The sequence below is a fragment of the Paenibacillus liaoningensis genome (genome assembly GCF_059609455.1).
In genome coordinates this window covers 1-57,449 of the sequence record NZ_JCAALU010000018.1, presented here as the reverse complement: position 1 = coordinate 57,449, position 57,449 = coordinate 1, and the positions used below count along the sequence as shown (strand labels likewise).

Here is a 57,449-nt window from a genome sequence, read left to right as displayed (position 1 = left end):
CTTCACGGATCAGGACATCAAGCGCGTCCAGAAAAACTTGACGCTTCGTCGCCAGCATCGCAGTCGTCTTGGCCATTAAATCGTCAAGGATGGAGCGATTGATCTTCGCCCAGGCGTCAGGCGTCATCATTTCGGGATGAATAATGCCGAGCTCCGTTAAGCCTGATTCGACGAGCGTACGAACAATGTTCATCGCCTGATCAAAGTCGCCACGCGACCCTGTGCTGCGATTGCCGTAGAAGATTTCCTCAGCCGCCGCCCCACCAAGCGCAATCATAATTTGCCCATTCAGAAAATCCCTCGTATATAAATAACGGTCCTGCTCTGGATTATGACGCACATAGCCTAGCGCCTGACCACGTGGGGACAAGGCAACCTGAGATACGCTGCCCGGGCGGAGCAGCTCTGCTGATATCGCATGGCCGAGCTCATGCAGCGCCACACGCTCGCGCTCCTCCTTCGTCGCCTCGCGATCCGTCTTCTCGCCCATCATGACCTTGTCAATCGCCATAGCCAGATGCTGCTCTTCAATGACCTCGCTTTGCTCCCGCATCGCATAAATGGCGCCTTCGTTCATGACGCTCTCAAGCTGTGCGCCGGAGAAGCCGAACGACTCAGCAGCTACTTTCTCCAGCTCCACTGTATCGGCAAGCGGCTTGTTGGCCGCATGGATATTCAATATTTGATAGCGTGCTTTTTTGTCCGGCAGCTCCACACCAATATGGCGGTCGAATCGTCCGGGCCTCAGCAGTGCGCTGTCGAGCATTTCCTTACGGTTCGTTGCCGCAATAATGAGCAGCCGCGGTGCCGTATCCGCATGAATGCCGTCCATTTCCGTAAGCAGCTGATTAAGCGTTTGATCATATTCCCGATGCTGTCCGCCATCGCGCTTGCCGCCGATAACCTCGATCTCATCGATAAAAATAACGGCGCTTTCCTTGCCCGCTTTCTTCGCTTTCGTCCGCGCTTCTTTGAATAAGTCACGAATCCGGCCTGCCCCGACGCCGACGTACATCTCCACAAATTCACTGCCGGAGGCAGCCAAATAAATCGAATCGGTATATTGCGCGGCTGCCTTCGCCATTAGCGTCTTCCCGGTTCCCGGCGGTCCCGTCAGCAAAATTCCCTTCAACGGCCGAATGCCGAGCTTGCTCAGTTCCTCATGCCGGACTAGAAAATCGAGCGCCTCGATCAACTCCTGCTTGGCACGCTCCTGTCCGCCAATTTGCTCAAAGGAGAATGGCACGCTGTCCGATACCTTCCGCCGCTTCGTACCTGAAGCATGTGCAAGCTTTCCTCTGCCGGTCGCTAAATAAACGACAGCAGCTGCGATAATGACAAGCAGCACAAAAGGCATTAAATTCACATTCACAAATAAAAGAAAGGCAATCAATACCGGAATAAAACCAATTGCCATTTCGATGCCGTATTTACGCATAACTGGACACCTCCAGCTGTGCGGCTACACGCGGAAGCACGATATACTTCGTAGCCGTACCATCTTTCAGCGTAATGTATATATTGGTGTCATCCATATCGGTAACGGCGTGAACACCTGAATGTTCATCCGCCAAAGCTTTCAACGTCTCAGGAATAGTCGAATAGTTTTTGTGCTCCATCGCTTCAGCCACTTTGAATAGAGACGATGACCAAAGCTGATCCAGCTTGGCGTTCGAGCTTGTATTCGCAATATCGAGCTGAATGTCGCGGCCTCCAATGACAGATTTGCTTTGCCCCGCTATCGTTTCATATACATGCTTTAAATCCGCTCCAGCTGAAAGCGTCAGCGGGAAAGTAATACGGTCCGTATCCATAATAGGTGTCTCGGATGAAACAATGCCTTCTATTGAATCAACCGCCTTGGCAAGCGGAGCTGCGAATGCAACCTGATGATAAATAAGCCAGCCTCCAAATAAAACGAGGGCGGACGCAGCAGCTGTTAGCAAAATCGGCATAATCTTGAGTTTGAACATCGTAAAAATCCCCCTCTCAAAATGACGGTGATATACCAAACGCATATCCACTCCGATACACGAAAGTATATCACATCGCCTGTTGAATAAGGGGGTGTAATAATAGCCAGCAATTCCAACTGTTACAGCTAAGGCATCCATTACAGCTAGGACGCCTTGTCACCTACTAAACTATATTTCTTCAAAAATGCGCCATCGCGGAACGAATAATACGCATAATAATATTTCGTTATCGCTTCATCACGGCTATAAAAAATTTCCCATACCGGCTCGCCGTTCAGCAAACCCGGCTGTGTTCTTTTAATATCCGCATCCGGCTCGCTGCCCAGTAAAGCAGTATCCGCCTGCTCTTGAGTAATATGCTCGGTCGCTTTCACCGTGAGCACAGGACCTTCCGCTGTCGTTAGAAATACATAAACGTCTTGTTCATCAGCCGTATTCCCTTTTACAACCCAGGAAATGCCATCCCACACCTGCTTCGTCATCCCGGTGACTTCCGTCAACTGCGCGGCTTCAATAGCATGCGCTTTAATAGGGGCTTCCTCTGCCCATAAATCCTTATGCACAGTTCGGTAATAAACAATCGTAACGGTCAGCAATGCGATAACAAAAATAACTGAAATAAAGACAGCCCGTTTTACCGTCCAAAACGGCTTTCTCGTTCTCGCCCGCATTATGCCTTCAACAGCCTCTCGAAGCTCGCCTGAGCATCGTGACGAATTTTCTCCTCATCAAGCAGCGTGCATTCGCCATCCCGTACAACTTGGCGGCCGTCCACCCATACATGCTTAACGTCGCGGCCAGAGCCGGCATATACCAAATGGGACACAATATCCGTCTGTGGATAAAAATGCGGCTGTTCAATATCGATCGCGATGAAGTCAGCCTTCATGCCAACGCGCAGGCGGCCAATGGAATCCTCCTGCCAAATGGAGCGAGCGCCGTATACCGTTCCCATACGCAAAGCTTCAATGGCTGGCACAACCGTAGGATCGCCAGAAACACCTTTATGCAGCAAAGCCGCAAGATTGATTTCCTTGAATAGATCAAGATTGTTGTTGCTCGCCGCGCTGTCCGTGCCTAATGATACAGTTACACCTGCGCGAAGCAAAGCAGGCACGCGGGCAATGCCGCTTGCCAGCTTGAGGTTGCTGACCGGGTTATGCGATACGGCTACTTTGCGTTCAGCCAGCAGCGCAATTTCCTCGTCATTCAAATGCACCGCATGAGCAACGAGCGCCGGACGCGAGAAGAAGCCTAAATTGTCGAGATGCTGAACGGGACGAACGCCATAATCGCGAACGTTCTGCTCTACTTCGGCAATCGATTCTGACATATGCGTATGCAGTGGCAAATCATAATCATGAGCGGCCTGAACAAATTTCTCAATATAATCTGGCGGGCATGTATAAGGCGCATGCGGCGAAATCATCGTCGTAATCCGGCCATCGGCCTTGCCGTTCCAATCGCGTGCGAAAGCAATCGCTTCCGCCAGCTTAGCTTGCTGTACATCCTCCGGGCAAAGGCCGATGACGCCGCGCGTCAGACAGCCGCGAATGCCGGACTGTTCAACAACTTCGGCCAGCTGGTCCATGCGGTCATACATATCCACGAAAGCTGTCGTACCGGATTTAAGCATTTCCACCACGGCAAGCGCGCTGCCCGCACGGGTATCAAGGTCGATGTATTTGCCTTCCATCGGCCACATTTTTTGCTCCAGCCATACTTGCAGGTTTTGATCATCGGAATAGCCGCGCAGCAAAGTCATAGCCGCATGTCCATGCGTGTTTACTAGACCCGGCATAAAAGCAAGCTTGCTGCCATCCAGCTTTTGCACATCGGCTTGCAGCCCAGTTGGAGCTTCTGCTCCGATATATGTAATGCGATCATCGGTTACAACCATATGCCCTTGCAGCACATGCTCGCCATCCTCCATCGTTACAAAACGTCCATTTTCAATCCAAATTTGGCTCATTTTCGTCATCCCTTTCCCTCTCCAAGTAATAGGCCAGACTTAGCAGCTCTTTCGTAAAGTCAGCATGATGTATGCGAATTTCCTCAGGTACCTTCAATATCGCTGGGGCAAAATTAAGCAAGCCTTCAATGCCGGCGTCAATAAATTGATTAGCAACGTTTTGCGCTTCAAATCCGGGAACGGTTATAATGCCGATCCGGATATTGTTTTCCTCCACCGTTTGTTTCAGCATATCCATCGGCATAACGGTCAAATTATTAATTTGCGAGCCGATTTTAGATGGATGCACATCAAACACCGCGATGATTTTCATATTGTCTTTGGAGTATTTATTATAATTGCACAGCGCATGGCCTAAATTACCAGCTCCGACAAGGGCGACATTTATCGTCTGATCAAGCTTGAGAATTTGGCGGATTTTTTCAATTAAATACGTCACATCATAGCCGATGCCCTTACGGCCAAAATCGCCGAAATACGCCAAGTCCTTGCGGATTTGCGCCGGATTCAAATCCAGCTTGACGCCAAGCTCCTGGGACGAAACGGTCTGCACCTCCCGGTTGTTCAGCTCGTTCAGCACTTGCAGGTAAATGGGGAGGCGTCTTACGACGGCCTCCGATATTTTCGTCTGCTTCACCCGTTCTCCTCCTCCCTCTCGGCACCAAGCCATTCTTTCATTCTCGGTACAATTTGCTCTATATGCATATGCTCAATTTTCGGGCCAGGCAAGGAATACAGAAAATGCTTGCCATAATACGTTTCAATCACTCGCGTATCATAAATAATGACAATGCCTTTATCCTTCGCCGTTCGCACGAGCCTGCCGAATCCCTGCTTGAAGCGAATAACCGCTTGCGGAATTGACAGCTTCATAAATGGATTTTGCTTTTGGCGCTGCAGCAATTCCGACTTCGCTTCCAGCAGCGGATGATTGGGCGGTTGGAACGGCAATCGGACGATGGCAAGGCAAGTCAAGGCTTCGCCTGGAATATCAACGCCTTCCCAAAAGCTGCTTGTACCAAGCAGTACGGACTCTGGCTGCTGCAAAAAACGCCGCGTCAGCTTCGTACGATTGCCGCTGTCGATGCCTTGGCCCAGCACTTGAAGGCTGGTGGCCGCGAGCGCCGCTTTAAGCGGGTCATATACCTGCTTGAGCATTCGGTAAGAGGTGAACAGCACCAGCATTCTGCCATTGGTCTGCTGCACTGCATCTGCCAAAGAAGAGACGAGCATTGAAATAAATGCGGGCTCGCCCGCCGAGCCTTTAAGAACAGGGAAATTGCGCGGAATAATGACGAGCGCCTGCTCCCGGTAATTAAACGGCGATGCCAGCTGCACGGTGCGCAATCTGCCCGCCTCTTCAAAGCCGCTAAGTCCAAGCTGCTCTTCGGCGAACTGGAATGACTTTTGCACCGAAAGGGTGGCTGACGTTAAAATAATGCTGTCCTTCACATCAAATAAATACTGCTGAAGCTGGCTGCTCACATCAATCGGCACCGCATAAAGATGCAGCGAGCGATGCTTGTAGGTCATGTTGGCTTCCAGCCAGAATACGTCAGTCGTCTGATCGACTTTCATAAAGCTGCGCAGATCATCCTTAACTCTCGTCAAATCGCGCAAAACGCCATTCAGATCCGTTACAAGCGCCTGTACGGCCAGCTCATCGATGCGGTCTTTAATTTCCTCGGACATTTTCTCAGCTGTCTTCAGCACGCGAATGAGCTCCGTATGAATATTGGTCTCTTCGGCGAGCACTTCGGACCAGCCTTCCGGCAGGCTATCGCCTCGCAGACGATAAACGGATTGATTGTTTTCACCCATCGCGTCAGGAGAAGCTTGCACAAAGCTGTACAGCATTTCAAACAGCCTCTCCCAATGCTCCTTCACTTCCGTGAAGGTCGGGATAATGGTGTCAATCGTTTCAAGCCAGCCTTGAACCCGCTCATCGCTTTCCTGCTGAAGATGAATGCGCAACGATGGCAGCAAGCCGGAACGACTATCCTTGAACATCCGCGTAATCGCATTCGTTATCGAATAATAGCCGAGCTGCATGCCTAAATGCTTGCTGGCTACTTCCTCCACATGATGTGCTTCATCGACAATCAAATGGCTGTAAGTCGGCAGCAGCCGATGATCCGCTTGAATGTCTGTAAACAGCATGGAGTGATTCGTAATGCACACATCGGCAATATTAGCTTCATGCTTAGCACGATGGTAATAGCAGCGTTTGAACCAAGGACAAGCCCGGTTCAGACAGGAATCTGCATCACTGGCAACGGTCGACCAGAAATCAGTCCCCTTGTTGCTGAAATTCAGCTCTTCCTGATCGCCTGTTTCCGTCTCGCCCAGCCAAACGACCATTTGCGAGGCAGTAATTGCATCATCAACGGGGGACATCATATCCCTCGTATTTATTTTACTTTCAAATTTGCGCAGGCACAAATAATTCCCTCTGCCCTTGAAAATAGAAGCTCGGAACTCTATCGGCAAAATCTGTTTAAGCAGCGGCACATCGCGATGCCTTAGCTGCTCTTGCAAATTAATGGTATGCGTGCTGACGACTATCTTCTCATCTTGACGGATACCATAATAGAGCGCTGGAATCAGATAACCGAGAGACTTTCCTGTACCTGTACCCGCTTCAATGAGCAAATGGCGTTTGCTGTCCAGCGAATCAAACACTTCATGGAACATCGTCATTTGCGCTTCGCGTTCTTCATAATTCGGGAATTGCTCAATAAAACGCTGCTTGATTTCATCCAAATATTGCTCGAATGACATATCCTGCAAAGGCGAGGCTCCCTCTTCGCTTCGCGCGGGCTTTTCCTCTGTCCATTCTCTGGCTTTCAACGCAAACTGGTTGAAAAAATCATAATCCGGAACACCCATAACGATGTTCTGTTCCACCTGCTTAAGCGTCAGTGTAATAAACCAGCTTAAATCGCTGCCATTGTCTACAAGCGAAGATAACCGCTGCAAAGTCAGCAGCGGCAAGCTCCGTAGCTTTTGAACTGATTTGGCGAATATAACGGCGGTCGCCATCGCATCGCTATCAGCGCGATGATGATGATCATGCGTAATGCCGAACTGCTCAGACACAGCACCAAGCTGGTAAGACGTAATCGATGGAAAAAGAATGCGCAGCAGCTCAATCGTATCGAGCCTGCGCCCTGCAAACGTGTGGTAGCCGCTGCGATCAAGCGCTTGGTTCAGAAAACCAGCGTCAAAATTGACATTATGCGCGACAAGCACCGCATCATCAAGCAGCGGAATCATATCCATCAGCACATCAGACAGCTCAGGAGCATCCGCCACCATTGCCTCGTCAATGCCCGTTAGCTGCGTAATAAACGGTGGTATCGCAATCGTTGGCTTTACAAACGAATTATACGTATGAATAACTTCAAGATCATCATCAAGGAGGACCAGCCCCACCTGCAAAATATCATCGGAGGCGCTGTGTCCGGTCGTTTCCAAATCAAGCACTGCATATTTCATAAAATAAATCCGATCCTCTCACAAGCAGCATAGCTCCGTGCTGCCGAACAATAATGACAACTGCTGCGGACGTTCCCGGCAGCTCTGCAAATTATTCAGCGGATCCTTAAAGCTTGGGTCCAGCTCATAGGCTTTAAGGAAAAATTGCTCTGCCTGCTCCAAGTTTAAATGAACCGCTTGAATGCACCCAAGGGCATTATAGCTTAAAGCGAGCCATTTCGGATAGTCCGTAAGTTCAATTAGCAGTTGAAAATGACGCTGCGCCTCACTCCAATTTTGCAGGTGCATATTCGTCATAGCCAAAAACAGCCTTGCTAAATTGCATTCCGGCAGGTGGTTTACAGCAAGCTGGAACTGCTTTGCAGCATGGGAAAACATAAATAATTGATAATAGCCTTGTCCTTTGGATATGAGCTCCGCTTGCTCCACAGTCATGCCAGAAATAGGCTGCTGTGAGACGTTTGGCTTTTCTGCTTGCTGCTGCTGCAGTGGCTGCACAGCCGCTGGCGCTTGTCCTACATACTCCGCTGCTGCTGTAAGCAGTGAAGCATTTGAAGGCTCGGCCTCTTCCTCTGTGAAAACGGCAAATTTTTCTTCAAAATCAATCCATTGCTCAATTAAAGAATCGCTGATTTGCTTCAAAGCGTAAAGCTGCTCGTCATAATATTGCTTCTGTTCCTCCGCCGCCAGAGGGTAGGAATCAATAATGTTGTCGAGCATTTCGTTCATCGTCGCAAACATATGCTGGAACATCATGCATCCCGCCTTCACCAAAGAATTGAGGAGTGATAACCTCATTCTTTGTTAAGCGGGTGCTTTTCATACTTGGAACCAGCCTTTACATAACGGAGGAACTGACTTGCGCCTGCTTACAAAATCGTCGCATGAATTTCTTCCGTCATTTGCGACACCGGACGGTTCGCCTCATCCAAAATAACGACGCGCGGCTTGTAATTTCTAGCCTCTTCCTCCGTCATCGATGCATAAGAAATAATAATGACCGTATCTCCTGGCTGTACGAGTCGGGCAGCTGCGCCATTGAGGCAAATAACGCCAGAGCCTCGCTCCCCTTTTATAACGTATGTTTCAAGGCGGGCACCATTATTATTGTTTACGATTTGCACCTTTTCATTGGCCCAAAGATCCGCCGCATCCATTAAATCCTCATCAATGGTAATGCTGCCGACGTAATTGAGGTTTGCCTCTGTTACCGTCGCGCGGTGCAGCTTTGATTTCATCATCGTTCTAAACATTGCCATTCACCTCCAAAGGTTCAAACAGCTCATTATCAATTAAACGGGTCGCCCCGAATTTTACGGCTAAAGCCAAAATGTAACGCTTGCGGGTACTTTGAAAAGGAACGTCAGCAACAGGTGTGGCAAGTGCAGGGTATTCCAGTACTTCGACATAATCGATATTGGCAAGCGGTGCTTCGCTAATCGCAGCACGCACTTTGTTCACAAGCTCTGCTGGCGTTAGCGAGGCGTCCTTCATCCATTCCCGCGCCTTTGCAAGCGATGAAGAAAGGGCAGCAGCTTGCGACCGCTGCTCCGCATTCAAATATACGTTGCGCGAGCTAAGCGCAAGGCCATCCGGCTCCCGCACAATCGGGCATGGCACGATCGTAACAGGGAAATTCAAGTCATCGGTCATTTGCTGAATGACTGCGACTTGCTGGGCATCCTTCATGCCAAAGTAGGCCCGGTCTGGCTGCACCAGATGAAACAGCTTGCTGACGACCGTTCCAACGCCGTCAAAATGACCAGGGCGCGATGCGCCGCATAAGCGGTCTGTTACATCGCTGACGAGCACCTTCGTCAGCACCTTGCGCGGATACATTTCGCTGACCGATGGCATAAATACGATATCAATGCCGTTTTCAGCAGCGATGGATAAATCGCGCTGCTCATTGCGCGGATACGTTTCAAAATCCTCGTTCGGCCCAAATTGCAGCGGGTTGACGAAAATCGACAGCACGCTAATATCATTTTCTGCTGCTGCCTGCCGCATTAAACTGGCATGTCCTTCATGCAAATAACCCATCGTTGGCACAAAACCGATGCTTGGCTTGCTGCCGCCGCTCCACATCTTCTTTTGCTGCTCTTTTAGCTCATCTATGGTTCGGCACAAAATCACGCTGCTCATTCCCCTCTCCAGCCTGCTGGCTTTCACCCGCACCTTTGACACCATTAGTCTGCTCGCGGGTCGCTGAACCGCCATAGAGGCTGTCTACAGCGTCCTCAGACCTTTTGCCGAACACATGCTCCTCCGCTGGAAACTCACCGGATTTGACTTCACTTACAAAAGCTCCGATGGCATCGCGAATCGTCGAGCCTATGTCTGCGTACACTTTAACCATTTTTTTCTTAATGACCGGTGATGAATATTGCAAAATATCGTGATACACAAGCACCTGTCCATCGCATCCGCGGCCAGCCCCAATCCCAATCGTTGGAATCGACAGTTCGCGGCTAATACGGTCCGCAATCGTCTCCGTTACAAGCTCCAGTACGATGGCGTAAGCGCCTGCCTGTTCAAGTGCCTTGGCATCCTGCAGGATTTGCTCTGCTTCCGCCTCCTGCTTTCCTTGTACCTTGAAGCCGCCATGCGTGTGAATCGATTGCGGCTTGAGCCCGATATGTCCCATCACCGGAATGCCCGCTTTGACCAGAGCCGCCACTTCGCCCGCAATTTCGACGCCGCCCTCAAGCTTAAGCGACTGGCCGCCGCCCTCCTGCATCATTCTGGCTGCATTGCGCAGCGTAGCTTCACGCCCAATTCCGTATGTCATGAAGGGCATATCCGTCACAATAAACGTATTGCGTGCCCCGCGTGCTACCGCTTTCGTATGATAAATCATATCGTCTAAAGTGACCGGAAGCGTCGTATCGTAGCCGAGCACCACATTGCCAAGCGAATCCCCTACAAGAATAATATCGACGCCAGCCTCCTCCGAAAGCATAGCTGACGGATAATCGTAAGCAGTCATGACGGTAAGCTTATTGCTCTCCTCTTTCATTTGCTGCAAATTCGTTATCGTTAAACGTTTCCTCATCTTGGCCTCATCCCTTCTTCAATTCTGTTTTAGGATAAACACAAAAAAACCTTTTAGCCGTCGCTAAAAAGGTCCCCAAACGAAAAAGGAAACGTATATCACTTTATTGCTTCCTTCTGTCTCGGTCCTTTCGGCTCAGAGCAGACTACTTGTACTTCCAACAAAACTTTCTTGCAATTCCATGCCGATGCTGGCATGAGGTTTAGCACAGTGCAGCTCTTTTCAGATACCGCCCGTTAACCCCATACTAGCAAAAATATGTCGATCCGTAAATATTACTCGCCCCGCGGCTCGCCCATTTCTGCAGAAAAAATAAGCGCCTGGCTGCCATCCGGCTTTTCTACGATAAGCGCTCCGCTAGCATCAAGCCCTCTCGGCGTGCCTTCAACGACACCTTGCGGCGTTAAAAGCGTAGCTGGCTTGTGAAGCGAAACCGAAAGCGACTCCCATAGCGTAACAATCGGGGCAAAGCCCTCGCTTTGATACAACTCATACAGCTGCTCCCACTCCAGCAAAAAATCGGCAATTATCGCTTCGCGTATTTGTTTCTCGCCGCTTGCCATACGCAGGGAGGTCGCTTTTTCCAAAAGCTCCTCGGGATAATCGGCCTGCTGCAAATTAACGCTGATGCCGATTCCGGCAATGACATAGCGCAGCCGCTCATCCTCTGCGGCGGATTCGAGCAATATGCCGCTGATTTTTTTGCCATTAATGAGCAGATCGTTGGGCCATTTGATGCCGATGTCGAGCTTCGTCAGCCGCTTAAGGCTGCGGCAAAGCGCTACTGCCGTAAGCAGCGTTAGCTGCGGAGCAAAATAAATCGGCACCGTTGGACGCATGACCATGCTCATCCAAATGCCTTTGCCCAGAGGCGATATCCAGCCTCGGCCCATGCGGCCCCGACCGCTCAGCTGCTGCTCAGCAACAACGAGCATACCTTCCTCCGCCCCGCCTTCCGCTAGCGCTTGCGCAATATTTTGCGTCGATTCGACCGATTCCAGCACCTGCAGCTTTTGACCAAATTTTTTGGTTTTAAGACTGGTTAGCAAAGCAGCCATGTCCAGCTTGTCCGGCATGGAAAGCAGACGATAACCGAGCCGGCGTGAAGCTTCAAATTCAAATCCTTGTGACTCCAGCTTGCGTATTTGCTTCCATACTGCCGTGCGGCTCACTTTCAGCTCGCGGCTAATATGCTCGCCAGATACATATTCGCCGTCGCGATCTGCAAACAAACGCAGCAAGTTTTCATGACTCATCCGTCTCTTCCTTCCATCTGTCAACTTGTTTCAGCAGCTGTTCCTGCGAATTAGAAAGCTCGCCAAGGGCGACTAGCAGCAGCAGCCGTTTCAGCGTCTTGCCCATCCAGGCGCCCGGTTTGCGATCCCAATAGGCCGCAAGCTGATTGCCGTCTAGCGCCAGCTCCTTGAGCGAGGAAATTTCCATTTGCGACAGCCAAAGCTTCATCCGCGGCACATCCGCCCAAAAAGCGTGCTCCCGCCCAGATGCTTCTGCAATATGCAGCCAGCTTGCTGCTGCTACCTGTCCGTAGCGCAGAACGGCCTCAATCCAGCTTGCACGAAGCTTCTCTTCGTTCGGGCTCCGGTTAACGACCATATCATGATGAAGCGACACAATCGCCATAATGACGCCGCTGCGGCTTCCTGACATCCGCAGCGCCTGCAGCGTTGCTTTTGCCTCCTGAGGGGTAACGCTTGGCTGCGTCATCAATGCTGCATAACGAATGTCCACCCCATGTAGCGCAGGCAAATAGTCAAGCTGAATACGCTCCGTCTTCGCTGCCTCAGCAAGCAAGGCACGAGCGGCCGGCAAAGGCTCAAGGGTGTAAGCAAGAAGGCCGCTGCCAGCGAGCAGCGCTGCTGCATAATGCGGAGCCGGTCCGCCAATCATTTTATCAAGCTCGGCCTGCACACGCTCCATCGCTACGTAGCGCAGCAGCTCGCGGTGCTTGAGCAGCGCCCGCCAAGTGCGGTACACGATGCGAAAGCTGAACTGCGAAGCGAAGCGGAGAGCACGCAGCATGCGAAGCGCATCCTCCTGAAACCTGGCTTCCGCGTCCCCTACACAGCGCACCTGCTTCGACTGTATGTCGCTCATGCCGCCATACGGATCGTAATAATCTCCGCTTAAACGCATCGCCATCGCATTAATCGTCAAATCCCGCCGCAGCAAATCTTCTTTAAGATCCGAAATAAAAGCCACACTTTCTGGCCTGCGATGCTTCTCGTATACGGATTCCTTGCGATACGTCGTTACCTCATACCCTGTTCCATCCTGCATCACCGTCACCGTCCCATGCTGCAGGCCAGTTGGAATACAATACGCAAATAAGGCAACAACCTGCTCCGGTGTCGCCGACGTCGCAATATCTACATCTTTAAGCGCGAGGCCCATAACGGTATCCCTCACGCAGCCTCCAACGAACACGGCTTCATGGCCGTGCCCGTTCAAGGTTGCGAGAATGGGCAGCGCCTCTCGCATTGCTTGCGGAATCGAGGTGCAGCGCTCCATCTTCTCACCCTCTATCCTCTTATTCGCAAACGACCGCAGACGCAGGAAGCTCAGCTTCCATGCCCAGCACGCGATAATATATTTCTTCATATTCAGCCGTAATGCGATCATTACAGAAAGCATGGCAGGCGCGGTATATGCAAGCTTCCTTAAACTTCGCATGCAGCTCTTCGTCTGTCAGCAAACGAATCGCATTGGCGGCCATGCTGTCTACATCGCCTATCGGGCTAAGGAAGCCCGTCTCTCCATGCGTCACCAGCTCAGGGATACCGCCAGCAGTCGAGCCAATCGTCGGTACGCCGCAAGCCATGGCCTCCAGCGCTACTAGACCGAAGCTCTCTTTCTCCGAAGGGAGCAGCAGCACATCAGCAAGCGATATCACCTGCGCTACATCCTCCTGCTTGCCCAGAAATACGACGCGATCCTCCAGTCCCATTTCACGGATTTTACACTGGATTTTCGACAGCTCAGGGCCTTCCCCAACGAGCAGCAGCTTCGAAGGCACTTTTTTAGCAACCTGCTGAAAAATTTCAATAACGTCAGAAACCCGCTTAACAGGACGGAAATTGGAAATATGCATTAATATTTTTTCGTTCGGACTGGCATAATCCAGGCGAAGCGAAGCGACGTCCCGAGGATAATAAATGCGCTTGTCAACGAAATTATAGGTCAGATCAATCGGCTTCGTAATATCAAGCAGCCTTCTCGTCTCCTGGATCAAATCCTGGGAAACCGCCGTTACAGCATCACTTTTGTTAATGGCAAGCCTAATCAAGTCCTTAAGCGACTCATCCTGCGCGAGCACCGTGATATCCGTTCCATGCAGCGTAGTAACCGTCTTGAGCTCATCGCCGATCATCTGCTTGGCGAGATGGGCACAGACGGCGTGAGGAACCGCATAGTGCACATGAAGCAAATCCAGCTTCTCCATCTTGGCAACCTGTGCCATCTTGCTTGCCAGTGATAAATCATAAGGCGGATACCGAAATACATAATAATCATTGACTTCAACTTCATGGAAAAAAATATTTTTATTAAAATGGCCTAGCCGGAACGGAATGCTGTGCGTTATAAAATGAATTTCATGTCCCCGCTCAGCAAGCAGCTTGCCGAGCTCAGTCGCAACGACACCAGAGCCGCCAAGCGTAGGATAACAGGTTATCCCGATTTTCAACTTACGTGCCATGTCATGCTCACTCCTGCCGTCTCTAGCTTTTATAATCAATACTATTCCTAATGGTTTGTATATCTTGCCAAACCGGTTGCCCGGCCTTCTAAAATAATTTCACCTCATGCGGCCGCTTTAAAGCAAATCCTTCCGCATACTGCCAGGAGCGTGCCTGACCGAGCAGCATATCCCTTGCTTCTACTCGTTCCACATAGCGGTCGGTGAGCGGCGTCGAAACGCGGTCTTCCGATTGGGAAACCGCTTGAAACTGCGAGCGGTAAGCTAGCAGCGATTGGCGCTTCGTTTCGTATTGCTCACTAACGTCTACGACGAGCGAAACCTGCTCCATGTCATTTATGTAGTAATAAATGAGCTGCTGCACCTGAACAGGCGGCAGCTCCGGCATATATTTTCGCAGCTTGGCATTGAATACAGCTTCCTCAACCAGCTGGCTGCATGCAATATGATCGGGATGCCGATCAACCCAATACGGCGCAAATACGATGCGCGGGCTGGTGCGGCGGATTTCTGCCACGATGCTGTCGATATTGCTGCGTGTTAGCTCAAGGCCGCGATCCGGCAACTGCAGATTGGTCCGTGAATAAAGACCAAGCACCGCAGCAGCTTCATCGGCTTCGCGCCTTCGCTGCTCTACGGTGCCATTCGAAGACATCTCCGCTTCGGTCAAATCACAAATGCCAACCAGCATGCCTGCCATCGTATGCTTGGCAATAGTGCCGCCCATTCCGATTTCAGCATCATCTGCATGAGCGCCAAATACGAGAATATCTAAGCGCTCACTCATAACGGCAATTCAGGCTTGTACTTATGAACAAGCTCTCTCCAGGCAAAATCGCCGCGTTCCAGCGCCTTGACGAGCAATTCGGCTGTCGCCACGTTGGTCGCAACTGGAATGCCCTGCACATCGCAAAGGCGAAGCAGCGCAATAATGTCCGGCTCATGCGGCTGAGCCATTAGGGGATCACGCAAAAAGATAATCAAATCCATTTCATTTTGGGCTACAAGGGCGCCGATTTGCTGGTCGCCGCCGAGCGGTCCTGACATGAAACGGTGAATGCTCAAATTCGTTTGCTCCATAATTCTCGTACCAGTTGTACCCGTTGAATAGAGCTCGTGGCCAACAAACACCTGCTCATAGGCAATAACAAAGTTGACGATTTCTTCTTTTTTTCGGTCATGCGCGATGAATGCAATTTTCATAGGTGAGGCCCCTCTTCCGCTGTCTAGTTCAAACCTTCTACTAATCCATTAAATGCTCGAAACCGTATATTAAACCGCTGTACCCCATCACTTTCTTGATCGCTACATTAACACCTGGCATATAGCCCGCACGGTCATAGGAGTCATGGCGAATTTTGAGCGATTGGCCATAACCGCCAAATACAACTTCCTGCTGCGCAAATACGCCCGGAAGTCTCACACTATGTATACGGAAGCCATTGTAGTAACCGCCTCTTGCTCCTTCAATCGTTTCTTTCTCGTTAGGATTGCCTTGGCGCAGCTCCTGACGAGCCTCGGCAATGAGCTCTGCCGTTTTGATTGATGTGCCTGAAGGAGCATCAAGCTTGTGGTCGCCATGATATTCAATAATTTCAACATGCGGCATATATTTCGATGCCTGTGCTGCAAATTTCATCATCAGAATAGCGCCAATCGAAAAGTTAGGCGCGATGAGCCCGCCAAGCTGCTTCTCGATACAACGCCCGTTAAGCTCTTCAATTTGCTCAGGGGTAAAACCTGTCGTTCCCATAATAGGACGAACCCCAAATTCTATCGCTGTTTTTGTATGTTCATAGGCTGCATGCGGAGCCGTAAAATCGACCATAACATCGGCCTTTGCACTGCTGAGCGCCTCTTCAATCGTCTTGCAAGCGATGACGCCGGTATTCGGCTTGTTCGCAAAGCTTCCTGCATCTACAGCGCCTGCTGAAGGCGCGACGGCGGATACAAGCTCCAGCGCCTCATCCTCCAGCACCATTTTTACCACTTCACGGCCCATAAGACCGCCTGCTCCGATTACTGCTACTTTAATTGTATCCACTTATCCATCACCTGTTCCTTCGTCTATGTTGTCCGTTGATTCGGTAGCGCATCAAGCGCCGCCGACGGCTCACATCAGCAAACAGCCTTCTGGCAGCTGAATGCTCCGGGTCAAGCCGAATCGCTTCTCGCGCATGGACAGCAGCTTCATCCAGCTGCCCAAGTTCAGCGTACGTCATGGCGATCCAGTAAAAAGCGTCAAAGCACAGCGGATCAAGCTCCACCGCCTTCTTTAGCATCAACAGCGCCTCTTCCAATGCCGGAGGTTCTTGTATCAGCTGTTGCTGCGCACCGGAGAGCTGCAGCCTCGCTTCAATCGTCTGCAAATGATAAATATATTCCGGCTCATCCCTCGCCAGCTCAAGCGCACGGCGGGCATGGTCATAAGCTTTCGCCCATTTCCCGCTGCGCGCGCATGAAATAGCGCACTTATGATAATAACTGGCATTGTCAGGCTCTGCGGCAATCGCTTGCTCAAACCAGACAATAGCCTGTTCAAAATCGCTGGTTAAAATGAAAGCATACGCCTTTTTGATACAAGCATCCCCGTTCATTACCGCCCATCCTCCTTGTACACAGGTTGATGGTACAGCATATGTGAGATGCGGTATTACTGTTCAGCGTTTTTTAAAGTCCAGCGGTTTTTATCCCGTGTATTGAATTTGTCCATTACTTTATTATGTGCTTCCGTTAAATCAATATCGAGCGAATTGGCGAAGCAGGATAATAGAAATAAAATATCGCCAAGCTCCATCTCGATGGAGTTGTCAGCTTCATCCGCCTTCTTGCGCTTCTCGCCGTAGGAATGGTTCACTTCACGCGCAAGCTCGCCGACTTCCTCGCTCATTCTTGCCATCAGCGCCAGCGGACTGAAGTAGCCTTCTTTAAATTGAGAAATATAATCATCCACTTCTTGCTGGATATGTGCCAACGTTTTTTGAGACATACGTGAAATTCCCTTCTTTCAAGACTAGCGTTTTCCCCATCTATAGCAGTTGGAAAACAAGCCTAAAACTTATTGTTGTCAATAATTCATATGTTAACGCAAAGAGACGATGAAAACAATGTTTTTGAACGATGAAAATTGCGCTATACTACAGAATGGAAACCGCCTTCCGATCAACATCGGCGTTTTCCGGCCATCCCAAGTATAAGATTAATCGCAAGCAGTGGACACCGAAGCGAATAAGTGAAATAATGGCTTCTTTATGCTTATCATTCAAGCGTAAACGACAATCGCCGCCCTTGGCCGGCAAAACTTCGTTTTGCGCTGAAATATAAGCCCGATATAAAAGGAAAACTTATATGCTTATATTTAAAAAAAGGGGAATGCTAATGATGCTTCGAAAAGTGACTAAACAATTGCAAATTATTTTGCCTATTCTGCTAGGCACAGCCATATATGCTTTCGGGCTGCACTATTTCCTTATTCCGAACATGCTTATGGAGGGCGGTGTAACCGGCATAGCGGTTCTGCTCAATTATGCAGCCGGATGGCCGCTGTCCATTACGACGCTTGTCCTCAACATTCCGCTGTTTCTGCTTGGCTGGAAGACGCTTGGCCGTACCGAGATGCTTTATACGCTCGCTGGCATCGTATCGCTCTCCTTCTTCCTTGCTGTAATGGAGCAGCTTATTGCCAGAGGCTGGGTCATTACCTTCCACACTTCAACCGATTACATACTTGCCGCTCTGTATGCAGGCGTTACGCTCGGCGCAGGGCTTGGCATCGTCTTTCGCTTCGGCGGGACAACTGGCGGCGTGGATATTATAGCCCGAATCGTATCACGTCGCAAAACGCTGAGCATGGGGCAAATTATTCTTATACTCGATATTGTCATTATCGGAGGCTCGCTCTTTTTTATTCCTATCGAAAAAGTGCTGTATACGCTCGTAACGGTATTCGTTTCCGCCAAGCTTATTGATTTCATTCAAGACGGTGCCTATGCTGCCAAATCCTTCTCCATTATTACAGACAAAGGCACGCCGATGGCGCAGCGCATTACGATTGAGATGGAACGCGGCGTGACGCTGATGCCGGCAAAAGGCGCTTTTTCCGGTCAGCAAAAGGAAATCGTTTATTGCGTCGTCCAGCGGCAGGAGCTGCGCCGCCTCAAAGCAATCGTACGCAGCGTAGATCCTCGTGCTTTCGTCATCATTAATGATGTCCACGATGTGCTAGGCGAAGGATTTAACGAGGAATAAAAGCCGCTCCCATCATGGGAGCGGCTTTATGCCGTAAGGCTGCTGCTTGTATTTACGCCAGCTCTTATAAGCAAGCACAGCCATAATAATAGCGCCAAGCAGCAGCGTCCAGCTTACCGGATTAGCCGATGCGGGAGGCGCGAGCGCGGGCTCCTCCACAACAGCTTGCGGCTTGTCCGTAAACAATCTGCTTACCGCCGCTCCAAGCTGCGTCAGCGCCTCGTCTACTCGACCCGCTTGCGCTTGATCCTTAGGCCCAGCGGATAACAGCACGTTTGTGTAGCGTATCCGCTCTTGCAGCTCTGCTGCCCGTCCTTCCGGACGCAGCATAAAGGCGGGACCCTCAACGAGCGCCAAATGCGCGCTTAAGTTGTCCATCGCCGCTCTTGCAGCATTCGCCCTTTCCTCATAAGGGCGCTTCCACGCTTTCCTCACACGGCTTACATCTTCGAGCATAACCCGTTCATATTGCATCCATAAACCGCTAGCCGGCCTAAGCATCGCATCCGCTGTTAGATGAATCCGGGCAGATGCCTCCATCCACGCTACGGACTGCTTTTTGCTCAAAAGCTCATCGGAGACAGCCCTGATGCTCTGCTGCAGCTTTGCCCAGCCAGCTGGGCGGCCTTCTATGCCTGTTTCCAGCTGCGGCACAAGGCGCTCCAGCTGCTGGACATATTTATAGCCGGCCTGGCGGTTATCTGCATAAGAAGCCTTATATAATGAATGAGCCGCTTCCTCGAAACGACGCAGTAGCTCTTCAGCATCGGCAGCCTGCGCTTGTCTCGCGCCAAGCGGCTGTTCACCAGCATAAGCCCAAGTTGCAGAGACGGAGCCTAGCAACATCGCTATACATAATACAATGGGTATTGCAATACGCGTTCTCATGGACATCCCCCCATAATCCAGCTTATGAGGGGATGTCCATCGTTATGCTTTTTTAAAGTTGTTTTCTTGCTCGGAGCGCCAGCCAGCCGGCCATAAAGCTGAAGATGGTTAAGCCATATGTAAACAAACGGACTTGCGGCAAATCGTCCATCAGCTCATCAGCAAGCCAAGGGAACACGCCGAACGTATAATCAATCGTGTCATTCAGCAGCAGCCAGGCGGTGCCTATGACGACGGCCTTGAATCCTGCTCTCATAAAGCGAGCATACAGAAGCACCTCTACAGCCATACCTAGATGGGAAAATACAAGCATGCCATGCTGCCAATTCAGCTCTCCGCCTTGCGCTCCCGTAGCCACTATCATTGATACCGCCCACAAGCCGTATTTCACTGACGTTACGACCGCAAGGCCTTCTATAATCATTCTAGTGACCTGAACGAATCTAGATACCGATTCAGGCGGCGGGAACAGCAAGTAAAGCAGCGCAAGCGTGAAAAACAAACTAGCCGTCGGACTGTCCGGCACAAATACAAGCAGCCAAGATGGAAACCGTTCGTAGGTATAAACCAATTGATTCCAATACCAGATGTAGCCATAAACGGTCCCGAAAAAATTAACGATAAACAGCAGCCACAATATCGTACGGTTCATCCACAGCATGCGGCTCCATAACCATGACAATCCCATTATTTTCAACCCCTATATTCCTAGCCTTGTTATAGCGTCCGTACATTGTCCTAATAAGTTTGAAAAGAACCTGATTGCAATAAAGCAATCAGGTTCTTGCTGTTACTCGTTATTCAGTTGAAGCTTTCTGCTTGGAAAGCCACGTTGCAATTTGATCAATCTGCTCAGCGCTCAGGCTGTCTTTGAAAGAAGGCATATTGCCGTTGCCGTTCGTGACGGTCGCTACAATCTCTTCTTTAGATAATACATCGCCAATTCCCCGAAGTGCAGGAATTTGCGGTGGGTTACCTTTCATATCAGCTGCGTGGCAGGTCAAGCATTTGGATTGCTCCATCAGCTTGTGTGCTGGATCATCCGCTTCTACAATTGCAACAGATGCGGTTTCAGGCTTCTTCGTTGTGCTAGGAGCCTCTTCACCTTTAGCCGCTGCTTCTCTTGCTTTCTCTTCACGAATGTGATGCTCAGGTATCGTATTGGTAATTTCCAGCTGGTGCTGGTAGTGGTCCCAAGATATAACCGTCAAATACACACAGGCGATCAATGATAAAATCATCAGCGAGGAAGCAATCGGACGACGGTAAAATCTGCGCTCTTTGCCTGTATCGAGGAAAGGAGCAAGCAGCAAGCCGCCGAACATGACACCAGGAATACCCATTGTACCGAGTACAATGTAATCCTGTGATACATATGGATATTTCAAAAATTGATACAGGAACAAGAAATACCAGTCCGGCATCGGAATAAACGATGCGTTTGTCGGATCTGCCGGATAGCCTAGCGGAGCCGGCTCTGCAATCGTCCATACGAGAAACCCGACGAGTACGACGCAGCCAACCATCCACTCTTTCAGCAGGAAGTTAGGAATAAACGCTTCTGACTTTCCTGGAAAAGACGTGTAGTCCGGCGGAATATTCGGATGGTTGTTTTTCTTGACCCGCGAATCTCCGACGAATACAACCTTTTCGTCTGATTTGTGACCATGTGCCATCATAAAGTCCTCCCTTCGCTTAAAGTGGTCCCGAAATACCTTGTTTCCGAATCATCAGGAAGTGAGCTGCCAGCATAGCAAGAAGCGCACCTGGCAGGAAGAAAACGTGAATCGCGAAGAAGCGAGTTAACGTTTGAGCTCCTACGATGTCGCCGCCATACAGGAACTGCCCGATGTAAGGTCCGATGTACGGAACGGATTCCGCGATTTGAACGCCGACCTTTGTTGCGAAGTAAGCTTTGTTATCCCATGGAAGAAGGTAGCCTGTGAAACCAAGGCCCAACATAATGAAGAAAATAAGCATACCCACTACCCAGTTCATTTCGCGCGGCGCTTTATAAGAGCCGGTGAAGAACACGCGCAGCGTATGTAAAAACATCATAACAATAACGAGACTCGCACCAAAGTGATGCATACCGCGAACGATGCCGCCGAATGCGACCTTGTGGTTCAAATAGTCAACGCTTGCATAAGCATTCAAAATGTCCGGAACATAATACATCGTCAGAAACATACCAGACAAAATTTGAATAACGGTAATAAAAAACGTCAAGCCGCCAAAGCAGTAGACAAATGCCGAGAAATGATGTGCAGGGTTAACGTGCTCCGGTACTTCGTGATCCGCAACATCCCTCCACAACGGCGTAATGTCAAGACGTTCATCAATCCAATTGTATACACTTTTAAACATCTGATCATTCGCCTCCTTAGCCTACCCGTGAATTTGGCTTAACTGGACCCAAGTAAACAAATCCATTCTCAAGCTTCACTTCGTATTCATCCAATGGATTTGGAGCAACTGCAAGGTTCTTGCCGTCTTTCGTATAACGTGCGTCGTGACACGGGCAGTCATACTCGTCTTTACCTTTCGCATTCCAAGCAATTGTACAGCCCAGATGTTTGCAGATCGGTGAAAGCGCAAAAATTTTGTTGTTTGCGTCTTTGGACACCCAAGCAGACAACTCAGGATCGCTGACGTACCATCCATCAACTTGGTGAATTTGGAACTTAAACTCTTGCGGATCTGTCGTAATTTTGCTCTCTTCTACTACTTTAACAAAGGTGCCCTCGGTTTTTTTCTCTAATAATGGGTCTACCGCAAAACGCACCATTGGAAGCACGGCTCCGCCCATCATAAATGCGGTTGTTCCACCGAGCGTATACGACAAAAACTGCCGTCTTGACATCTCTTTGCGTTGAAGCGGCTTATGTGCCGATTCTTGATGTTCGTGGTTACTCATCTTCTGTTCTACCCCCTTTGCCAACCATTTCTTGTGTTTTAGCCCATGGCAAAACACATGACGAACTAGGACATACTTATAATAGCCTAGGTGCTTAGGAGCGTCAAGAATATGGCTGATGATTGACTGCCTAATAAAATGTTGATTTTTAATTTGTAATTAATTTGTCACATTTAACCTTGCATGGCATTTGTTTTCCCCAAAAAACTTCCCGATTATGCAAAATTGAAAAATCAGGATGGCTCCTTTGGATTCCACATAAGCGAAACGCGCTCCTTCACGTCGGCACCAGAAGGCAGCTCGCCGGCTTGATCCGGTTCCAGCAGCAAATCGGCCTGAATATGGGCCAAATCCAGCTTGCCGGATGCGGTCGCTACAATTATATATCGGAATCCCGATGCTCTAAGTGAAGCGCATACATCATTAATCATATCAACAGCCGCATGGGCCCCTACATAATGAAGCGCCGGATAAGTGACGACTCGCCCTTTAAAAGGTATTTCTATCAGATCCATTACATCACGCAGACGCTCCAGGGCAGCGGTCGCCTCATAAGGCTGCTCTTCGCCGTTCATGCCTGTCACAGGCAGCATGCAAGTGTCCAAATAAGGACGCAGCTCTTCCCACTGCTCTTCTTGCACATCGCTAAATTTCATTGCTAAGGACTCCTTCCGCTTGCAGCTTCAGCTGGCTTATCGCAGCTTGCGAAAGCTAGCTAGCTTCCTTTTTATAGATCAAACCTTTGTCTATGTTAACGGTTTATTGTCCTTTTGCCAATGGGTCTTCTCCATCTGCCTGCTTATTTTGCTTGATGCGCAGCAAAATAAGCTTCTACCTCAGCTCGCGAGTTTTCTCGCCAGAGCCTGTGATGGAAGCTTATTTAGCCCTTCTCCTTGCTTTCCACGTTATGCCTTCACTTCATTTCGTTCAATTCTTTAGCTAAGCGATAAAACGTATCCTCATCGCCAGCCGCAAGCGACTGGTCAATTTCGCGGTAAATACGTTCCGCACGGAATTTTCGCACCGCTTCATCCAAGGCCATTTCTGCTGCAAGCGACAGCATCGCTTCATACGTTACTTTCATTTTATCCATAGGATACACCTCCACACCGGCGTTAAGAGATCCTATATTCTTCGCCTTTCTTCACGTAGCTTTCCATCGTTCGTTTCATTCGCAGCAAATCGTCCTCTGTAAGCTCTCTAACGACTTTAGCAGGTGAACCAAGAGAAAGCGTATAGGGTGGTATCTTCTTATTCTCCGTAACAATCGAACCGGCTCCTACTAAAGCATATTCACCAAGCTGCGCGCCGTTAAGTACGATTGCCCCCATTCCAATTAATGTGCCTTTGCCTATCGTACAGCCATGGATAATAGCCGCGTGCCCAATGGAAACTTCATCTTCCAAAATGAGCGGCTGGTTCGTATTCACATGACCGACAACTCCATCTTGTATGTTGCAGCTATGTCCAATGTGTATCGGAGCCAAATCTCCGCGAAGCACAGCGTTAAACCATACCGTGCTGCTGTGGCCGATTGTTACATCACCAATCAGCTTCGCTCCTTCCCCGATATAAACACTGGAATGAATCGTTGGTCTTACTCCCAAATAAGGCAGCAGCATCTCGTAAATTCCCCTCTCATTTGCACTGGAAATCAGCATTCAGTTGCTATGCATCCATTCCTTTACATTAACGTGGGGTGATTCTATCAACTGCCGCAACCATTGTCAATACATGAACAATCGGTTCTGCTCTTCCAGACTGATGCCTAGCATTACCGCTTTGCCCGCTTTCGTCGTTTTGATGACCATACCGTGTTGCTCATGCTCTCCCAGGCGTATTAAACCAAGATGGACGAGCATGCCAAGCAATCTGTGCTGAAAAATCCGCTCCGCATCATCATAATAGAAAGGTTTAATGAGCGGGACGAGCACTTGGCTGAGCGATTGTGCCGTTACCCACTGATCCGACAGTCCGCCAATCCATTGTACGAGCGCTAAAATGTTCGGAATGGGCCCTTTATACTGCTTAAGCCAGCATTTGTACAGCTGCTGCAATTCATTTGCCGGAGCGCTAAGCAGCCTTTCCTGCCCACCTGGGGTAAGCCTGAGGCCCAGAGGCTCCTCTAGAAAATAGTTCATTTGCACACAGTAGTCATACAGCAGCGACATTCGATTCGGATAATGGTGAAAATATTTGCCGTAGCCGAATCGCCATTCTCCCTTGCCCGGCAGCTCCTCCTTGATCGAAAACATATCAAGCAGTTGCAAGCTGAAGCGCTTGTATAAGGAGCCGTCAGCCGCCATCGTCACTTCGTTGTGATGGATGTAATGCAGCAATTGACGAATATCGGCTTGCAGCAGCTCCTGCTCATCACGATACACATGAGGCTCGTCTGTATACACAAGCTGTGCTGCAAATTTGCGCTTCAACGTTTCACGAAACCGCTGCTTCAAATCCTCTGGCACCTGAAACAAATAACGGTTCGGCCCAGTGAAGCCGTTAAACAGCCAGCCCTGATGCTTGAATTTGACGATTGTATCCCGGGGGCTGCTCTCTTTCATGACAGGCGTTTTCTTAGAACGGCGCTTCGGTTGTGTTGCTTTGGCCGGCTTCTGAATAGAAGAAGCTTTCTCTCCAGAAACCTGCTGCTGCACCTTCGCTTCCTTCTGGGCAACGCTCGCCGTCTCCGGGCTGCTGAACTTGCTCTGCTGCGCACGAGCCAGAAGCTCCTCCAGACTAAAAGCGTCTCTCGTCTCGAACAGCAGCGAGTTTAAAAAACGCAAATCCTCAATTGCCATGCTGCTGATCTGTTGCTCGAAAACATCATTTCTGCTTACTGCGCCAAGAATCGACTGAATCAATTCATTTTTGGAGTTGCTATTGCACTCGCATTGATAGACGGAGGCAATGCGGCTGAGCTGCCCGATATCTGCGCAGCCGAGCATATCCGATAAATTCATAGTCTCTCCTCCTTTGCGCTTAACTGCTGCTTTAATGAACAGTTTGCTTGCACTCATGATTGTAGAGCAGCCTTTTTTTATTACCATTATGGGAAGAAACTCAGATTTTATAACCGCAGTTCCGGAAAAAATAGTTTTTATGCTTCTTTTTCGGAAAAAGCACCTCTAACAGCAACCATAAAAAAACGCCATTCCTCCAGTAGGAGAAATGGCGCTGCCATCAATTGAACCCAGCTGCCCCTGCAATTGTTAAAGCAGCTTTCACGCTTATTTTAAACGCCGACTTGATCAAGTTGTTGCAAATGCCGGCTGCAATTGTACAGCAAGGATTCCCATTCATTTTCGTTGAATTGGAGAATCGAGTAGGACATATTATCGAGAAACTGCTTATCAAGTCCCGAGCAGAGCTCGTCCAGCAGCTGGGCAAGAAAGCTCCCATGCGTGACGACAAGCAAGCGCCCCTGGGGATTGCCTCGCCGCCATTCCTCTACAAAAGAACGCCCACGCCCGCGCACAGTCTTGTCAGACTCCTGTCCAACTTCAGCTTGGCGCCATTGCTCACCCCAGCGTGCTATTCGCTCCTGCTCCGTCGTTCCTTCTATGTCGCCATAAAAACGTTCACGCAGCCGCTCATCCGGCGCAAGCAGCGGAATACCCAGCTTATCCGCGACAATTCGGGCTGTCTCACGGGCACGCTGCAAATCACTGGAAATGACAGCATCCCACAGCTTCTGATCTTCGCTTAGACGGTTAGCGAGCGCAGCAGCTTGCGCGACTCCCCGCTCATTCAAGGGAATATCGGTCTGCCCTTGTATTTTCCCAAGCTTATTCCAATCCGTATTGCCGTGACGTACCAGACCTATTATCATCCCGCCAGCCTCCCCAGCTTAGTTGCAATCTATTACCGCAACGTAACGCAAAACAAGGGCTCCTGTCAAGGAGCCCTTCGCATTAGCTGCGTGTTCTTGATAACCAATTCAGCATAAGCAGCGTCATGACCATGCCAAGCAGCGACAGCGCTACCCAATACTGTGGAAAAGCCGGAACGACCTTAAGCACGAAAGGATCGCTGATGCTCGCAACCGGCACTTCATATTCAGCGCTAATGACGAGCCCGCTGCCAGAAGCATTAGCTGTGTCCATAAAACCAGTCAACTGGGCCAATTGATCCGGACTTGTACTCGTTTCGTTGCCCACGACGAAAAATACGAGCGCACAAACGAACATCGCCATGCAGCCTGCCACAATAAGGGCCACATTGCGACGAAAGGAAGGAGAAAACTGATAGCTTTTGTGTGTAACCGGCATAAGCCAGGAATCCTCTGCATAAATGCGATCCATGACTCCGCGCGTCACATGATCCATTGGCGGCAATTGTACAGAATCATCCTCGGCAATGCAGCGAATCAGCTCCTCGCTCTCTTCCCACAAACGGAGCTGCTCCATGCAATGCTCACAATCAAGCAGATGGGCCTCTATCTCCTGCCGCTGCGGATCTTCCTCCGGCAGCTCCCAGCAAATATGGAGTTTGTGTTGAACGTCTTCGCATTTCATCGCGTTTTCATCCCTTCAAATTCTTCCACTCCGAGAGCTTCGCCAAAATAAGGCTCCAATTGCACCTTCACACTGGCTCTGGCTCTGAATAACAAGGATTTCACAGAACTGACCGTCTGCCCTAAAATGCTGGCAATTTCCTGGTAGTCCATCTGGTCATATTCTCTAAGGATAAGTGCGGACCGTTGTTTTTCAGGCAAATTATTAATAGCTTCGCGAACCATCGCCATTCGCTCATTTCGAAGCACGAGCTGCTCCGGACCTGCATCAGGGGCCGTTACAGGCACAATACCCGATTCATCTAGAGACAAATTTGCAGCTTTCTGCTTGCGCAGCTCGCTAAGCACGGTATTGCGGGCAATCGTATAAAGCCACGTGGAAAAAGAAGCATCCACCTCACGAAACGAGTGCAGGCTGCGATAGGCTTTATAAAACGTTTCCGAGCATAAATCCTCTGCCAGCAGCTCAAGCTTCGCGCTTTTGAGCATATGAAAAATAAAAGATAATATTTTGCGCTGATAACGGCTCATTAGCTCTGAATAAAGCTCAATGTTGCCATCTTTAATTTCCCTTATTAATTGGGAATCAGTCATGACAGGCGAACCTCCCCACCTGCGAATTCATCTTCCCGGCCCTGTTATCATTAAATTGTACCAAGCCGGAAGCAAAAAGTTGCGGTATGTATAATAAAAATTATGAATCGCTAGTCTAACAACATAAATTCGCGCCGCATAATCAAAATCCTGCTTTATTCGACAAAAGGATAAATGAGGAATTTTTTAGAAAAAGGTGCTTGCTATTGATAAATCCCCCTCCTTTTATCCTATAGAACAAAAGAAAAGTGGTTAAGCAGGCAACTAATCCTGCTCAGCCACTATCCCGTTTGCCTATTCTTCATCCTCCTTCAGGTCATGCTCAAAGGGCGAAAATAACGTATAACGACGGCAGCTCAAGGTTATGATATTTATGTTTCACCGCCTGTAAGCCCTTAATATAAAAAATTCCACTTATCACGCTTACATGCAAGGTGGTGTTTTTGCTCTTGTATTACTATTAAATTTTAGTGAAGTGAGGAATATATATGAATGAGAAAAAAAAATGGGATTTATCGGCTCTCGCGACTATCCCGCTTATTATGACGCTTGCGAATTCCATGCTCATTCCTATCCTTCCTCTTATTCAAAAAAAATTGCATATCTCTTCTCTTCAATCCAGCCTCATTATTACAGTTTACGCTGCGATATCCATCTTATGTATCCCTTTGGCCGGTTATCTTTCCGATCGTTTCGGAAGAAAACGAATTATCGTCATCGGGCTATGTATTGCAGCTGTCGGTGGTTTAATCTCAGGTTTAGCAGCATGGTTATTGCATGATCATGTTTACGCATTCATTTTAACAGGCAGACTCATTCAAGGGATTGGAGCCGCTGGCGCATTCCCGATCGTTATGCCATTGGTTGGCGATATGTATAAAAGCGAGGAAGAGGTTAGCAATGGACTTGGCATTATTGAAACCTCTAATACTTTAGGCAAGGTTTTAAGTCCCATTCTAGGTTCTGCATTGGCGCTAATTATTTGGTTTCTACCTTTGGCTGTCATACCCTTCATTTCAACCGTATCTATTGTAGCCGTTATTTTTCTCGTTAAAGCACCAAAACAGCAAAATAAAACAAAGCTAAATTTTAAAAATTTTCTTGCTTCCCTTAAAAGCATTTTCTCCGAAAATGGGAAATGGCTGTATGTCATATTTGCACTCGGCGGAAGTGCCATGTTTATGATGTTCGGTTTTCTTTATTATTTATCATCCGTTCTTGAGGAAAGCTATCATATAGAAGGTATTTGGAAAGGTGCACTGCTGGCAATCCCGCTCAGCGCTATTTGCATCGCTTCTTTCGCCTCGGGGAAATGGATTGGAAAAAATAAATTGAAAATGAAATGGTTTACCGTGGTCGGATTTGTATTTATCGCCTCAGCCATGCTGATTTGTGGATTAGCCAATACAAAGAGCTTATTTTTCCTAATATCTCTCATGTTTATTAGCGGATTAGGCATCGGTCTTGTTCTGCCCAGCTTAGATGCGTTAATTACGGAAGGAATAGACAAAAAACAACGTGGGACTATCACTTCTTTTTACAGCAGTACAAGGTTTATAGGCGTTGCCTGTGGACCATTAGTCGCTTCCATGCTTTTACGTCACATCGATTGGTTGTTTTATATTTTTGTAGCAATTGCTGGCGTGTGCTGCTTAATTGCTTTGTTTTTTATAAAACCAGATCAAATTAAACTATAGAAAAATAGCAGCTAAATCATTAAGCATGAAGCATGAATTAGATAATTATGCATATTGAATTTGTCATTTGTGTATTTGAATCTGTTAAAATCCTTGCTAAACTAAAATTCGATAATGAGAATCATTATTATAATAACATCCTCAAGAGCCTAAGTGAGACCGGAGTGCTTTTTTAGGAGTCATTCTTTTTTTATAAGAAAGGTTGGTTGAATTGACTGCAAATAGACCATTATGTATTGGATTATGCTTAAATGCAACATGGACGAAAGGCGAGGGCTGGCGGCAACCAGATAGCAAAGTAGAAAGAATGGGATCCATTGATTATTACATTAATTGGGCAAAGATGGCGGAGAAGTCAAAACTCGATTTTCTTTTCAGGGCGGATTATCTTTATGTCAGCCCGCAGATGATTGGCAATACCGCTAGTTTTGGCAGTCCTGACCCTACTATGATGTTTGCTGCCATTGCCCGTGAAACCGAGCGAATCGGTCTCGTTACAACCATTTCTACGACTTTTAATCCGCCATATGTTGTTGCCAGGCAGCTTCAGTCTTTGCATTGGCTGAGCAATGGGCGCGCAGGCTGGAATATTGTAACTTCTATTGAAGGGGCAGAAAATTTTGGCGATTCCCCAATGCCTTCCCCACAAGAAAGATATGCAAAGGCAGTGGAGTTTACGGATGTTGTACGCAAGCTATGGGACAGCTTTCCGCAAGAAGCCATTGTTATTGACCGCAAGTCCGGCATGTTTTCTGATAAGGATAAAGTGACTGCCATTAATCATTCCAGTGAATTTTTCAGTGTAAAAGGTCCTCTTACTTTACCTTCTCATAAATCGGGAACGATCCCTTTATTTCAAGCTGGCGCTTCCGATATTGGGCGGAATTTCGCCTCTTCTGTAGCTAATGCTATTTTTGCGGCTATGCCGGATGTTGAATCAGGAGTGGAATTAAGAAATGATCTGAGAAGAAGAGCCGCAGAGCATGGTCGCGATCCGAACGCCATCCGAGTATTGCCAGGCTTATATTTTTTCCTAGCCGATACACACGAAGAAGCGCTGGAATTGCATAAGACTGCGCATGCGAATTTAAGTATTGCACGCAGACATGCCTCTCTGAAATCGGTGCTAGGTCTTGATTTAAGCGATTTGCCTTTGGAGCAACGTGTAACTGCCGAGATGCTTCCCGATCCTAATCAGGCCGTCCGCAGCCGGACACATGCTGAGCTGCTGCGCCGTTACATTACAAAATATCAGCCTACAGTGGAAGAGGTACTCGCAAGGCCGGAGATTGTAGGATCTGCCCATTGGGTATCTGTTGGAACGGTTGAAACGGTGCTAAACGATATTATTGAACGATTTGAGGCTGGAGCTATAGATGGATTTATAGCCCTTCCAGGCGGTTCAGAAAAATCTATGGAAATATTTTTTGAACAGCTGGTGCCGGAGTTGGTTGAAAGAGGCTTGTTCCGAAGCGAATATACGGGAAGCACATTGCGTGAGCATTTGGGAATTACATAATCTATTATTAATCACTAATGTGCAGGCATAATATAACGTGTTGTCAATCTAGCTTTTGATAAAACGCAAGATTGCACCATATGGACTAATGCTGGTAAGATGGTCGATTCTTTTTTTTGTTATAGGTTTCCCCTTAAAGGTGCTCCTTTCTTTGGTTGATGGTGTTCAGTCGAACCCTGTTCTACCAAAGACAAGGGCGCTTTTTTATTTTTATGAGGCGCTACTTTCATCATTCAGGGTACATATTACTTTTGAAAAAGCGGTACTATAACAACACTGTGTTTTTTCCTCAAACAAGCTTTTTTGGTGACATTTTGGTACAACCCAATATTGTCAAGTGGGATGACGAGTATCAAGGAAACCCCATTACAATAAAGCAATGTTGCCATCTTTAATTTCCCTTATTAATTGGGAATCAGTCATGACAGGCCCCCCCCCACCTGCGAATTCATCTTCCCGGACCTGTTATCATTAATTTGTACCGAGCCGGAAGCAAAAAATTGCGGTACGTATAATAAAAAATCCGAATCGTTCGTTTATCAAATCGCCTAATACAGTTAGCAAGGCCTCCATTATTACCCCCTTGACAATCCATTCTATTAAAAAAAGGGCTATCATCTATCGTTATTCGCCCTTCTTGCACAAAAATAGATATCAGTCTAGTAAAACTTGGGTTTTTACCCTTCCAAATTTCCAAGTCCAACGTATGATATCTCAAATCTTAGGAGGTGTATTCATTGAGTTGTATTATTAATAAAAACAAGAAAAAGAAAAACTGTCATAAAAAAATCATTACTGTATGTAAACCTAAACGAAAAAAGAATGTTATTATAAAGAAAAAAATCGTTAAAGTAACGTGTCCTGCCCCTAAAGTTAAAGTTAATGTTACCCCTACACCTGGCCCACAAGGACCACAAGGGCCGGCTGGTGCTACAGGGCTGACGGGTCCACAAGGGCCAGCAGGAACTGCTGGGCTAACAGGACCACAAGGGCCAGCTGGAGCTACAGGACTAACAGGTCCACAAGGGCCGGCTGGCGCCACAGGACTAACAGGGCTAACAGGACCACAAGGGCCGGTTGGAGCCACAGGACTAACTGGACTAACAGGTCCAACTGGACCAACAGGGCCTCAAGGGCCGGCTGGCGGCATATCTTCCTTCGCCTTCCTATGCAGCACGGAAGCACAAAATGTTGCGCAAGCAGCGGCACCAGGAGGGCAAGGCGGCGCAGTGACCTTTAACGATATGGTGATTAGCGCAACTGCGCTTACTTTCTCCCCACCAAGCAATATTATCATTAACGAAAACGGCTTTTATAACATTAGCTGGGAAGTGTTCCCAACACCTGGAAACTCTGCATTTGGTTTATTCTTCGATCCAGACGGTGCAGGTCCAGCTCTAGCAACACTTGTGGATTGCAGCAACTACGGTACAGGCGCAGGCAACAATCCTTACCAAGGTCAAGTCGTTGCTCAATTAACCGCTGGCGGCGTATTGACTTTAAATCGTATTGATAACATGGGCAATCTGGTATTGCAAAACGCTATCGGCGGCGGAACACCAACCGTGAGCGCATCAATTGTCATTGAAAAACTAGCATAATCTTGTTCGCTCTTCGGGGCTGTCACCAGCTGTCATTCGTAATGGCTGCTGGTGACAGCCTTTTTATGAAGCACTTTGGAAATAGAAAAAAAAACTTCGCCATATAGGCGGTCCCAGATTGTCGAGAAACGCTACGTCTTGGGAAGCGGTTAAGCGCTCTCAAATTTAATTTCGAAAAAATGAAAACGCTTATTGACATATTGGAAGCGTATACATATAATAAAAGTACAGTATGGTTTCTCTCCACTCCTATCCAAAACTTATGTTCTGAGAATGAACATGGACCGCCTCTATGGCGGTCTTTTTTTTGCCCTTGCTTAGTTTGAATATACATTGTTTCTGTATTTATTTCCTTAGCTATACAAGTTGAACTAATGTCCCTAAATCAAAAAGCCCCGCAGCAGCTCAAAAGCTGCTCGGGGCATTGCTATATGTTACTGATGAACCGCGAAGCCGGCATCCGCAAGCACAAGCTGAGCCTGATCCAAATCCTCCTGCGTGCGGAAGGACAGCCTCAGAACGCCCGGAACATCCTCCCTGCTCTCGATAATATGGATGTTGCTCAAATTGATGCGCTCCTTGCCAAGGTCGCTGGCGATTTTACCAATAATGCCGGGATGATCGGGTACGTCTACATAACAATCATAAATCGAATGCAGCATGCCCTTGCGGCGCTCAGGCAGCTTGCTGCGGAATTCGCCCGCTGTACGGAACGCTTCCTCTATGCCTTCGCCATCTTCCCGCTCCAGCAGGTCCGCGAATGTTGCGATTTCTGCATTCCAATCTTTCAGCAGCTTTAGCAGCACGCCTTTATTATTAACCAAAATGTCGCGCCATACGACCGGGTCGCCTGAGGCGATACGGGTAATATCGCGGAACCCCCCTGCTGCAAGCGAAGCATACAGCTGATCCTGCTCATTGTAGCCGCGAATCTGGTTGACCAGTGCAACTGCAATCATATGCGGCAGATGGCTGATCGCGCCCACGATTTCATCATGCGACTTCGCGTCCACACTGACAATGTGCGCTTTCGTCAGCGCAAGCAGTTCAATGAGCTTGTCCAGCTGTCCCTGCGGCGTCGACGCGTCGGGCGTGAGGACGTAAAACGCATTTTCGAACAAATGGGTCGATGCCGCTTCAACACCCGAGCGCTCCGATCCCGCCATCGGATGGCCGCCGATAAACGAAACGCCCGGCTGGCTTTCCAGCCTGCGTCCGCATAAAGCAACGGAAGCTTTCGTGCTGCCGACATCCGTCACAATACAGCCCGGCTTCAGCGGCAGCTGGCTCAGCTCATCTACATACTCCTCCAGCTTGCCTACAGGCACGCAGAGGAATATAAAATCAGCGTCAACAGCCGCCTCCCGAACAGACGTCGTTGCTGAATCTACGACGCCACGATTGACATATTTCTCTGCGGAGAACGCCCGGTTTGAATAACCGACAACCGTTACGTCCGGCTTCCCCTTAAAACAAAGGGCAAGCGATCCGCCAATTAATCCTACGCCAAAAATCGCTATTTTCACCATAACCTTATGACTGCACCGCCACTTCCTGCAAAACCTGCTCCAAAGCAGCTATAAACTGCTCATTTTGCTGCTTTGTGCCTACGCTGACCCGAATATAGGTCGGGTAATACGTCCAACGGGAACGAATAATAAAGCCTTTGCGCAGCAGCGCATCAAATACTTCCGGAGAAGGACGCTTGACATCGACCATAATAAAATTGCCATGCGCCGGATAATAAGCAAGGCCAAGCCGGTCAAACTGCGCAGCAAAATAAGCGATGCCCGCTGCATTTTGCTGCACAACATGCTGAATAAAAGCTTGATCGGACACGGCCGCCTTCGCCGCTGCCTGTGCGATTCTTGACGTATTAAACGGCTCCCGCACCTGATTAATGAAGCGAAGCACGTCCGCGTCGCCAACGCCATAGCCGATACGCAGCGCTGCCAAGCCATACACCTTCGAGAACGTGCGCAATACGATCAGATTCCGGTAGCTGCTTAGCAGTTCAATGCCGTTCGGGAAAGCAGGATCTGTTACTAGCTCGCAATACGCCTCATCCAGCACAACGAGCACATGGCTCGGTACCTGCTGTAAAAAGGAAGTCAGCTCATCCTTCGTCACAATCGTGCCAGTCGGGTTGTTCGGGTTGCAAATCCAGATGATTTTCGTACGCTCTGTTACCTTCGCCAGCATAGCAGGAAGATCATGCTTGCCCTCCTTCAGCGGCACCTCGATGATGCGAGCGTTCTCAATTTCGGCGTTATGCTTATACTGCGGGAAGGTCTCGTCCGCCATAATCGTTTCGTCGCCGGCAACAAGAAATGCGCGGGCCAGCATTAAAATAATTTCACTGGAGCCTGTGCCGAAAATCAGCTGCTCCGGCTTTACGTTAAGATGGTTTGCAAGTGCTGCTGCAAGCTCAATGCTGGCGCCATCAGGATAAATATTCGTTTGGTTTATTTCTTCCAACATTGCCGCTTTAGCCTGCTCGGAACAACCATGTGGATTTTCATTGGAAGCCAGCTTCGTAACTTCAGTTAGCCCAAGCTCTCTCTTCACATCTTCAACCGGCTTGCCAGGCTGATAGACAGGGAGATGTAAAATATTGTTTTTTGGCTGCATGCTGCCGATCACCTCTTCTTAATATATCAACACATTAATTGATATATAAATATCAATTGCATAAAGCTTATTGTCTCACATCTTGTCCCGCTTTAAAAGATGTTCTATTGCAATTGATCGAGCCAGCCCCAAAGAAAAAATCTAAAATCCCATCTCAGCAAGCCAGGATGACAATTTTGCCTCCCGCTCCTTCAATTCGGCCTGTCCGAGCTGACCGAGCCGGCGTTCGCCAACGATGCATCCGTCCAACATAAATAGCACACGCTGTGTTTTGGCAGCTACCTTCGCATCATGGGTTACCAGCATAATCGTCGTCCCTGCAGCATTCATTTCCGCTAAAATATCCATGACCTCATCGCTCGCCTTGGAATTAAGCGCCCCCGTCGGCTCATCGCCAAACACCAATTGCGGCCTGTTGATGAGCGCCCGGCAAATGGCCGCCCGCTGGAGCTGTCCACCTGATACTTGCGACTTGTCCACATGGGCCAGCTGCGCAATGCCTGTCCGCTTCATCAGCTCGCTGGCACGCCTGTTGATAGCAGCGCGGCTCTCTTCTTTCGCCATATAAGCGGGCAAAATAATATTGTCAAGCAGACTGAGATTTTTCAAAAAACCGCTCTGCTGAAAAATAAATCCCATTTTGCTCAAGCGAAGCTGGGCCAACCGCTCTTCGGATAGACTGCCGATCTCTTGCCCTTGTATGGCGACGCTGCCGGACGTCATTTTATCCATCCCGCTAATAATCTGCAGCAGGGTCGACTTGCCGCAGCCAGAAGGCCCCATTATAGATACGAACTCACCTGCCTGCAATTCCAAATTCACATTTTTCAGCACAGGCTGTTCGTTATTTTTGCCTAAGGAGTAGCTTTTGCTAACCTTTTTCGCCTCTAACACATTTGTCATCACAATGCCCTCATTTCGAAAATGATTTTGCTGCGCCAGCGCCTTTGCCAGCTCCCGTTACAGCTAAACTGCTGAATAACGTCGTTATAATTACGACAACGATAAGTGCCAGCGGAATCCATATGTAAGCCACAAGCGGATTTACGACAAACGCGACGCGGGCTGCGCCCATAAAGGACATCAGCACGCTGACTGCGCCCTGCCCAAGGGTTGCCGCTGCTGCGGTGCCTAACACCATTCCCGCCAGTAATACGACCAGCGAGCGGATGATGTATTGCAGTCTGATCTGTTTCAAGGAAAATCCAAGGCTTCTCATAATGACGATGTCGGAAGCGTCTTTCACGATTAGCATGTTGAAAAATAAGGCGGTAATCAGTATCGCGATCACGAGAGCTGCTGTCGAGGTGAGCACCGTTATTTTTTGCAGCTGGCTTATGGTGGAGCTTAACGTCTGGGACAAATAATCTTCCATAAGCGTCACCTTTGCCGGATGAAAGGCCGCTGCGTATTCCGCTGTTTTCTCACCAATGGCCACGCCCGGCTTTACATTCAGGCTGACCATGTACCAGAGAACGGACTGTGCTTCGTAAGGCAGCAGCGCCTTCGCCGTCTTGCCGCCATTGGTCACATCCTGATAAATGCCCGTAATCTTCAGCTCTCGTTCTTTCCCGGCTGCGAGGAGCGTTAGCGTGTCGCCAAGCTGCTTGCCGCGCTCCTTCGCATGGAGATAAGAAAGAGCCATTTCATCATTTTGAGCAGGCGCAGCCCCGCTTAAATAGGCTAGCGGGAACAGCGAAAAATCGCCCGTTTGCACGCTCACATTTTCATAGACGCCATCCTCGCTGCGCAGCTTATAAGAGCTCGTTACGAGCGGCGAATACTTTTCTACATCGCTGTCGTTTTGTATATAGGCGAGCATATCGTTGTACCGCTGCGCTGCGTCGCTTGTCTGCCGCATATCGATTTGAATATCACTCCTCCCGGCTCCCATATATGTTATAAAATCAGGCGATTTCATCGTATTCAAAAAATTTGCCGGCACAATGATAAGGAAGAAACAAAGCGTAAACACGAGGCCCAGCAAGCCGAAGGTTCTAATCCGGACGAACACATCCTGCATGCCGACAAATAGATGGACAGGGATAACCCGGCTGCGATGGAGCTTCAACAGTCCTGACATCCCTCCTTTGGACGGAATGCTACCTGAACGCAGAGCTTCAACGGCCGATATTCGCTTAAATCTCCGCAAAACGAAGCGGCAGAACATCATCACTAGTAGAAAAATACAGACCGCTCCCAGCAAGGGGACGGTGTAGCTAAGCGCATTTTTTTCAGCTGTGCCCATATATAGGCTCCGATTCGCTATGAAAGCCCGCTCTGTAAATAGGGACAGCACATACCCTGCCAAACTAGCCAGCAAAGCGATCATCCGATATTTCATTAAATATAGCCGGCGGATATGCTCTCCAGCCATCCCAATCGCCTTCATAACGCCAATCTCATAAAAATCCTCCTCCATCGTAGCAAGCATCGTGAACCGCAGGCAGAGAAAGGCGATCGCAATCAGCAGTAAGCTGGCTAAAAGAATAACAACGGCCGCAACGCCGTCGGTCAGCGCATTCAATAGCCGAAATTGGGCGGATGTAATGGCGGGTCCTTGGTGGGGAAGTCCAGATGATTGATAAAGCTGTTCAAATTCGCTAGTTCGCTCCCCATCATGCAGCAGAAATTCGATCAAATATTCTTTTTCGGCAAAGTAGCCCTTAAGCGTCTCCCAATCCGAATCGCTCACAACGATACGCTTCGAGCTGACAATAGACGGATTCATCTGGGCATCCCTAACAAAATCCGCTATCGTAAAAGTCATGCTAAAGGAACCTTTGGCAATCCGCATCGTATCCCCGATTTCCAGTCCCTGCTGCTGCTTAAAATAAATCGGCACCGCTATTTCGCCTGGAAGCACATCCAGCCTGTTATTGGTTAAATCAAGTAAAAAATCAAACGCTTTATTTTGCTTTACAATGCTCATTTCCATGACGCTGCCTGCCTCTGACTCACCGCTCGCGCCAAAATAAACATGAGCCGGCTCAATAGAAATCATCTCGACCGTTTGCTGATCCTTCACTAGCTTACTGCCGTTTGCAAAAGCCTCTATTTCCCGCTGGTCGATTTCCCCGGCATGCATTTGGACAAAATGGGGGACAGCCGCTTTCTCAAACCAGTCATCCACCGAACGGAACAGCTCCAGCAGCATGCTTGCACTGCTTGCCACCAGCAGCGAGGAAATCATAATAAATATAAATAAAATAGCGGTAATCAGCTTATTGTTAGCGATATCTTTTCTCCACATCGTTCCTAGCATCTTGCTCTTCCTCCCCTATTTGATTTTGATAAAACCTCTTTGTCAACCAAGCTGTTAAAAGCAGGGCTGCGAACATAAGCAGGGCAGGAATATACACCTGTAAGCTGAATATTTCAAACAGCTCTCCGTATACGATTTGCCCAACAGGAGCTGCTATTTGGGCAACCGCCATAATAATGGCCATCACCTTGCCAAGCAGCTCATTAGGTGTCTGCTTTTGCACCCGGGTCAGCACAAAAATTGAAATCATCGTCAACGCCATCGCGATGGGAACAACGCTTGCCATAAACAGCATATAAGCGGGATAAAAGCCGAGCCCCAGCATCCATGGCGTCAGCGACAATGACATTGGCAGCAGCCATGCGGCTATGACGAGCAGCCACCGGTATAAGGTGCTCATTTGCATTTTTCTCGCGAAAAAGCCAATCGTCAGTGCGCCCAAAATCGTGCTGCATTCCACAATGCCCATGCCAACTCCGTAAAGCGTATCGCTGCTTTGCATCGTAACCCGCAAAATAATCGGCCCGCCCACAACGAAAAACGGCGTTAAAATAAAATTGAGCAGCGCCGCTAATACCATCGCTTTCAAGATCGGGCGCCGCTGGACTACATAGGCCATCCCTGCTTTCATATCGGCTGCAAGCGTTGCGACGATATTTCCCTTCTGCTCGCGTTTCACAAACGGGATTTTAATAAATAGCTGCATGAGAGCTGACAGCAAAAAAGCGATACCGCTTCCGATCATCAATGTGTGCAGGCCAAGAACACCATACAGAATGCCGCCAAGCACCGGGGCAGCCATTTGGGCCAAAGCGCCGATGCCATTCACCATTCCATTGGCCTGCTCCAGCTGGCTCTCCTGCACCAGCTGCGGGATGCTCGCCTGCACAGCAGGCTGGTACATCGCGCTGATCAGTGAAAGCAGCACCATCACAATACCAATAACAACAACAGGCGCGTCCCCTGCTGCCAATAGGAGCATAAAGCCCAGAACGACGATGCCGCCTCCAAAATCGAATAGAACGATTAAATTACGGCGATTGAAGCGGTCAGCGATGGCCCCGCCAATTGGCGACAGCAGCAGCGGGATGCTGGACACCGCATAAAGAGTCCCATAAATATCTGCTCGCCCTGTAAGGTCTAGCGCATACAGCGACAGCCCAAAGCGCAGCAGCGCGCTGCCCAGAATGGAAATCATTTGCCCTAAAATAAGCAGCTGAAAGCTTCGCGTGAACGGCACCCTTTTTACGTTATTTTGTATCATTTTTCAGCTCCTCCTTAGGAAAAATAAATGGATTCGCATTATAGACTGACCGTCAGTCTATAAAGTTCGAAAAAATAAGCCAGCATCCAAACGTCCCCCGCCATTTGACGGTTTCGGAATACTGGGCACGCTAACAGCTCACCTGCAAGGTGGGACTCGGGTGCGGCAAAAAATCAGGTCATTCCCCGTTCGTCAGCATTTCATATATAAAATCAAAGCTGCCTTTTTTCGCGCCTAGCGTCGTTTCCATCACATGAATAAAAGCTTTCGCCTTCTGGATGATTTCCGCAGGCTGCCATTCGAATAAACCTTCATCGAACAGAAAAGTGGAGGATACGATTAAAAATTCCACTGTCTCCTGTGGAAATTCGGTTTGAAAAATATGCTCCTCTATGCCTTGCTCAATGACTGCTGTTAACACTGGCGTCAAGTGAATAATTGTCTGCACAAGGCTTTTCTGATGCATTTCTGCATTGCCGACCTGATGGAATTGCTCCAGCAGCTGTTCCTTACGGTCACCATGCTTAGGCTTCTGAGCCATCAAAATTTGAAATAATTTGACCAAGGTCGGCAGCTCCGGGTTAGAGGCTATCCCCCTTGCAGCGGCAACATCCGCTGCGACGATCCGCATAATGATCGCATCCATAACTTCCTCTTTGGATTTAAAGTAATAATAAAACGTCCCCTTCGCAATGCCAATCTCCTGAAGGATGTCATTGATCGTCGTTTTATTGTAGCCCTTCGTATAAAAAAGCATTTCTGCTGTATCTAAAATTTCATTTTTGCGCTCTTCCGGGTCTTTCAGTATACGCATCGTCCGCTTAGTCGCTCCCTTCTATAGACCGTCGGTCGGTCTATGTGTAGTATATGCCATTTTTTGAGCATAATCAATGTTATTTTTGAGATGACACAAGCGTAAACGGCTTTCGCCGTCCTCTGGCGGCAAAGCTTCCGTTTCGAGGGTGGAATATAAGCCGATTATAAGAGTGAAACTTATAATTTCTTATATTTTAAGAAAAACGCCTGGCGGCATCCTTTCTATTAGACGCCATCGTTTTGGCGATACGTATAGAGAAAGGATGAGAACATTCATATCCTTTCCTATATTTAAAAAAAGAGATGCAGAATACGTTCGTATTCTGCACCTCTTAAACTATGCCTCCCGATAAGAGGTTAAGTATGCCCTAGCCTTTCAGCGCGGCTACAAACTCGCCGATCTGCTTCAAGCCTGCTGCGCGAGTGCTCTCCTCTTCGAGCAGCGGAATGGATTCTTCAATTTTGCGTACGATCGCGCTGCCAACGACAACCCCGTCGCATTGCTTGGAGAAACGCTCTACTTGCTCGCGGCTCGAAATGCCGAAGCCAACTGCGATCGGCAGATCGGTCGCTTCCCGCACGGTAGCGAGGAAATCGTCGATCCCACTGTGGAATTCAGCCCGCACGCCCGTTACGCCCAGCGAGGAGACGCAATACACGAAGCCTTTAGCTTTTTGCGAAATACGTACGACGCGATCCTTGGAGGTCGGAGCTACGAGCGGAATGAGATGAATGCCTGCCGCTTCCGCCAACTGGCGAACCTCGGCATCCTCTTCGATCGGCAGGTCGGGAATGATTAGACCGCTGATTTCTTTATTTTTGACCAGCTCCATAAAAGCTTCCAGACCGAATTGGAGCACCGGATTGAAATAAGTAAACAAAATGAATGGCAGCTTCACGCCAGCTTCGCGCGCTTGCGCCGCAGCTTCAATGCAGTCGCGCAGCGTAATGCTGCTTCTCAAAGCACGCTCGGATGCCCGTTGAATAACGGGACCATCGGCAAGCGGATCAGAATAAGGAACGCCCAGCTCGATTAGATCGGCGCCAGACTCCTCTAGCTGCTTAATAATGGCCAGCGACGTGTTCAAGTCAGGATCGCCCACTGTTAAAAAAGGGATCAGCGCGGTACGCTTCTCCTCCCGTAGCTTTGCAAATACCGTATCAATGAGATTCATCGACTGCGCCTCCCAGCTTGCTCATAATCGTCTCTACATCTTTATCGCCGCGTCCCGACAGGCTGACAACGATAATTTTATCTTTAGCAAGCGTTGGAGCCAGCTTGACCGTCTGGGCAATCGCATGTGCCGACTCAAGCGCCGGAATGATGCCTTCTGTCCGCGACAGCAATTGCAAGGCATCCATCGCCTCGTCATCGGTAATCGGGAAATATTCTGCACGGCCCGAATCCTTCAAATAGGAATGCTCAGGGCCAATGCCCGGATAGTCAAGACCAGCCGAAATCGAATGCGCAGGCAGCACTTGTCCGTTATCATCCTGCAGCACATAGCTCAGCGAGCCTTGGAATACGCCATGGCGGCCTTTCGTCATTGTAGCCGCATGCTCCTCTGTCTCTACTCCACGTCCCGCTGCTTCTACACCAATTAAACGCACATCCGCATCTTCAATGAACGGGTAGAAAATACCGATCGCATTGCTGCCGCCGCCAACCGCTGCTACTACATAATCCGGCAGACGTCCTTCTTCTGCCACAATTTGCTTGCGCGATTCGTCACCGATAATCCGCTGAAAATCGCGGACGATCATCGGATATGGATGCGGCCCTGTCGCCGAACCCAAAATATAATACGTATCGTCTACATGGCTAACCCAGTAGCGGAGCGTTTCATTACAGGCATCCTTAAGCGTGCGCGTTCCCGAAAGAACGGGCACGACTTCCGCCCCAAGCAGCTGCATGCGGAATACGTTGAGCTGCTGGCGCTTCATATCTTCCTCGCCCATAAATACTTTGCATTCCAGTCCAAGCAAAGCTGCAATCGTTGCCGAAGCAACGCCGTGCTGGCCTGCGCCCGTTTCAGCAATAATTTTCGTTTTGCCCATGCGCTTCGCCAGGACGCCCTGACCAATTGTGTTGTTGATTTTGTGGGCGCCCGTATGGTTCAAATCCTCGCGCTTCAAATAAATTTTAGCGCCGCCAAGCTGCTCGCTCAGGCGCTCTGCATAATAGAGCGATGTAGGTCTTCCCGAATATTTATGCAGTAGATTGCGGATTTCCTCTTGGAATGATTCATCCTTGGAATAGTGGTTGTACGCTTCCTCCAGCTCAAGCAGTGCGTTCATCAACGTCTCGGGAACATAACGGCCGCCAAACTTGCCGAAACGACCATTTTCATCCGGTACTCGGTTCATCGTTGCATCACCTTTCTGACGAATAATCTAATTTTCTCGATATCTTTAACGCCGTCCGTCTCTACTCCGCTGGACACATCAAGGCCACTGGGAGCATGCGCAGCTAACAATTCATGTACATTGTCCGGGTTCAGACCGCCCGCTACATAAAGTGGCACATTCAGCTGCGCTGCCGCAGCCTGGTAGTCATCAATAACTTGCCAGTTGAACGCTTTGCCCGTTCCGCCCCCGGCCGTGTCGATCAGCACAGCATCAACTTTGCCGCTATATGGAGCAAGGCGGGCTGCTGCCTCATTCGCACTAGCATGATCGCCCGTACCCTTGTCGGCTCCCGTGCCTGTGTCCTCCTCAGACTGAACAACCGTTTCATTGCGTATAGAAAATACCTTCCACACCTTCACCGCAAATTGCTCACGCACCGTTTGGCAAAAAGCAGGCGTTTCGCTGCCATGCAGCTGCACCACATCAAGCGGAGCGATAGCGAGCGTCTCGCGCAGTTCCTCCAGCTCAGGATTTACGAATACGCCGACGGTTTGGGGACGCTGCCCATCTGCCGCCTTCAAGGCGTGTACAGCCTCAATCAGCTCCGCTGCTTGCGCAGGCAGCACTTGACGCTTGCTAGGTGCAAATACAAATCCAATGTCATGGAACGGCAGCCCGTCCATTTGCTGAATCGTCTCGGCAATCTTCAGGCCGCAAATTTTGATCCGAGGTGTCGTCTGCGTCTGCACTAGCGGCTCACCGGCCCCATCAGATCGATAATAGCCTGGCCAGCATCGGGTTGGCGCATAAAATGTTCGCCAATGAGAACGCCCTGCGCACCAACGCCTTGCAAATAATCCATATCTGCCGGGCCAGCAATGCCGCTCTCGCTAATAACGGTCACACCTTGCGGCATCAGGCCGATCAGCTGCTCCGTCGTACGCAAATCGGTGACAAAGCTTTTCAGATCGCGATTGTTCACCCCGATAAGCGTCGCTTTATTCAGCTCAAGCACCGTCTCCAGTTCCTCGCGGTTATGCACCTCGACCAGCACATCCATGCCAAGCGCCGTTGCCGTATCATACAGCTCCGCCATTTGCTGCTTCGTCAATATCGCCGCAATGAGCAAAATCGCATCCGCGCCAATGACTCTCGCCTCATACACTTGGCGGTAATCAATAATGAAGTCCTTGCGAAGCAGCGGAATGCCGACCGTATCCTTCACGAGCGTCAAATACGCATTGGCCCCTTGAAAATATTGCTGGTCCGTCAGCACAGAAATACAATCCGCGCCGGCCTGCTCATATGCAGCTGCCAGTTCCGCCGGATGAAATTCAGGGCGAATCAGACCTTTAGACGGCGAAGCTTTTTTCACCTCGGCAATGAGTCCAACCGTGCGCTTGCGGCCCGCAGTCAATGCGCGCTCAAAGCCGCGACACGGAGCAAGCTCGGCAATCGTCCGCTCATATTCCGCTAATTGGAAAGTGGCGGACAACGCTTCTACCTCTTCGCGCTTCGTTACTACGATTTTATCCAAAAACATGGGTCAGCTCTCCTGTCGTTTGAATCAGGCCCAGCAGCTTTTGCTCGGCTAATCCGGAATCAATCATATCCGCCGCAATTTTAACACCATCTGTCAAGCTCGCAGCAGCTCCGCCCACATAAATGCAAGCCCCTGCATTCGCAAGCACGATATCGCGATAAGCACCGCGCTGCTCGCCGCTGAATATGCCGCGAATAATCGCCGCATTGGCCGCAGGATCACCGCCCAGCACCTCGCTGATCGGATAGCGGGTCAAGCCCAGCTCCTCCGGCGTAATTTCATACGTGCGAACCTCGCCACTTCGCAGCTCCGACACTCTAGTCGGCGCCGAAATGCTGATTTCGTCCAGCCCGTCATTGCTGCTGACGACCATCGCGCGTTTGACGCCAAGCTCTGCCAGCACCGAAGCGACGGTGTCCGTTTTCTTATAATCATACAAGCCGATTAGCTGGCGATCAGCACCAGCAGGATTCGTCAGCGGGCCCAGCATATTAAAAATCGTGCGGATGCCCAGCTCTTTACGCGGAACAGAAGCATGGCGAAGCGATGGATGGTACAGCTGCGCGAACATGAAGCAGATGCCCACTTGCTGCAAGCATTCCTCCGCTTGCTCAGGCGTAAGCGTAATTTGGACGCCCAGCGCCTCCAGCACATCAGCGCTTCCCGCTTTGCCGGACATTGCGCGATTGCCATGCTTGGCTACGCGAATGCCAGCCGCAGCCGCAATAATTGCCGATGACGTTGAAATATTGAACTTATGAATGCCGGAGCCGCCTGTGCCGCACGTATCAAGCAGCCCTTCCTGCTCGGTCTGCACATGGCTCGAATGCGCACGCATCGCCTGGGCAAAGCCTGTAATTTCGTCCTTCGTCTCGCCTTTCATGCGCAGCGCGGTCACGACGCCTGCAATTTGAACTGGCGTCGCTTCCCCGCTCATAATAATATCCATGACGGAGCGGGCTTCTTCCCGTGACAAATGCTCGCTGCCGATTAATTTGGTTAACGCGCTTTGCATCGTAATCGGTGTTAGGCTGTTTGTCATTGTACGAAACCCTCCCCTGCTTTAATGTAATAATCGCTATTGATGGCATTGAAGCTCTGGTCGCGAGCGTCTCCAGGCTTGCCGAACAGCTGCTCAGCGGCCCGAATGGCCGTCAGCAGCGCTTTCGCTTTATTCACCGTTTCGGTATATTCGCTTTCCGGAACAGAATCCCAGACGATGCCTGCCCCGCTCTGCACGTAGGCTTTGCCATTTTTGAAAATGATCGTGCGAATCGTGATGCAGGTGTCGAGCGTACCGCCAAAGCCTAAGTAACCAATGGCTCCAGCGTAGGCGCCGCGAGCTTCATTTTCAAGCTCCGCAATAATTTCCATCGCCCGCAGCTTCGGTGCGCCGGATACGGTTCCAGCAGGCAGACAGGAGAGGAACGCATCGTAAAAATCTTTGTCCTCCCGCAGCTTGCCCGTCACATTCGAGACGATATGCATAACGTGGGAATAACGCTCGATTTCCATGAAGGAATCGCATTTCACCGAGCCGAACTCGGATACACGGCCGATGTCGTTGCGGCCTAAGTCAACGAGCATCAGATGCTCCGCGCGCTCCTTCTCGTCTGCCAGCAAATCCTGCTCCAGCGCTAGATCCTCCTCCGGCGTTTTGCCGCGAGGGCGCGTTCCGGCGATTGGGCGGGTTTCCACCTTGCTGCCATCTACTTTAACGAGCGCCTCCGGCGACGTTCCCACAATCACCTCTTCACCCATTTTCAAATAATACATGTATGGTGAAGGGTTCATCGTGCGCAGTACGCGGTACACATGCAGCGGATCAACATCCGTCTCAATGCTGAAGCGCTGGGACAGCACCACCTGGAAAATATCGCCGGCGCGAATATACTCCTTCGCTTTGTCGACATTGGCAATGAACTGCTCCTTCGTCAAATTGGACTGCACATCGCCAACCTCGGGCATCGTCGGCACGCCAGCACCGATTGGCACCGGAATTTTCACCTGCTGCTGCAGGCGCTCGACCGTCGCTTCGATTTTGGCAACTGCTGCGTTGTATGCCTCCTCGACGCCGTAAGACTGAACAATGCCCGTCTGCGTCGTCTCCTTCGGCACATGCACATTGCCGATAATTTGCAGCTGCTGCTTGAAGTGGTCGAAGACGATGACTTGATCGCAGAACATAAACTGCAAATCATTCATTTCCAAATCATCAATGCGGTGGGGTGGGAGCTTCTCGTAATATTGCAGCAAATCATAGCCGAAAAACCCGATGGCCCCGCCCGTAAATGGTGGAAGATGGGACATCGCCGGACTGCGATAGTAACGAAGATGATCCTTCAGCAAGCTTAGCGGCTTATCGTCGAAGCTGATTTTTTCACCATTTTTCTCAAAAATCATTTCGCCGTTTTTACCGTACAGCATCATAAACGGATCAGTTCCAATAAACGAATAACGCGCCCATTTCACGCCGCCCTCTACACTTTCAAGCAGAAATGCATGCTTTTCCTTGGCAAAATGCTGAAACAGCCGAATCGGCGTCTCCGTATCCGCCATCATATAACGAACGATTGGAATGAGATTGTATTCCTCAGAGAGCTTGACCACTTGCTGTAATTCACTATTCATCGTTACGTCCCCCTTCTCGATATGTGTAGTCACATTCAAAATAAAAAGCCCCTGCCAAGGCAGGGGCGTTGATTTAAGATGAGGACAAAAAAGTAAAGGCTAGCCAACAAATAAACCTATAGCAGCATCTTGTACAAACATACGCAATGGAAAACAGCTGTCGCCATCTGAAAAGATGGATAGGCTCTTCCCGCAACGAAATAGAATATGATTATAAGCGCTAAACTTATACATCATCTATATTTCATCATCACGCACTCTGCTCTATAGTCTTTATATTCGTAACTTGGCTATGCTCGTCTCTGCTCTGCTCATCTAATTTCAACTAAAACCTGCTCACTTGCTACTCAACTAGTCTCATTCACTTCATCCAATATACAACATCTTGTGCCTGATCGTCAATTAGATTAGGATTGCGATAAATCTGGACGAAGCACTTGGGCTCCTCCCAAGTACACATGTTTAATCTCGGCTTGCGTTTTGTCCGTATTTACAGTAACCATCAGCCTAATGCAGCGAGCAAGGCTTCCCTTGACGGGCACTTCCAGCGCGCACATCAGTGGAACAAGCTCCCACCCGCTCATTTGGCGAATAGCCACGGCCGGAAAAGCATCGTCCAAATCATTCGTCACCGTAATAAATACGCTGCAAATATCGTCAGGCTGAACGTCATTGTCTGCGACAATGGCATGCAGCATTTCAAGTGTTGCTTTTAAAATAGGCTCTTTCTCGTTTGTATCAACGGTAATTGCCCCGCGAATTCCCCTAACGCTCATATTACTCGGCCTCCTGTTTCAATTCCTCCACGATTTCCCGAACCCATGACGCCGGTACATCCTTCTTGATTTCCACTTTGCCGATCGCCGTCGGAACCACGAAAATCATTGTGCTTTCGCTGAACTTTTTGTCATGCATCATCGCATCCATAATCGCGTCCACGTCAAAGTGCTCCGGCAGCTTCACCGGAAGCCCGCATTTAGCAAGCACTCGTTTCGTTGTTGTATAGACGTCCTCAGGCAATCCATAACGCAGTCCTAGCTTGGCCGAGCCAATCATGCCTATCGAAATCGCCTCGCCATGAAGCAGCTCCCCATAGCCAGCTACAGCCTCCAGCGCATGTCCAATCGTATGGCCCAAATTCAAAATCGCACGCAGGTCATTTTCGCGCTCATCCTTGGATACGACAGCCGCTTTTACACTGCAGCCCTTATACAAGGCATAGCCGAGTGCTTCTGGTTCAAGCGCCAGCAGACGCTCAGAGTTTTCATCGCACCACTGCACGAAAGCGTCGTCCCAGATGAAGCCGTGTTTGACCACTTCTGACAAGCCTGCACGAACGTCGCGCGGCGGCAGCGTCTGAAGCGTATTAAGATCATACAGCACCATTTCCGGTTGATGGAAAGCGCCGATAATATTTTTCGCCAGCGGGTGATTGACTGCCACTTTGCCGCCAACGCTGCTGTCATGCGCCAAAATCGTCGTCGGAATTTGAATAAACTTCACGCCGCGCATATAAGACGCTGCTACGAATCCAGCCAAATCGCCAACTACGCCGCCGCCAAGGGCTACGATCGCCGATTTGCGGTCAAGCCCTGCCTTAAGCGCATGCGTGACCAAATCTTCCAGCATCGCTAAAGACTTCGAGCTTTCACCTGACGGAACGATTGCTGTCGACGGCTGGAAGCCCGCTGCGCTTAGCGTGTTTGCAAGCGGCTCCAAATAATGGGGTGCCACTTTGTCATCGGAGATGATCAGTAGCGGCGATTTTTTGCTAATGCCGTGCTTTTCGAAAAAAGAGGGAGCCTCCTGCAGGAGACCCTCCCCAATATAGATCGGATAAGAGCGTTCGCCTAAATCAACCGTTAGCTCTCTCATCCCTTAGTACCTGCCTATTTGCTCAAGGTATTGACTCAGGTTCGAGCGGATTTCCTCAATGGAATCGCCGCCGAACTTCTCAAGAAATGCTTTCGCTACTTCAAAAGCCACAACATGCTCCATCACAACGCTCGCTGCCGGAACTGCACAGCTATCGGAACGTTCGACTTGCGCCGTGAACGGCTCCTTCGTGTCAATGTCCACGCTGCGAAGCGGCTTGTAAAGCGTTGGAATCGGCTTCATTACGCCGCGGACGACGATTTGCTCGCCATTGGTCATACCGCCCTCGAATCCGCCCAGACGGTTCGTCGCTCTCGTATAACCTTCCTGCGCTGTGTACAAAATCTCGTCATGCACCTGCGAGCCGCGCAGCTTCGCCGCTTCAAAGCCAATGCCGATTTCACAGCCTTTGAAGGCATTAATCGAAACGACAGCGCCCGCGATGCGCGCATCCAGCTTGCGGTCCCATTGCACATGGCTTCCAAGCCCAATTGGCACGCCTTCAATAATGCACTCGACTACGCCGCCGATAGAATCGCCTTCGGCTTTAATTTGGTCAATGTACGCGGTCATTTTTTCTTCGGTTTCTTTATCAACAACGCGTACAGGCGATTCTTCCGTAATGCGAATAAGCTCATCCAGCGGCAATTGGTTCGCCGGCGCTTCGATTTCGCCAATACGGATAACCTGTCCGCCCACTTTAATGCCGAATTCAGCAAGAAGCTGGCGTGCAACCGCGCCTACCGCTACGCGTGCTGCTGTCTCGCGGGCACTGGAGCGCTCCAGTACGTTGCGAAGATCCTTCAAATTATATTTCAAACCGCCGTTCAAATCCGCATGCCCAGGACGCGGACGGTGTACCCGGCGCTTCTCTTCATCTCCGCCTTCAATCGGGGCGATGTTCATTACGCTCGTCCAATGCTTCCAGTCATTGTTCTCAACGATTAGCGCTACAGGAGCGCCAGTCGTCCGACCATGACGAACGCCGCCGACAATGTTCGCCGTATCCTTCTCAATTTGCATGCGACGACCCCGGCCATGGCCTTTCTGGCGACGGTGAAGCTGAAAATTAATTTCCTCAAAATCAATAGTTAAATTGCTAGGAAGACCCTCAATAATGGCGGTCAATTGGGGACCATGTGTTTCCCCCGCTGTCAAATAACGTAAACTCAACCTAAAGCTCCTCCTTCAACGCAAACAACCTAATATGGCCTGGGGCGCTGCAAGCGTGCGCATTTGGCCGATTATTAGGCGCATGCTATCATCAGCTACCCTAAACATCTTTGCTCATTATAGTACAGCCTTGCGGGTTTGACAAGAAATGCGCACCGCCAATCCGCGCTCAAACGCCATTTTTATCTCAAGCGTAAACGGCTGTCGCCGTCCTCTGGCGGCAAAGCTACCGTTTCGAGGGTGGAATATAGAGAAAGGATCGAAAAATCATATCCTTTCCTAATATGTTTAAAAAAAGCAGGATCAGATGCCTGGTATGGCACCTGATCCTGCTTTTTTTCAAACGATGGCCTTCTATGGGCCTTCCCTTAGCTATTCACCGTGCGCTTGCTCTGCGAATCCGCATAGTCGGAAGCGAATTGTTGGGCTTTCAATAATCCAGGCAATTGCCCGCTGTCCAGTCCCAAAATCTGCGCGCACTCCTGAATCGATATAATGCCAAGCTTATAGGCTTGAATCACTTTGCGTTTATCCATCTTTCGTTCCGCCTCCAAATGGTGTTGACTACCACTAGTATAGGAGAACAAGGAAGACGATATACATTAATTGCTCGTTTTTCTGTAAAAGAACGTATCCGCCGTATCAAAGCCATACTGGGCTGGCGAAAAAATCTGCTCCGTGCTGCCGACGAACAAAATGCCGCCCGGCTTCAATGCTTTTGCAAACTTGTGGTACAAAATGCGCTTCGCATCCTCGGTAAAATAAATCATAACATTGCGGCAAACAATGAGGTCGAATCCGCTGTCAAACGTATCATGCAGCATATTTTGCTGCTTGAATTGGATCGATTTTTTCAAATCGTTCGAGACGGCAAAAGCCCCATGATCTGGAGCAAAATATTTTTGACGGAACGCTGGCGGCACATCCTTAAGCGAACGCTCTAAATAAATGCCTTCCTGCGCCTTCTGCAGCACGATATTATCAAGATCCGTCGCCAAAATCGACGATTTGCCAATGGCACCAATCTCCGTCAAAATCATCGCCAGCGTATAAGGCTCCTCGCCCGTCGAACACGCTGCGCTCCAAATTTTCAACCGGCTGTTGTTTTTCAGCATTTCCGGAAAAAACTGATTTTTCAGCACTTCCCACCGGTTCGGGTTACGCCAAAACTCCGAGACGTTAATCGTCATCCGGTCGAGAAATTCATTCATCAAAGTACGGTCATTCTCCAGCTTTCTCCAGTATTCATCGAATGTCTGGAATCCATGCTTCATACGCAGCGTCGTGAGCCTGCGTTTCATTTGCGCTTCCTTATATTGCGATAAATCAATGTTGGTCTTATCTCTCATCTTCTGGATAAACGTTGCAAAATCCCGATCGTCCGTCATAAAACCTTCAGCCTCCGTTTGTATTGCAGCTGGCTAAACCCAGCGCTGCATCGTTTGTTCGTATTCCACAAGCTGTTCAGGAGTGAAGAAAATGGAAATTTCCCGCACGGCATTTTCGGGAGAATCGGAGCCATGAATCAAATTATAATTCGTATGTACAGCAAAATCAGAGCGAATGGTGCCTGGAAGCGCATCCACTGCATTCGTCTTGCCAATTAAAGCGCGGGTTAGCGCAATGACGTTATCGCCTTGCCACACCATCGCAAATACGGGGCCAGACGTAATAAAATCCAGAAGCGGCTCATAAAAAGGCTTGCCTTCATGCTCCTCGTAATGCTTTTGTGCCAGCTCGTTGCTCACGGTCATAAACTTGGCTGCAACCAATTGAAGCCCTTTACGCTCAAAGCGAGACATAATTTCTCCAATGAGGCCACGTTGAACACCGTCAGGCTTAATCATCAAAAAAGTTCTTTCCACTAGTAGCAGCTCCTTTTCGCATCTTGATTAATAATTGCGTTTGCCGACAAAATGTGCGATATCGGATAAGTTCTTCTTCGCCGGAAGGGATGGCAAATCCTTCAAGGCAGCGAGCGCTTTCTCTACATACTTTGCAGCGAGCTGCTCAGCGACATGAATGCCTTTGCTATTTTTGATCAAATCGATCGCTTCTCGCGTATCTACATTGCCATTATGCTCGCGAATACGGGCGATTTCCACAAGCAGCCGCTCGCGGGTCGCCTCATCCTGCAAAGCCAAAATAACGGGCAATGTAATGTTTCCCTGTCTTATGTCAGAGCCTGGCGGCTTGCCGATCTGCTTCTCGGTTCCGAACAAATCAAGCAAATCATCGCGGATTTGAAACGCCATTCCCACATTGTAGCCATATTCATAAAGCCGGTTTGCCGTCTCTCTGTCCCCATCTGCTGCAATCGCTCCAAGCTGGCAGCTTACTGCAATGAGCAATGCGGTTTTGCGCCTGATGCGCAGCAAATAATGGCGGATGGTTTGGTCCGTATTGAAAAAATATCGGATTTGCTCCATTTCACCAATGCCCATTTGCACAATTGCTTTGGACAGCACCTGATGAATTTGCGGGTTGCCCAGTTCAGTAGCGATAACGAGCGCTCTTCCGAAAATATAATCTCCGGTATACATCGCAACCCGATTATCCCATTTAGCCTTGACCGTTGGCTGGCCCCGTCTGGTAGCCGCGTCATCTATCACATCGTCATGGACAAGCGAGGCCATATGGATCAGTTCAAGAGGCACGGCGATTTTTTTCATGACCTCCAGATTGTAGCGCCCAAACTTGCCGGCAAGCAGCACAAAAACAGGACGCAGCCTTTTGCCGCCTGCCTTGAGCAGATGAAGGGATGCCTCGCTCAGCAGCTTATGCTCGAAAGTGACGCTGCGTTCAAGCTCCTTCTCTATTTGCGTTATATCGCCTTTTAATTTTGCGTACATATCTAATAGTTTCATTCTTTCACCTATTCGGCAGAATTGTCTTCGTAGAACGCCAGCTGAACCTCATGGTCCAGCAGACCTAATTGTGTCGCATAACGGAAATACAGCGCCAGTCCCTCGCGCAGCTTCTGTCCGAAATCATATTGCAGACATGTAAAATAGTCCAACCAATACGCGCGTTCGCCGCCAAGCTCCTCGCAAGCCTTGTCCACAAGCGGTGACAAGTCGGCAAGATTGTGGCGCTTAGTCGCAAGCATCGCCTGATGCAGCTCATGAATTTCCCGAGGAAAGGCAGCTGCCGCCTCCTTATGAACCGCCACAACCGCAAAGGTCATCCCAAGGCCCGTCCAGCGATTCCATAGCTCACCAAGATCGATGATGTGCAGTTCTTCACTTCTCCACGAGGCATGAATAGCTGGGTCGCCAATGATAAGCGCCCCATCCGCACTTTCAAGCATCTGATCAAGCATCGGTTCAGCAGCGATATATTCCGCATCAAGATCGTAATAAAGCTTCATCACAATTTTGAGCAAATTAACGGAAGTGGCTGAAGCGGTTGTTACCGCAATTCGCTGTGGACGCACTTGCTCAATCGGCTGCTTAAGGAACAGCAGAACCGAATTAACCCGGCCCTCCGATCCTACGCAAAGCTCCGGCAGCAGCAAATAGTCTTTGCTGTTTAAGCCGTAAGCATAGGATGAGACAGCCGAAGCCTGAAGCTCTCCTTCGCGCAGCTTGCGGTTTAGCTCTGCCGGAATGCGGGAGCACAGCCCCAGCTCAGAAGCGTCAAGTCGCTGATCAAGGCCAACAAAGAGCGGCCATGCATTCGCGTAATCAATTTCTCCAATCATTAGGGGCAAGCTGTCTTTAGTCAGCATCAGGCCCATCCCCCCATCTTGTAAACAAAGCATGCTCAATTCCCATGCAGTCTAATAATTTGCCAACCAGAAAATCAATCATGTCTTCCATCGATTGCGGCTTATAATAAAAGGCCGGCATAGCTGGAACAATCGTTACGCCCAGTTTTGCAAGCTTCAGCATGTTTTCCAGATGAATCGCATGCAGCGGTGTCTCCCGAGGCAGCAGCAGCAGCTTGCGTCCTTCCTTCAGCATTACATCCGCTGCCCTGGATAGCAAATCATCGGATATGCCGTGAGCGATGGAAGCGAGCGTCCCCATAGAGCATGGCGCAACGACCATTCCCTGTACCCGGAAAGAGCCGCTGGCAATGCTTGCTCCAATATCTGAATTCGGATGCAAAACAAGCCGCTTCGCCTGCACTGCCTCTGCAAAATGCAGCTCGACAGCAGCTTGTCTGCGGCTCGTCATCCAGCCCAGCTCTTCCTTAAGCACCCGCCAGCCAGCCTCGGTCACCACGAGATGGACGTCAAAGCCCGTTCTAAGCAGTTCCTCTGCCAGCCGAATGCCGTAGATCGAGCCGCTCGCCCCGGTAATGCCGACAACCCATCTGCCTGCCGCGCTAGCAGTTCCGCCCCCTACCATTTGTGCAATACCATCAAATCAACAATGGCAAACAAAAACAGAACGACGCTTAATGTGCCATTCATTCCGAAAAACGAAAGCTGAACGCGGGAAAGATCGTTTGGACGCACCAGCCAGTGCTGATAGAACAGCATAACGATGGCAAGCATCGTTCCAAGCAAATAAACCCAGCTCAAATTTGTCAAAATAAATAACGTAATAAAACCGACTGCCGTCACTATATGGAAACTGCGGGCAATCCACAGCGCCTTCGCTACGCCAAACCGGGCAGGAATGGAGTTTAAGCCTTCCTTGCGGTCAAACTCGTAATCCTGCGTTGCATAGACGATATCGAAACCGGCAATCCACAGCGCAATCGTCACATAGAAAACCCATGCTGCCGTGTTAAAACCGCCCGTAACGGCTACCCAGCCGCCAAGCGGCGACAGCCCGATCGTCAAACCGAGAAAAACATGGCACAACCAAGTGAAACGCTTCGTATAAGAGTAGAGCACCACTAATACGACAGCAATTGGTAGCAGCTTCATCGCAAGCGGAGCCAGATTAGCCGCAGCAATGAACAACAGGACGAAGGATACAATCGTAAACAAAAGCACCTCCGCTGACTTCAACAAGCCTGCCGGAATGGCGCGGTTGCTTGTGCGAGGATTGCGCAGATCGATCGCCGCATCAATGAGTCGATTGAGGCACATCGCTGCGCTTCGCGCGCCAACCATGGCTAATGTAACCCAACCGATTTCCGCCCAAGAAGGAAGACGCTGCTCCATAACAACAGCGCCCAGAATCGCTCCCATAAAGGCGAAGGGAAGCGCAAATATCGTATGCTCAAATTTGATCATTTCAAGAATAATGCGTATTTTGCGAATCATGTTGGCTTCTTCTCCTTTATGCCTATATGCAGCGCAGCAATGCCTCCAGTCAGCGGGTAGCCTTTTACCTGCTCGAGCCCTGCTTCTTCAAACAAGGCGGACAGCTGCTTTAGGTCAGGAAAAAGCTTTAATGAGTCCGGCAGCCATTTGTATTCTTGGAATCGCTTGGCTACCAGCTTGCCGATCATTGGCAAAATCCGTTCAAAATATAAATAATATAAGGCCTTGAATGGCTGCCAGCCCGGCTTTGAAAGCTCCAAGCATACGACCTGTCCACCCGGCTTCACGACGCGGTGCATTTCCTTAAGCACCTGCAAATAGTCGGGTACGTTGCGCAGGCCGAAGCCAATCGTTACATAATCAAACGAATTATCCTCATAAGGCAATTGCATCGCATTGCCCTGCACGAGCGTAATTTGCTTGTCGAGCGACAGCTGCTTCACTTTCTCGTGGCCGACATTCAGCATATTTTGGCTGAAATCAAGGCCACTGATTGCCCCGCTCCCGCTGGCCTGAGCTAGTGATATTGTCCAGTCACAGGTGCCGCAGCACAAGTCAAGCGCAGTCTGGCCACGCTGTACATTCATTTTGCGCATGGTGAATTTCCGCCATGCCTTATGACGCCGAAAGCTTAGCAGGTCATTCATTAAATCATATTTGGGAGCAATGTTTTCAAATACAGCGTGTACATGCCCCTTGGAGTTTGCATCCATTCGTCTAAGGTCACCTCGTCTCGTTGAGAGCGGGAGCAAATCCCGCAATCTTGTAAAGCACTGCATCCGTAATATGCTGCAGCTCCTGAACCAGCTTGTCTGACTCCAGCTTGGCCGCAATCATCTGGACATCTTCCACAGCCTGCTGCAGCAGCGCAGCAAGCTTGGCATGAATATCATATTTGTTATAAAGACCGCTAATGAAACCAGCCTCAATCTGCTGACCTTCCAGCGTTTGTTGCTCTTCCAACGTACCCACCTGCAGAACATGCCAGTAAGCCCAGCTCTGGTGAAAAAGTGCAGGCACCTTGCTGCGCGCAAGCTCCTCCAGTACAATCTCGCAGCGGCTTAAAGCGTGGAGCAGCTCCGTCCAATAAAGGGCCGCTGCACCTTCCAGCAAATCCTGAAAGGCAAGAAACAATCCGCTTTTCAGCTGCACCATGCTGCTCAAATAATCGTCAGCCTGCATGACAGCCTGCTGCATACGTAAATAAAGGGTTATTTTCAGCCCGTTGACTTCGCATACCGCCTGGCTAATCTTGGCTATCATTGCTATTTCGCCTGCTTGTGCGAGCAGTTGATAGAATCGGCCGCTGAAATAATCGCCGGCCAGCACCTTGAGCTGCCTTGAACGCATTTCGCGCTCCGAGCGACTTCCATCCTCTACATCAATTTCATCATGCGTATCCAGCCCTAGCTGCAATAAAGACAGCACGAGCGCAAATAGCTCGGCCTTCTCGGCATAGAAGCGGGTTTCGCTAAGGAATGCTTGAAGCAGGTGCAGACGCGAATCGGGAAAAGCAGGAAGCTGCGTATGGTTTTGAATCATGTCATAATCGACGTACTTCTTCGCTAATTGTGGTACACGATACGGTTTCATGGGGTAAGCCTCCGAACAGAGAAGCAGATATTGCCGCTCAATAATCTAAACTATTATAGCACAACTTTATGTAAGACGCATATGAAGCTGCCCACAGGATTGGCATTTTTTCAAGCAGAAAGGCGGAGCAGGCCATTAACCTTTACTCCGCAGCAGGTCTAGTAGAATAAGTAGGCACCGGCCCATACCATTTCTTCCACTCCGATGTGCTGCTCATGCGCAGCCTCTCCCGCCATATTTCATCATGCAGCGGATCAGCGCTGCCAAGCTCCCCAAGGCTTGCAAGCCAGCTGTCTGTGCGCCGAATATCCGCCGCAAGCAGCAGCCGTGATTTCACTGAGCTGTCTGCAAGCTCAGATTGCCCTTCCCTTGCTTTGCCGGCATTGCTCGGCAAAGCGACCTTATCTGCTGGCACAGCGTAGCGGATCAGCACCCGGTTCACATTTTCCATCTTCACAAAAGAAAGCCGCAGCAGTTGCTCTACATCGCGAGTCCATTCGACTGGCAGCCCTTTTGCTGCGTTCACTTTAAACTCCACCGTAAGCAGTGAATTCTCCCACTCCACCCGTAATATAGGCGTAGCCAGCTGCAAGCCAATCAGCAGATCAACAAGATTGCTGTTCGTCAGCCTTGTTGCAGCAGATGGCCGAAATACAGCCACTTCCGTCCCCGACTCGGATTTTCGCATATCCGGCAGCAGGGAAAGTCCCGCCATTACAGCAAGCACAAAAACCAGCGACAGCAAATAAGGCCTAGCCATACGCAATATTACCGCCCCTTTCAAGCGTAAACGGCTTTGTCAACTTAGTGACAAAAGCTCGTTTCGCGAAGAAATATAAGCATTATGATGAGCGACATGCCTCATTCATTCTTATATTTCAAGCGTAAA

59 protein-coding genes (1 of these 59 running past the window's edge) are annotated in these 57,449 nt (G+C 49.5%); 4 read left to right on the top strand and 55 right to left on the bottom strand.

The genetic code is table 11. The features are described from left to right. The 18 genes from AC6B99_RS25970 to AC6B99_RS25885 all read right to left on the bottom strand — a co-directional run. Nucleotides 1-1,438 carry the 5' portion of an AAA family ATPase gene (locus tag AC6B99_RS25970; protein WP_056028693.1) on the bottom strand. It extends 59 nt beyond the left edge of the window, so the window shows 1,438 of its 1,497 coding nt (coding positions 1-1,438); it begins with the start codon at nt 1,436-1,438; its stop codon lies beyond the left edge, outside the window. After that, a complete protein-coding gene (locus tag AC6B99_RS25965; RefSeq protein WP_496664568.1) occupies nt 1,431-1,973 on the bottom strand; it encodes a hypothetical protein in 543 nt (180 codons plus the stop codon). The genes AC6B99_RS25970 and AC6B99_RS25965 overlap by 8 nt, the downstream gene beginning before the upstream one ends. A 146-nt stretch (nt 1,974-2,119) precedes the next feature. After that, complete coding sequence (locus AC6B99_RS25960) at nt 2,120-2,647, bottom strand: hypothetical protein (RefSeq protein WP_056028699.1); 528 nt, start codon at nt 2,645-2,647, stop codon at nt 2,120-2,122. Next, nucleotides 2,647-3,948 (bottom strand): amidohydrolase family protein, encoded by a 1,302-nt coding sequence (locus AC6B99_RS25955; protein WP_494864594.1) that lies wholly within the window; start codon nt 3,946-3,948, stop codon nt 2,647-2,649. Before AC6B99_RS25955 ends, AC6B99_RS25960 begins: the two co-directional genes overlap by 1 nt. Continuing rightward, the gene (locus tag AC6B99_RS25950) at nt 3,929-4,585 is read right to left on the bottom strand and encodes a redox-sensing transcriptional repressor Rex (protein ID WP_046232083.1); all 657 of its coding nucleotides are present in this window, start codon (nt 4,583-4,585) and stop codon (nt 3,929-3,931) included. The genes AC6B99_RS25955 and AC6B99_RS25950 overlap by 20 nt, the downstream gene beginning before the upstream one ends. Beyond that, nucleotides 4,582-7,446 carry an ATP-dependent DNA helicase DinG gene (dinG, locus tag AC6B99_RS25945; RefSeq protein ID WP_496664567.1) on the bottom strand — a complete coding sequence of 955 codons (2,865 nt, stop codon included), beginning with the start codon at nt 7,444-7,446 and terminating at the stop codon, nt 4,582-4,584. The genes AC6B99_RS25950 and dinG overlap by 4 nt, the downstream gene beginning before the upstream one ends. 18 nt (nt 7,447-7,464) lie before the next feature. Further along, a complete protein-coding gene (locus tag AC6B99_RS25940; protein WP_496664566.1) occupies nt 7,465-8,202 on the bottom strand; it encodes a tetratricopeptide repeat protein in 738 nt (245 codons plus the stop codon). Nucleotides 8,203-8,315: 113 nt separating this feature from the next. After that, nucleotides 8,316-8,699: an aspartate 1-decarboxylase gene (panD, locus tag AC6B99_RS25935; protein ID WP_056028712.1), complete on the bottom strand. Its 384-nt coding sequence runs from the start codon at nt 8,697-8,699 to the stop codon at nt 8,316-8,318. After that, complete coding sequence (gene panC, locus AC6B99_RS25930; protein ID WP_494864592.1) at nt 8,692-9,582, bottom strand: pantoate--beta-alanine ligase; 891 nt, start codon at nt 9,580-9,582, stop codon at nt 8,692-8,694. The genes panD and panC overlap by 8 nt, the downstream gene beginning before the upstream one ends. Continuing rightward, a complete protein-coding gene (gene panB / locus AC6B99_RS25925; protein WP_056028715.1) occupies nt 9,557-10,501 on the bottom strand; it encodes a 3-methyl-2-oxobutanoate hydroxymethyltransferase in 945 nt (314 codons plus the stop codon). The genes panC and panB overlap by 26 nt, the downstream gene beginning before the upstream one ends. 275 nt (nt 10,502-10,776) lie before the next feature. Then, nucleotides 10,777-11,757, bottom strand: coding sequence for a biotin--[acetyl-CoA-carboxylase] ligase (locus tag AC6B99_RS25920; protein ID WP_494864372.1), 981 nt, complete (start codon nt 11,755-11,757; stop codon nt 10,777-10,779). Next, nucleotides 11,747-13,030: a CCA tRNA nucleotidyltransferase gene (locus AC6B99_RS25915; protein ID WP_496664565.1), complete on the bottom strand. Its 1,284-nt coding sequence runs from the start codon at nt 13,028-13,030 to the stop codon at nt 11,747-11,749. The genes AC6B99_RS25920 and AC6B99_RS25915 overlap by 11 nt, the downstream gene beginning before the upstream one ends. Before the next feature lie 19 nt (nt 13,031-13,049). Continuing rightward, nucleotides 13,050-14,216: an N-acetyl-alpha-D-glucosaminyl L-malate synthase BshA gene (bshA, locus tag AC6B99_RS25910; RefSeq protein ID WP_494864367.1), complete on the bottom strand. Its 1,167-nt coding sequence runs from the start codon at nt 14,214-14,216 to the stop codon at nt 13,050-13,052. A gap of 88 nt (nt 14,217-14,304) precedes the next feature. Then, nucleotides 14,305-15,003, bottom strand: a complete 699-nt coding sequence (gene bshB1, locus AC6B99_RS25905) for a bacillithiol biosynthesis deacetylase BshB1 (RefSeq protein WP_056028727.1) — start codon at nt 15,001-15,003, stop codon at nt 14,305-14,307. Continuing rightward, nucleotides 15,000-15,419 carry a methylglyoxal synthase gene (locus AC6B99_RS25900; protein ID WP_056028730.1) on the bottom strand — a complete coding sequence of 140 codons (420 nt, stop codon included), beginning with the start codon at nt 15,417-15,419 and terminating at the stop codon, nt 15,000-15,002. Before AC6B99_RS25900 ends, bshB1 begins: the two co-directional genes overlap by 4 nt. Before the next feature lie 40 nt (nt 15,420-15,459). Beyond that, nucleotides 15,460-16,218: a 4-hydroxy-tetrahydrodipicolinate reductase gene (dapB, locus tag AC6B99_RS25895; protein ID WP_056032644.1), complete on the bottom strand. Its 759-nt coding sequence runs from the start codon at nt 16,216-16,218 to the stop codon at nt 15,460-15,462. A gap of 49 nt (nt 16,219-16,267) precedes the next feature. Then, nucleotides 16,268-16,813, bottom strand: coding sequence for a tetratricopeptide repeat protein (locus tag AC6B99_RS25890; protein ID WP_056028733.1), 546 nt, complete (start codon nt 16,811-16,813; stop codon nt 16,268-16,270). 56 nt (nt 16,814-16,869) lie between these two features. Then, nucleotides 16,870-17,205 (bottom strand): nucleotide pyrophosphohydrolase, encoded by a 336-nt coding sequence (locus AC6B99_RS25885; protein WP_056028735.1) that lies wholly within the window; start codon nt 17,203-17,205, stop codon nt 16,870-16,872. A gap of 389 nt (nt 17,206-17,594) precedes the next feature. On the opposite strand from AC6B99_RS25885, the gene AC6B99_RS25880 reads away from it, so the two are divergent. Further along, nucleotides 17,595-18,464 (top strand): YitT family protein, encoded by an 870-nt coding sequence (locus tag AC6B99_RS25880; RefSeq protein ID WP_056032646.1) that lies wholly within the window; start codon nt 17,595-17,597, stop codon nt 18,462-18,464. 12 nt (nt 18,465-18,476) lie between these two features. On the opposite strand, the gene AC6B99_RS25875 is transcribed toward AC6B99_RS25880, so the two are convergent. The 12 genes from AC6B99_RS25875 to AC6B99_RS25820 all read right to left on the bottom strand — a co-directional run bounded on the left by AC6B99_RS25875 (nt 18,477) and on the right by AC6B99_RS25820 (nt 27,379). Further along, a complete protein-coding gene (locus AC6B99_RS25875) occupies nt 18,477-19,352 on the bottom strand; it encodes a sporulation protein YpjB (RefSeq protein WP_056028738.1) in 876 nt (291 codons plus the stop codon). A 52-nt stretch (nt 19,353-19,404) separates the two neighbouring features. Continuing rightward, nucleotides 19,405-20,040, bottom strand: coding sequence for a DUF1405 domain-containing protein (locus AC6B99_RS25870; RefSeq protein WP_496664564.1), 636 nt, complete (start codon nt 20,038-20,040; stop codon nt 19,405-19,407). Nucleotides 20,041-20,149: 109 nt separating this feature from the next. Next, complete coding sequence (locus AC6B99_RS25865; RefSeq protein ID WP_056028744.1) at nt 20,150-21,028, bottom strand: menaquinol-cytochrome c reductase cytochrome b/c subunit; 879 nt, start codon at nt 21,026-21,028, stop codon at nt 20,150-20,152. A 19-nt stretch (nt 21,029-21,047) separates the two neighbouring features. Next, nucleotides 21,048-21,719, bottom strand: coding sequence for a menaquinol-cytochrome c reductase cytochrome b subunit (gene qcrB, locus AC6B99_RS25860; RefSeq protein ID WP_046232067.1), 672 nt, complete (start codon nt 21,717-21,719; stop codon nt 21,048-21,050). 16 nt (nt 21,720-21,735) lie between these two features. Beyond that, nucleotides 21,736-22,269 (bottom strand): Rieske (2Fe-2S) protein, encoded by a 534-nt coding sequence (locus tag AC6B99_RS25855; protein WP_056028748.1) that lies wholly within the window; start codon nt 22,267-22,269, stop codon nt 21,736-21,738. Nucleotides 22,270-22,502: 233 nt separating this feature from the next. Continuing rightward, entirely contained in the window at nt 22,503-22,925 is a 423-nt protein-coding gene (locus tag AC6B99_RS25850) for a DUF2487 family protein (RefSeq protein ID WP_056028750.1), read from the bottom strand. 257 nt (nt 22,926-23,182) lie between these two features. After that, nucleotides 23,183-23,362, bottom strand: a complete 180-nt coding sequence (locus AC6B99_RS25845) for an IDEAL domain-containing protein (protein WP_056028751.1) — start codon at nt 23,360-23,362, stop codon at nt 23,183-23,185. Between the two features lie 22 nt (nt 23,363-23,384). Continuing rightward, nucleotides 23,385-23,891 (bottom strand): gamma carbonic anhydrase family protein, encoded by a 507-nt coding sequence (locus AC6B99_RS25840; protein WP_056028753.1) that lies wholly within the window; start codon nt 23,889-23,891, stop codon nt 23,385-23,387. A 105-nt stretch (nt 23,892-23,996) separates the two neighbouring features. Beyond that, complete coding sequence (locus AC6B99_RS25835) at nt 23,997-25,232, bottom strand: hypothetical protein (RefSeq protein ID WP_056028755.1); 1,236 nt, start codon at nt 25,230-25,232, stop codon at nt 23,997-23,999. Nucleotides 25,233-25,504: 272 nt separating this feature from the next. Next, a complete protein-coding gene (locus AC6B99_RS25830; RefSeq protein ID WP_496664563.1) occupies nt 25,505-26,101 on the bottom strand; it encodes a histidine phosphatase family protein in 597 nt (198 codons plus the stop codon). 82 nt (nt 26,102-26,183) lie between these two features. Next, nucleotides 26,184-26,786: an anti-sigma factor gene (locus AC6B99_RS25825; RefSeq protein ID WP_056028758.1), complete on the bottom strand. Its 603-nt coding sequence runs from the start codon at nt 26,784-26,786 to the stop codon at nt 26,184-26,186. Beyond that, nucleotides 26,783-27,379, bottom strand: a complete 597-nt coding sequence (locus tag AC6B99_RS25820; RefSeq protein WP_056028760.1) for an RNA polymerase sigma factor — start codon at nt 27,377-27,379, stop codon at nt 26,783-26,785. Before AC6B99_RS25820 ends, AC6B99_RS25825 begins: the two co-directional genes overlap by 4 nt. A 488-nt stretch (nt 27,380-27,867) precedes the next feature. Here AC6B99_RS25820 and AC6B99_RS25815 point away from each other — a divergent pair, with 488 nt between their 5' ends. From AC6B99_RS25815 to AC6B99_RS25805, 3 genes are all read left to right on the top strand, one after another. Further along, nucleotides 27,868-29,076, top strand: a complete 1,209-nt coding sequence (locus tag AC6B99_RS25815) for an MFS transporter (RefSeq protein ID WP_496664562.1) — start codon at nt 27,868-27,870, stop codon at nt 29,074-29,076. Between the two features lie 211 nt (nt 29,077-29,287). After that, nucleotides 29,288-30,595 carry an NtaA/DmoA family FMN-dependent monooxygenase gene (locus AC6B99_RS25810; protein ID WP_496664561.1) on the top strand — a complete coding sequence of 436 codons (1,308 nt, stop codon included), beginning with the start codon at nt 29,288-29,290 and terminating at the stop codon, nt 30,593-30,595. A gap of 737 nt (nt 30,596-31,332) precedes the next feature. Beyond that, on the top strand, nt 31,333-32,196 hold the full coding sequence (locus AC6B99_RS25805) for a collagen-like protein (RefSeq protein WP_496664560.1): 864 nt from the start codon (nt 31,333-31,335) through the stop codon (nt 32,194-32,196). Nucleotides 32,197-32,630: 434 nt separating this feature from the next. Here the strand turns inward: AC6B99_RS25805 and AC6B99_RS25800 are convergent, their stop codons facing one another. From AC6B99_RS25800 to AC6B99_RS25680, 25 genes are all read right to left on the bottom strand, one after another. Beyond that, entirely contained in the window at nt 32,631-33,725 is a 1,095-nt protein-coding gene (locus tag AC6B99_RS25800; RefSeq protein WP_496664559.1) for a prephenate dehydrogenase, read from the bottom strand. A gap of 4 nt (nt 33,726-33,729) precedes the next feature. Continuing rightward, nucleotides 33,730-34,827, bottom strand: a complete 1,098-nt coding sequence (gene hisC / locus AC6B99_RS25795) for a histidinol-phosphate transaminase (protein ID WP_056028768.1) — start codon at nt 34,825-34,827, stop codon at nt 33,730-33,732. A 141-nt stretch (nt 34,828-34,968) separates the two neighbouring features. Then, complete coding sequence (locus AC6B99_RS25790) at nt 34,969-35,730, bottom strand: ATP-binding cassette domain-containing protein (RefSeq protein ID WP_494880286.1); 762 nt, start codon at nt 35,728-35,730, stop codon at nt 34,969-34,971. 10 nt (nt 35,731-35,740) lie between these two features. Continuing rightward, entirely contained in the window at nt 35,741-38,092 is a 2,352-nt protein-coding gene (locus AC6B99_RS25785) for an FtsX-like permease family protein (RefSeq protein ID WP_496664558.1), read from the bottom strand. After that, on the bottom strand, nt 38,058-39,356 hold the full coding sequence (locus tag AC6B99_RS25780; RefSeq protein WP_496664557.1) for an MFS transporter: 1,299 nt from the start codon (nt 39,354-39,356) through the stop codon (nt 38,058-38,060). The genes AC6B99_RS25785 and AC6B99_RS25780 overlap by 35 nt, the downstream gene beginning before the upstream one ends. A gap of 178 nt (nt 39,357-39,534) precedes the next feature. Beyond that, a complete protein-coding gene (locus AC6B99_RS25775) occupies nt 39,535-40,170 on the bottom strand; it encodes a TetR/AcrR family transcriptional regulator (protein WP_056028776.1) in 636 nt (211 codons plus the stop codon). A 370-nt stretch (nt 40,171-40,540) separates the two neighbouring features. Beyond that, nucleotides 40,541-41,347 carry a tryptophan synthase subunit alpha gene (gene trpA, locus AC6B99_RS25770; protein ID WP_056028778.1) on the bottom strand — a complete coding sequence of 269 codons (807 nt, stop codon included), beginning with the start codon at nt 41,345-41,347 and terminating at the stop codon, nt 40,541-40,543. Then, nucleotides 41,334-42,539, bottom strand: a complete 1,206-nt coding sequence (trpB, locus tag AC6B99_RS25765) for a tryptophan synthase subunit beta (RefSeq protein ID WP_056028780.1) — start codon at nt 42,537-42,539, stop codon at nt 41,334-41,336. Before trpB ends, trpA begins: the two co-directional genes overlap by 14 nt. After that, nucleotides 42,536-43,270 (bottom strand): phosphoribosylanthranilate isomerase, encoded by a 735-nt coding sequence (locus tag AC6B99_RS25760; protein WP_063892456.1) that lies wholly within the window; start codon nt 43,268-43,270, stop codon nt 42,536-42,538. The genes trpB and AC6B99_RS25760 overlap by 4 nt, the downstream gene beginning before the upstream one ends. After that, entirely contained in the window at nt 43,270-44,064 is a 795-nt protein-coding gene (gene trpC / locus AC6B99_RS25755) for an indole-3-glycerol phosphate synthase TrpC (RefSeq protein ID WP_496664556.1), read from the bottom strand. Before trpC ends, AC6B99_RS25760 begins: the two co-directional genes overlap by 1 nt. Further along, on the bottom strand, nt 44,051-45,106 hold the full coding sequence (gene trpD, locus AC6B99_RS25750; RefSeq protein ID WP_056028784.1) for an anthranilate phosphoribosyltransferase: 1,056 nt from the start codon (nt 45,104-45,106) through the stop codon (nt 44,051-44,053). Before trpD ends, trpC begins: the two co-directional genes overlap by 14 nt. Continuing rightward, nucleotides 45,103-46,695, bottom strand: a complete 1,593-nt coding sequence (trpE, locus tag AC6B99_RS25745; protein WP_056028786.1) for an anthranilate synthase component I — start codon at nt 46,693-46,695, stop codon at nt 45,103-45,105. Before trpE ends, trpD begins: the two co-directional genes overlap by 4 nt. Before the next feature lie 407 nt (nt 46,696-47,102). Further along, nucleotides 47,103-47,471, bottom strand: coding sequence for a chorismate mutase (gene aroH / locus AC6B99_RS25740; protein WP_056028788.1), 369 nt, complete (start codon nt 47,469-47,471; stop codon nt 47,103-47,105). Nucleotide 47,472: 1 nt separating this feature from the next. After that, nucleotides 47,473-48,570 (bottom strand): 3-dehydroquinate synthase, encoded by a 1,098-nt coding sequence (gene aroB, locus AC6B99_RS25735; protein WP_496664555.1) that lies wholly within the window; start codon nt 48,568-48,570, stop codon nt 47,473-47,475. A 3-nt stretch (nt 48,571-48,573) separates the two neighbouring features. Next, nucleotides 48,574-49,743 (bottom strand): chorismate synthase, encoded by a 1,170-nt coding sequence (aroC, locus tag AC6B99_RS25730; protein ID WP_496664554.1) that lies wholly within the window; start codon nt 49,741-49,743, stop codon nt 48,574-48,576. 368 nt (nt 49,744-50,111) lie between these two features. Next, nucleotides 50,112-50,279 carry a hypothetical protein gene (locus AC6B99_RS25725; RefSeq protein WP_150131589.1) on the bottom strand — a complete coding sequence of 56 codons (168 nt, stop codon included), beginning with the start codon at nt 50,277-50,279 and terminating at the stop codon, nt 50,112-50,114. Nucleotides 50,280-50,345: 66 nt separating this feature from the next. Further along, nucleotides 50,346-51,131, bottom strand: coding sequence for a CheR family methyltransferase (locus AC6B99_RS25720; protein ID WP_056028794.1), 786 nt, complete (start codon nt 51,129-51,131; stop codon nt 50,346-50,348). A gap of 33 nt (nt 51,132-51,164) precedes the next feature. Next, on the bottom strand, nt 51,165-51,608 hold the full coding sequence (ndk, locus tag AC6B99_RS25715) for a nucleoside-diphosphate kinase (protein WP_056028796.1): 444 nt from the start codon (nt 51,606-51,608) through the stop codon (nt 51,165-51,167). Between the two features lie 27 nt (nt 51,609-51,635). Then, a complete protein-coding gene (locus AC6B99_RS25710) occupies nt 51,636-52,610 on the bottom strand; it encodes a polyprenyl synthetase family protein (protein ID WP_056028798.1) in 975 nt (324 codons plus the stop codon). A gap of 8 nt (nt 52,611-52,618) precedes the next feature. After that, a complete protein-coding gene (locus tag AC6B99_RS25705) occupies nt 52,619-53,473 on the bottom strand; it encodes a menaquinone biosynthesis protein (protein WP_496664553.1) in 855 nt (284 codons plus the stop codon). Then, on the bottom strand, nt 53,463-54,098 hold the full coding sequence (locus AC6B99_RS25700; protein ID WP_496664552.1) for a UbiX family flavin prenyltransferase: 636 nt from the start codon (nt 54,096-54,098) through the stop codon (nt 53,463-53,465). The genes AC6B99_RS25705 and AC6B99_RS25700 overlap by 11 nt, the downstream gene beginning before the upstream one ends. Then, nucleotides 54,092-54,967, bottom strand: a complete 876-nt coding sequence (locus AC6B99_RS25695; protein WP_496664551.1) for a UbiA-like polyprenyltransferase — start codon at nt 54,965-54,967, stop codon at nt 54,092-54,094. The genes AC6B99_RS25700 and AC6B99_RS25695 overlap by 7 nt, the downstream gene beginning before the upstream one ends. Continuing rightward, nucleotides 54,964-55,680: a demethylmenaquinone methyltransferase gene (locus tag AC6B99_RS25690; RefSeq protein ID WP_056028806.1), complete on the bottom strand. Its 717-nt coding sequence runs from the start codon at nt 55,678-55,680 to the stop codon at nt 54,964-54,966. Before AC6B99_RS25690 ends, AC6B99_RS25695 begins: the two co-directional genes overlap by 4 nt. Nucleotides 55,681-55,690: 10 nt before the next feature. Further along, nucleotides 55,691-56,560: a heptaprenyl diphosphate synthase component 1 gene (locus tag AC6B99_RS25685; RefSeq protein WP_496664550.1), complete on the bottom strand. Its 870-nt coding sequence runs from the start codon at nt 56,558-56,560 to the stop codon at nt 55,691-55,693. Between the two features lie 142 nt (nt 56,561-56,702). Beyond that, nucleotides 56,703-57,326, bottom strand: coding sequence for a hypothetical protein (locus tag AC6B99_RS25680; RefSeq protein WP_496664549.1), 624 nt, complete (start codon nt 57,324-57,326; stop codon nt 56,703-56,705). Between the last annotated feature and the right edge of the window lie 123 nt (nt 57,327-57,449).

What these genes read in the sequence shown, in the direction of transcription:
- trpD (WP_056028784.1), bottom strand. Translation starts at nt 45,106, where the DNA reads ATGACAAACAGCCTAACACCGATTACGATGCAAAGCGCGTTAACCAAA.
- AC6B99_RS25920 (WP_494864372.1), bottom strand. Translation starts at nt 11,757, where the DNA reads ATGAGTCATGAAAACTTGCTGCGTTTGTTTGCAGATCGCGACGGCGAA.
- AC6B99_RS25875 (WP_056028738.1), bottom strand. Translation starts at nt 19,352, where the DNA reads ATGAGAACGCGTATTGCAATACCCATTGTATTATGTATAGCGATGTTG.
- bshA (WP_494864367.1), bottom strand. Translation starts at nt 14,216, where the DNA reads ATGGCACGTAAGTTGAAAATCGGGATAACCTGTTATCCTACGCTTGGC.
- panB (WP_056028715.1), bottom strand. Translation starts at nt 10,501, where the DNA reads ATGAGGAAACGTTTAACGATAACGAATTTGCAGCAAATGAAAGAGGAG.
- AC6B99_RS25700 (WP_496664552.1), bottom strand. Translation starts at nt 54,098, where the DNA reads ATGGTAGGGGGCGGAACTGCTAGCGCGGCAGGCAGATGGGTTGTCGGC.
- AC6B99_RS25965 (WP_496664568.1), bottom strand. Translation starts at nt 1,973, where the DNA reads ATGTTCAAACTCAAGATTATGCCGATTTTGCTAACAGCTGCTGCGTCC.
- AC6B99_RS25695 (WP_496664551.1), bottom strand. Translation starts at nt 54,967, where the DNA reads ATGATTCGCAAAATACGCATTATTCTTGAAATGATCAAATTTGAGCAT.
- AC6B99_RS25710 (WP_056028798.1), bottom strand. Translation starts at nt 52,610, where the DNA reads ATGAAACTATTAGATATGTACGCAAAATTAAAAGGCGATATAACGCAA.
- AC6B99_RS25880 (WP_056032646.1), top strand. Translation starts at nt 17,595, where the DNA reads ATGATGCTTCGAAAAGTGACTAAACAATTGCAAATTATTTTGCCTATT.
- AC6B99_RS25830 (WP_496664563.1), bottom strand. Translation starts at nt 26,101, where the DNA reads ATGATAATAGGTCTGGTACGTCACGGCAATACGGATTGGAATAAGCTT.
- AC6B99_RS25890 (WP_056028733.1), bottom strand. Translation starts at nt 16,813, where the DNA reads ATGAACGGGGATGCTTGTATCAAAAAGGCGTATGCTTTCATTTTAACC.
- AC6B99_RS25800 (WP_496664559.1), bottom strand. Translation starts at nt 33,725, where the DNA reads ATGGTGAAAATAGCGATTTTTGGCGTAGGATTAATTGGCGGATCGCTT.
- AC6B99_RS25885 (WP_056028735.1), bottom strand. Translation starts at nt 17,205, where the DNA reads ATGTCTCAAAAAACGTTGGCACATATCCAGCAAGAAGTGGATGATTAT.
- AC6B99_RS25835 (WP_056028755.1), bottom strand. Translation starts at nt 25,232, where the DNA reads ATGAATTTATCGGATATGCTCGGCTGCGCAGATATCGGGCAGCTCAGC.
- AC6B99_RS25785 (WP_496664558.1), bottom strand. Translation starts at nt 38,092, where the DNA reads ATGCTAGGAACGATGTGGAGAAAAGATATCGCTAACAATAAGCTGATT.
- AC6B99_RS25825 (WP_056028758.1), bottom strand. Translation starts at nt 26,786, where the DNA reads ATGAAATGCGAAGACGTTCAACACAAACTCCATATTTGCTGGGAGCTG.
- AC6B99_RS25780 (WP_496664557.1), bottom strand. Translation starts at nt 39,356, where the DNA reads ATGATACAAAATAACGTAAAAAGGGTGCCGTTCACGCGAAGCTTTCAG.
- AC6B99_RS25845 (WP_056028751.1), bottom strand. Translation starts at nt 23,362, where the DNA reads ATGGATAAAATGAAAGTAACGTATGAAGCGATGCTGTCGCTTGCAGCA.
- dapB (WP_056032644.1), bottom strand. Translation starts at nt 16,218, where the DNA reads ATGGGCCGTGAAGTGGTAAAAATGGTGCTGGAGGATGAGGCGCTGGAG.
- AC6B99_RS25790 (WP_494880286.1), bottom strand. Translation starts at nt 35,730, where the DNA reads ATGACAAATGTGTTAGAGGCGAAAAAGGTTAGCAAAAGCTACTCCTTA.
- bshB1 (WP_056028727.1), bottom strand. Translation starts at nt 15,003, where the DNA reads ATGAGTGAGCGCTTAGATATTCTCGTATTTGGCGCTCATGCAGATGAT.
- AC6B99_RS25850 (WP_056028750.1), bottom strand. Translation starts at nt 22,925, where the DNA reads ATGAAATTTAGCGATGTGCAAGAAGAGCAGTGGGAAGAGCTGCGTCCT.
- AC6B99_RS25855 (WP_056028748.1), bottom strand. Translation starts at nt 22,269, where the DNA reads ATGAGTAACCACGAACATCAAGAATCGGCACATAAGCCGCTTCAACGC.
- AC6B99_RS25685 (WP_496664550.1), bottom strand. Translation starts at nt 56,560, where the DNA reads ATGAAACCGTATCGTGTACCACAATTAGCGAAGAAGTACGTCGATTAT.
- trpE (WP_056028786.1), bottom strand. Translation starts at nt 46,695, where the DNA reads ATGAATAGTGAATTACAGCAAGTGGTCAAGCTCTCTGAGGAATACAAT.
- AC6B99_RS25815 (WP_496664562.1), top strand. Translation starts at nt 27,868, where the DNA reads ATGAATGAGAAAAAAAAATGGGATTTATCGGCTCTCGCGACTATCCCG.
- AC6B99_RS25955 (WP_494864594.1), bottom strand. Translation starts at nt 3,948, where the DNA reads ATGAGCCAAATTTGGATTGAAAATGGACGTTTTGTAACGATGGAGGAT.
- AC6B99_RS25870 (WP_496664564.1), bottom strand. Translation starts at nt 20,040, where the DNA reads ATGGGATTGTCATGGTTATGGAGCCGCATGCTGTGGATGAACCGTACG.
- trpB (WP_056028780.1), bottom strand. Translation starts at nt 42,539, where the DNA reads ATGAACCGAGTACCGGATGAAAATGGTCGTTTCGGCAAGTTTGGCGGC.
- AC6B99_RS25960 (WP_056028699.1), bottom strand. Translation starts at nt 2,647, where the DNA reads ATGCGGGCGAGAACGAGAAAGCCGTTTTGGACGGTAAAACGGGCTGTC.
- AC6B99_RS25725 (WP_150131589.1), bottom strand. Translation starts at nt 50,279, where the DNA reads ATGGATAAACGCAAAGTGATTCAAGCCTATAAGCTTGGCATTATATCG.
- AC6B99_RS25720 (WP_056028794.1), bottom strand. Translation starts at nt 51,131, where the DNA reads ATGACGGACGATCGGGATTTTGCAACGTTTATCCAGAAGATGAGAGAT.
- hisC (WP_056028768.1), bottom strand. Translation starts at nt 34,827, where the DNA reads ATGCAGCCAAAAAACAATATTTTACATCTCCCTGTCTATCAGCCTGGC.
- qcrB (WP_046232067.1), bottom strand. Translation starts at nt 21,719, where the DNA reads ATGTTTAAAAGTGTATACAATTGGATTGATGAACGTCTTGACATTACG.
- AC6B99_RS25840 (WP_056028753.1), bottom strand. Translation starts at nt 23,891, where the DNA reads ATGCTGCTGCCTTATTTGGGAGTAAGACCAACGATTCATTCCAGTGTT.
- AC6B99_RS25775 (WP_056028776.1), bottom strand. Translation starts at nt 40,170, where the DNA reads ATGCGTATACTGAAAGACCCGGAAGAGCGCAAAAATGAAATTTTAGAT.
- AC6B99_RS25690 (WP_056028806.1), bottom strand. Translation starts at nt 55,680, where the DNA reads ATGGATGCAAACTCCAAGGGGCATGTACACGCTGTATTTGAAAACATT.
- trpC (WP_496664556.1), bottom strand. Translation starts at nt 44,064, where the DNA reads ATGTTTTTGGATAAAATCGTAGTAACGAAGCGCGAAGAGGTAGAAGCG.
- AC6B99_RS25820 (WP_056028760.1), bottom strand. Translation starts at nt 27,379, where the DNA reads ATGACTGATTCCCAATTAATAAGGGAAATTAAAGATGGCAACATTGAG.
- AC6B99_RS25940 (WP_496664566.1), bottom strand. Translation starts at nt 8,202, where the DNA reads ATGATGTTCCAGCATATGTTTGCGACGATGAACGAAATGCTCGACAAC.
- aroB (WP_496664555.1), bottom strand. Translation starts at nt 48,570, where the DNA reads ATGAGAGAGCTAACGGTTGATTTAGGCGAACGCTCTTATCCGATCTAT.
- AC6B99_RS25705 (WP_496664553.1), bottom strand. Translation starts at nt 53,473, where the DNA reads ATGCTGACTAAAGACAGCTTGCCCCTAATGATTGGAGAAATTGATTAC.
- panD (WP_056028712.1), bottom strand. Translation starts at nt 8,699, where the DNA reads ATGTTTAGAACGATGATGAAATCAAAGCTGCACCGCGCGACGGTAACA.
- dinG (WP_496664567.1), bottom strand. Translation starts at nt 7,446, where the DNA reads ATGAAATATGCAGTGCTTGATTTGGAAACGACCGGACACAGCGCCTCC.
- AC6B99_RS25915 (WP_496664565.1), bottom strand. Translation starts at nt 13,030, where the DNA reads ATGGAGCGCTGCACCTCGATTCCGCAAGCAATGCGAGAGGCGCTGCCC.
- trpA (WP_056028778.1), bottom strand. Translation starts at nt 41,347, where the DNA reads ATGAATCTCATTGATACGGTATTTGCAAAGCTACGGGAGGAGAAGCGT.
- AC6B99_RS25865 (WP_056028744.1), bottom strand. Translation starts at nt 21,028, where the DNA reads ATGGCACATGGTCACAAATCAGACGAAAAGGTTGTATTCGTCGGAGAT.
- aroH (WP_056028788.1), bottom strand. Translation starts at nt 47,471, where the DNA reads ATGAGCGTTAGGGGAATTCGCGGGGCAATTACCGTTGATACAAACGAG.
- AC6B99_RS25900 (WP_056028730.1), bottom strand. Translation starts at nt 15,419, where the DNA reads ATGAAAATTGCATTCATCGCGCATGACCGAAAAAAAGAAGAAATCGTC.